Annotated in this window: 45 protein-coding genes; 41 read left to right on the top strand and 4 right to left on the bottom strand. The window is 57.4% G+C overall.

Annotated elements, in window-relative coordinates; translation table 11 throughout:
• Positions 1-186 precede the first annotated feature (186 nt).
• From G485_RS0111860 to G485_RS0111680, 37 genes are all read left to right on the top strand, one after another.
• Positions 187-969, top strand: a complete 783-nt coding sequence (locus G485_RS0111860; protein ID WP_169732315.1) for an AraC family transcriptional regulator — start codon at positions 187-189, stop codon at positions 967-969.
• Positions 970-1,068: 99 nt separating this feature from the next.
• Positions 1,069-1,404, top strand: a complete 336-nt coding sequence (locus tag G485_RS30430; protein ID WP_035155871.1) for an AraC family ligand binding domain-containing protein — start codon at positions 1,069-1,071, stop codon at positions 1,402-1,404.
• 20 nt (positions 1,405-1,424) lie between these two features.
• On the top strand, positions 1,425-1,892 hold the full coding sequence (locus G485_RS0111850) for a helix-turn-helix domain-containing protein (RefSeq protein ID WP_276203355.1): 468 nt from the start codon (positions 1,425-1,427) through the stop codon (positions 1,890-1,892).
• Between the two features lie 38 nt (positions 1,893-1,930).
• On the top strand, positions 1,931-2,938 hold the full coding sequence (locus tag G485_RS0111845; protein WP_027092740.1) for a LacI family DNA-binding transcriptional regulator: 1,008 nt from the start codon (positions 1,931-1,933) through the stop codon (positions 2,936-2,938).
• Positions 2,939-3,305: 367 nt separating this feature from the next.
• Positions 3,306-4,346 carry a sugar ABC transporter substrate-binding protein gene (locus G485_RS0111840; RefSeq protein WP_027092739.1) on the top strand — a complete coding sequence of 347 codons (1,041 nt, stop codon included), beginning with the start codon at positions 3,306-3,308 and terminating at the stop codon, positions 4,344-4,346.
• A 78-nt stretch (positions 4,347-4,424) separates the two neighbouring features.
• The gene (locus G485_RS0111835; RefSeq protein WP_027092738.1) at positions 4,425-5,912 is read left to right on the top strand and encodes a sugar ABC transporter ATP-binding protein; all 1,488 of its coding nucleotides are present in this window, start codon (positions 4,425-4,427) and stop codon (positions 5,910-5,912) included.
• Positions 5,913-5,935: 23 nt separating this feature from the next.
• Positions 5,936-6,931: an ABC transporter permease gene (locus tag G485_RS0111830; protein WP_205620142.1), complete on the top strand. Its 996-nt coding sequence runs from the start codon at positions 5,936-5,938 to the stop codon at positions 6,929-6,931.
• A gap of 16 nt (positions 6,932-6,947) precedes the next feature.
• Positions 6,948-7,793, top strand: a complete 846-nt coding sequence (locus tag G485_RS0111825; RefSeq protein ID WP_027092736.1) for a sugar phosphate isomerase/epimerase family protein — start codon at positions 6,948-6,950, stop codon at positions 7,791-7,793.
• A 26-nt stretch (positions 7,794-7,819) separates the two neighbouring features.
• On the top strand, positions 7,820-9,685 hold the full coding sequence (iolD, locus tag G485_RS0111820) for a 3D-(3,5/4)-trihydroxycyclohexane-1,2-dione acylhydrolase (decyclizing) (RefSeq protein ID WP_027092735.1): 1,866 nt from the start codon (positions 7,820-7,822) through the stop codon (positions 9,683-9,685).
• A gap of 34 nt (positions 9,686-9,719) precedes the next feature.
• Positions 9,720-10,628: a myo-inosose-2 dehydratase gene (gene iolE / locus G485_RS0111815; protein ID WP_027092734.1), complete on the top strand. Its 909-nt coding sequence runs from the start codon at positions 9,720-9,722 to the stop codon at positions 10,626-10,628.
• Positions 10,629-10,684: 56 nt separating this feature from the next.
• On the top strand, positions 10,685-11,497 hold the full coding sequence (iolB, locus tag G485_RS0111810; RefSeq protein ID WP_027092733.1) for a 5-deoxy-glucuronate isomerase: 813 nt from the start codon (positions 10,685-10,687) through the stop codon (positions 11,495-11,497).
• A gap of 41 nt (positions 11,498-11,538) precedes the next feature.
• Entirely contained in the window at positions 11,539-12,570 is a 1,032-nt protein-coding gene (iolG, locus tag G485_RS0111805) for an inositol 2-dehydrogenase (RefSeq protein ID WP_027092732.1), read from the top strand.
• A 25-nt stretch (positions 12,571-12,595) separates the two neighbouring features.
• The gene (locus tag G485_RS0111800) at positions 12,596-13,603 is read left to right on the top strand and encodes a LacI family DNA-binding transcriptional regulator (protein WP_027092731.1); all 1,008 of its coding nucleotides are present in this window, start codon (positions 12,596-12,598) and stop codon (positions 13,601-13,603) included.
• 591 nt (positions 13,604-14,194) lie between these two features.
• Complete coding sequence (locus G485_RS26170) at positions 14,195-14,887, top strand: sensor histidine kinase (protein ID WP_084423267.1); 693 nt, start codon at positions 14,195-14,197, stop codon at positions 14,885-14,887.
• A gap of 4 nt (positions 14,888-14,891) precedes the next feature.
• Positions 14,892-15,539 (top strand): response regulator, encoded by a 648-nt coding sequence (locus tag G485_RS0111790; RefSeq protein ID WP_027092730.1) that lies wholly within the window; start codon positions 14,892-14,894, stop codon positions 15,537-15,539.
• A 203-nt stretch (positions 15,540-15,742) separates the two neighbouring features.
• Positions 15,743-16,498, top strand: coding sequence for a YveK family protein (locus G485_RS0111785; RefSeq protein ID WP_027092729.1), 756 nt, complete (start codon positions 15,743-15,745; stop codon positions 16,496-16,498).
• Positions 16,479-17,123 carry a CpsD/CapB family tyrosine-protein kinase gene (locus G485_RS0111780; protein ID WP_027092728.1) on the top strand — a complete coding sequence of 215 codons (645 nt, stop codon included), beginning with the start codon at positions 16,479-16,481 and terminating at the stop codon, positions 17,121-17,123. The genes G485_RS0111785 and G485_RS0111780 overlap by 20 nt, the downstream gene beginning before the upstream one ends.
• Before the next feature lie 184 nt (positions 17,124-17,307).
• Positions 17,308-18,207, top strand: a complete 900-nt coding sequence (galU, locus tag G485_RS0111775) for a UTP--glucose-1-phosphate uridylyltransferase GalU (RefSeq protein ID WP_027092727.1) — start codon at positions 17,308-17,310, stop codon at positions 18,205-18,207.
• Positions 18,191-18,883, top strand: a complete 693-nt coding sequence (locus G485_RS0111770) for a sugar transferase (protein WP_027092726.1) — start codon at positions 18,191-18,193, stop codon at positions 18,881-18,883. The genes galU and G485_RS0111770 overlap by 17 nt, the downstream gene beginning before the upstream one ends.
• Positions 18,884-18,946: 63 nt before the next feature.
• Positions 18,947-20,200 carry a glycosyltransferase gene (locus G485_RS0111765; protein ID WP_027092725.1) on the top strand — a complete coding sequence of 418 codons (1,254 nt, stop codon included), beginning with the start codon at positions 18,947-18,949 and terminating at the stop codon, positions 20,198-20,200.
• 56 nt (positions 20,201-20,256) lie between these two features.
• The gene (locus tag G485_RS26165) at positions 20,257-21,540 is read left to right on the top strand and encodes a hypothetical protein (RefSeq protein ID WP_051318211.1); all 1,284 of its coding nucleotides are present in this window, start codon (positions 20,257-20,259) and stop codon (positions 21,538-21,540) included.
• Complete coding sequence (locus tag G485_RS26160) at positions 21,537-22,760, top strand: glycosyltransferase family 4 protein (RefSeq protein WP_051318210.1); 1,224 nt, start codon at positions 21,537-21,539, stop codon at positions 22,758-22,760. The genes G485_RS26165 and G485_RS26160 overlap by 4 nt, the downstream gene beginning before the upstream one ends.
• Positions 22,761-23,804, top strand: coding sequence for a glycosyltransferase (locus G485_RS0111750; RefSeq protein ID WP_027092724.1), 1,044 nt, complete (start codon positions 22,761-22,763; stop codon positions 23,802-23,804).
• Complete coding sequence (locus G485_RS0111745; RefSeq protein ID WP_027092723.1) at positions 23,801-24,688, top strand: glycosyltransferase; 888 nt, start codon at positions 23,801-23,803, stop codon at positions 24,686-24,688. The genes G485_RS0111750 and G485_RS0111745 overlap by 4 nt, the downstream gene beginning before the upstream one ends.
• Before the next feature lie 74 nt (positions 24,689-24,762).
• Positions 24,763-26,106, top strand: coding sequence for a lipopolysaccharide biosynthesis protein (locus G485_RS0111740; protein ID WP_051318215.1), 1,344 nt, complete (start codon positions 24,763-24,765; stop codon positions 26,104-26,106).
• Positions 26,107-26,136: 30 nt separating this feature from the next.
• On the top strand, positions 26,137-26,688 hold the full coding sequence (locus G485_RS31245; RefSeq protein WP_156922300.1) for an acyltransferase: 552 nt from the start codon (positions 26,137-26,139) through the stop codon (positions 26,686-26,688).
• 41 nt (positions 26,689-26,729) lie between these two features.
• On the top strand, positions 26,730-27,704 hold the full coding sequence (locus G485_RS0111730; protein WP_027092720.1) for a polysaccharide pyruvyl transferase family protein: 975 nt from the start codon (positions 26,730-26,732) through the stop codon (positions 27,702-27,704).
• 127 nt (positions 27,705-27,831) lie between these two features.
• Positions 27,832-29,172, top strand: a complete 1,341-nt coding sequence (locus G485_RS0111725) for a UDP-glucose dehydrogenase family protein (protein WP_027092719.1) — start codon at positions 27,832-27,834, stop codon at positions 29,170-29,172.
• 28 nt (positions 29,173-29,200) lie between these two features.
• Positions 29,201-32,128, top strand: coding sequence for a chitobiase/beta-hexosaminidase C-terminal domain-containing protein (locus G485_RS0111720; protein WP_051318209.1), 2,928 nt, complete (start codon positions 29,201-29,203; stop codon positions 32,126-32,128).
• 13 nt (positions 32,129-32,141) lie between these two features.
• The gene (locus tag G485_RS26155) at positions 32,142-33,383 is read left to right on the top strand and encodes a sulfotransferase family protein (protein WP_035155866.1); all 1,242 of its coding nucleotides are present in this window, start codon (positions 32,142-32,144) and stop codon (positions 33,381-33,383) included.
• The gene (locus G485_RS0111710) at positions 33,380-35,314 is read left to right on the top strand and encodes an asparagine synthase-related protein (protein WP_027092717.1); all 1,935 of its coding nucleotides are present in this window, start codon (positions 33,380-33,382) and stop codon (positions 35,312-35,314) included. Before G485_RS26155 ends, G485_RS0111710 begins: the two co-directional genes overlap by 4 nt.
• Before the next feature lie 52 nt (positions 35,315-35,366).
• Positions 35,367-35,504, top strand: coding sequence for a paeninodin family lasso peptide (locus G485_RS29900; RefSeq protein WP_156922298.1), 138 nt, complete (start codon positions 35,367-35,369; stop codon positions 35,502-35,504).
• Between the two features lie 100 nt (positions 35,505-35,604).
• The gene (locus G485_RS0111700; protein ID WP_027092716.1) at positions 35,605-36,552 is read left to right on the top strand and encodes an HPr kinase/phosphorylase; all 948 of its coding nucleotides are present in this window, start codon (positions 35,605-35,607) and stop codon (positions 36,550-36,552) included.
• A complete protein-coding gene (locus G485_RS0111695) occupies positions 36,549-36,839 on the top strand; it encodes a lasso peptide biosynthesis PqqD family chaperone (RefSeq protein WP_027092715.1) in 291 nt (96 codons plus the stop codon). Before G485_RS0111700 ends, G485_RS0111695 begins: the two co-directional genes overlap by 4 nt.
• A gap of 20 nt (positions 36,840-36,859) precedes the next feature.
• Positions 36,860-37,294: a lasso peptide biosynthesis B2 protein gene (locus tag G485_RS0111690; protein ID WP_035155865.1), complete on the top strand. Its 435-nt coding sequence runs from the start codon at positions 36,860-36,862 to the stop codon at positions 37,292-37,294.
• A gap of 12 nt (positions 37,295-37,306) precedes the next feature.
• Complete coding sequence (locus G485_RS0111685) at positions 37,307-38,482, top strand: nucleotidyltransferase domain-containing protein (RefSeq protein ID WP_027092713.1); 1,176 nt, start codon at positions 37,307-37,309, stop codon at positions 38,480-38,482.
• Positions 38,483-38,498: 16 nt separating this feature from the next.
• A complete protein-coding gene (locus G485_RS0111680; protein ID WP_027092712.1) occupies positions 38,499-40,250 on the top strand; it encodes an ABC transporter ATP-binding protein in 1,752 nt (583 codons plus the stop codon).
• Here G485_RS0111680 and cysC read toward each other — a convergent pair.
• Positions 40,232-40,843 carry an adenylyl-sulfate kinase gene (gene cysC / locus G485_RS0111675; protein ID WP_027092711.1) on the bottom strand — a complete coding sequence of 204 codons (612 nt, stop codon included), beginning with the start codon at positions 40,841-40,843 and terminating at the stop codon, positions 40,232-40,234. The two genes, G485_RS0111680 and cysC, sit on opposite strands and share 19 nt — an antisense overlap.
• A gap of 105 nt (positions 40,844-40,948) precedes the next feature.
• On the opposite strand from cysC, the gene G485_RS0111670 reads away from it, so the two are divergent.
• The 4 genes from G485_RS0111670 (at position 40,949) to G485_RS26150 (ending at position 44,674) form a co-directional block, all read left to right on the top strand.
• Positions 40,949-42,889: an asparagine synthetase B family protein gene (locus G485_RS0111670; RefSeq protein WP_027092710.1), complete on the top strand. Its 1,941-nt coding sequence runs from the start codon at positions 40,949-40,951 to the stop codon at positions 42,887-42,889.
• Positions 42,890-42,934: 45 nt separating this feature from the next.
• On the top strand, positions 42,935-43,075 hold the full coding sequence (locus G485_RS29895; protein WP_156922296.1) for a paeninodin family lasso peptide: 141 nt from the start codon (positions 42,935-42,937) through the stop codon (positions 43,073-43,075).
• 108 nt (positions 43,076-43,183) lie between these two features.
• Positions 43,184-44,119 (top strand): phosphoenolpyruvate carboxykinase (ATP), encoded by a 936-nt coding sequence (locus G485_RS0111660; RefSeq protein WP_027092709.1) that lies wholly within the window; start codon positions 43,184-43,186, stop codon positions 44,117-44,119.
• Between the two features lie 24 nt (positions 44,120-44,143).
• Positions 44,144-44,674, top strand: a complete 531-nt coding sequence (locus G485_RS26150; protein WP_051318207.1) for a VanZ family protein — start codon at positions 44,144-44,146, stop codon at positions 44,672-44,674.
• Positions 44,675-45,000: 326 nt separating this feature from the next.
• On the opposite strand, the gene G485_RS0111650 is transcribed toward G485_RS26150, so the two are convergent.
• From G485_RS0111650 to G485_RS0111640, 3 genes are all read right to left on the bottom strand, one after another.
• Complete coding sequence (locus G485_RS0111650) at positions 45,001-45,693, bottom strand: endonuclease/exonuclease/phosphatase family protein (RefSeq protein ID WP_027092708.1); 693 nt, start codon at positions 45,691-45,693, stop codon at positions 45,001-45,003.
• A 138-nt stretch (positions 45,694-45,831) separates the two neighbouring features.
• Complete coding sequence (tnpA, locus tag G485_RS29035) at positions 45,832-46,257, bottom strand: IS66 family insertion sequence element accessory protein TnpA (protein WP_420805766.1); 426 nt, start codon at positions 46,255-46,257, stop codon at positions 45,832-45,834.
• A 591-nt stretch (positions 46,258-46,848) separates the two neighbouring features.
• The coding region (locus tag G485_RS0111640; RefSeq protein ID WP_027092706.1) for an IS256 family transposase at positions 46,849-47,129 on the bottom strand (281 nt) is incomplete at its 5' end.

The raw sequence follows: 47,129 nt of genomic DNA, 5'->3' as shown, positions 1-47,129 counted from the left end.
CAAAGGGTAAGTAGAAATTTTCCAACAGATCTGCCATATCCCGATTCGGCACGAACACGTTCGCTCACTCCATCTGCAAGGTTTTTTGCCAATTTTCTATGTTTTCCTTGCAGATAAATTCGACAAAAGTAGCTCAAATCCCTTGTGGAATAAGGATTTTTTGTTCGTTCAGCAAGCCCTATGTATATGATTTCCGGCGAACTGGAGGTTATTATAAACGAACATCCATACAGCCTGAGCAAAGGCGATAGTCTGATCATCAAACCCGGGATGTTCCATCAGACCCCTCCGACCAAAGAAGACGCGGCGTGGTTTCTTTTCCATTTTGAAGTGGAAGATAAAAGAATTCATGAGATTCTTCAAAGGGTCCAACACCCCGTCATACGCAAAGAGCAAGATAAGAGCCTGGACAAATATGTAAGCCGATTGATGGACCGATATGGCGGCTTTTTATCCCAAATGGGATCCCCGTATGCACAAAGACCGACAAGCTCCGAATCATTAAAAGCTGCTGTCGTCTCCCTTAAGGTTCAATCTTCCATCCTCCATCTGATCAGCCTTCTGTCCAATCGCATTTACCGTCTGACGGCAAACTCCGCACCGCCGCTTGCAGCTTCGACGATTCAGCCTTCCGTGATCCGCCTGGCCCACGAAGCCGCCTATTGGCTTGAAAAGAAAGCGGCCGAGAATATGAAAATCGGCGAACTTGCCGATCAACTCAATATAGATCGATCCTATTTGACGAACAGTTTCAAAAAGGTATACGGCCAATCGCCACGCAGTTATCGGACCCAAGTCATCATCCGAAAGGCTAAAGGAATGCTGGTCGACACTGCATGGAGTATCGAGAAGATCTCTCAGGAGCTTCACTTCTCTTCACCCGCACATTTCGTGAAGTTTTTCTTGAATCAGGTGGGAACGACTCCATTGAAATATCGCAACAAAGCAGGGCATGCTGAACGGCAATAAGGCGCCATGGGAAATTGCTCGGGGAGGTCAGTTCAATTTCAGACAAAGTACCGTCAACTGCAATCATTGTCTGAAAGTATCGGATTCGATACGATTCATTTGAAAAATCGTTTAGGAGGAGAACTGGGATGGCTGCTGCCAAGAGCGGGGCATGTCAGGATTCATATTGACGAACAGCTGTATTTCGTGCCGGCCGGTTATACGGCTGTGCTGCACCCGGGACACCGGGAGGATTTTTATTTTGCTTCAAGCATGGAAACCCGGCACCATTGGATTCACATCGAAATCGATGAACAGGCAGGCGGATCGGCTTGGCGCGACATCGGCCCCAAACTGGAACAGCTGCCAAGAATGATCCCTTTGTCGGATGCCATGAATCATTTGACGGATACGCTGAGCCAGAACGAGCGTCTCGAGTCCGTCAAGCATTCGTAAGTCGTCAGGGCCAAAGCGGAATCCGCAAGCGGTATCAGGAGCCTTTGACGTTCGAACAGTTGGCGGATTTGTCGAGCGTGTCCGGCGAGTATCTCATCCGGCTTTTCCGCCAGCACGAAGGCGTTACTCCCATTCGCTTTTTGTGGAAGGCGAGAGTGGAGCATGCGCTCGAGATGTTGCGAAGTACGGGGCTCACGCTCAGTGAAATTGCGGATCGAACCGGCTTTAGCAACGTCTATCATCTATCGAGGATGATCAAGAGCTTTTCCGGACAAACGCCGACCGATATCCGCAAAAGCGGCGGTTGGAGCGGTCCGGCGAATGTCCCGGCGGTCGAGAAAAAAACGGGAAGCGGAAGTGAGACCGTCGGTTACGAGCAGGGGCCTCAAGTGCCGGATTTTCGCGCCCCCGAATACGAATACGCGGTCGTTTTGTTGTTTCCATTTTTCCCGTATAATAAAGGGGATGGGCACATACCGCGCTGTTAGGCGCAGTGCTCATAATCGCTAGGGAAAAGAGTGTCGCCGTGAGTTCACCCACCATTTACGATGTAGCCAGAGCCGCTGGCGTTTCCACTGCTACCGTGTCTAAAGTGATCAATAATACGGGAAGGATCAGCGCGAAGACCCGGGAAAAGATTCAACGGATCATGGAAGACCTTAATTATAGCCCTAATGTGATTGCCTCCGCCATGAAAGGAAAATCGACCTATCAAATCGCCTTCCTCATTCCCGATGTCAGCAACCCGATTTACGCGGAGTACTTGAAACACATTGAGGAGAGCGGGCAGGAATTCGGCTACAATATCGTCATGTGCTCCACCGACAACCAAGCCGATAAGGAAAGCCGGCATATCACATTGCTCAAGCAACGGCGTGTGGACGGGCTCATCATCGCTTCCAAATTCAACAACGCCGCCGTGCTCCGTCAATTGATCGACGAGAAGTTCCCCCTCGTTCTTTTTGCGCACGAGCGCCCGGAACTGCCCGTACCCAGTGTCACGGTCGATGACTACATCGGGGGGTATATGGCGGCTTCCCATCTCATTTCCCTCGGCCATCGACGGATCGGTGTCCTCGCGGAGGACTCCCTGAGCAGTAAGGACAGGATCCGCGGTTATCAATGCGCGCTCACCGAAGCGGGTCTTGCCGTACAGGAAAATCTGATCGTGGTCAGCGGTCCTTCGGTTAGCGACTCGGAAATGGCGGCTGCGAATTTGCTGGACCGGGAAGACCGCCCCACCGCGATATTCGGATGCAACGACCTTCTTGCCATCGGAGTCCTGCAGGCTTGCAGAGCGAGAGGTATACGGGTGCCGGATCAATTGTCCGTGATCGGGTTCGACGACACGCAGCTCTGCAGCATCGTCAGCCCGAAGCTGACCTCCATTGCCCAGCCCATCCGGAAACTCAGCAAGGAAACGATCGATATGATAATACGGATGATAGAGCAAGCGGATACACCGAAGCAGCGAATCAAAATGCTGCCGGAGATTTCGATCCGGGAATCGACCGCAAAACTTGCCCAAGCCTAGGATGAAGGCGTCATATGGCTTCTTGATTTTTAAGTCGCGTCCGTTGGGGCGCGGCTTCTGTTTTTTTAGACACGAATGTAGGGTAATCGTTTAATCGTACCGAAGCGAGTAGGAGGGGTTTGCCAAGGGGAAATGGTCAATAGTTTGTTTGAACTTGGTCATTTCTAGGGATAAATTTTAGGATAAAAAGTGTTGAAAACGCTTAAAAACCAAAATATAATCATTCATGAGGGTAAACGATTACCCTGAATTTAAACAACAAGAGATAAGCACACGGCAGCAACATTTGAAGAAAAGGGGGGCGGATTCATTCTTTTTTAGCTGCATGTTGCAAGCGGTGATATAAAAAATCTCGGAGGTCAAGCCAGTGAGAAAAAACAAAGTTTGGGCATTGGTATTCATTGTGACCTTGATTGCGGCAACGATGGCCGGTTGCGGCTCGGACAAGAAGAACGCAAGTTCCAACGAACCGTCCGATTCGGCGAAAAGCTCATCGTCTGCAAGCGCGCCGGCAGACGGGAAAACCGGCGGAGAGAAAAAGAAGCTTAAAATTGGCGCCGCCATGCCGATCTTCGACGATAAATGGCTGTCCTACCTGTACGACTCCATGAAAAAAGCCGCTTCCGAAAATGACGTTGATCTCGTCATGGTAGACGCCAAGAACGACAACAACACGCAATTGACCCAGATGGAGACTTTCGTATCCGAGAAAGTAGACGCCATCCTTCTGGTCCCCGTACAAACCGAGGCCGTTGATCCTATGCTTGAGGCGGCCAAAGCGGCGAATATTCCGGTCGTCGTCGTTAACCGGAAACCGAACGAGTCCGCATTGAAAGATATTTACGCGTATGTCGGTTCCGACTCGCTTGTTGCCGGCACGATCCAAATGGAGAAGGTTGCCGAATTGCTGGGCGGTAAAGGCAATATCGGGATTATGAACGGTCAGCTCGGGCAGGAAGCGGTCGTCAACCGGACGCAAGGCAATAAGAACGTCATCGCGAAGTATCCGGACCTTAAGCTCATCCGCGAGGCGACAGCCAACTGGCAGCGCTCGGAAGGCATGACGCTGATGGAAAACTGGATTCAATCCGGCGAGAAGTTCGACGCGATCGTAGCCAACAACGACGAAATGGCGATCGGCGCGATCATGGCCCTGGAAGCTGCGGGCAAGTTGGATAAGACGATCGTCGCCGGCATCGACGGAACGGTTGACGCGCTGGATTATGTGAAGAGCGGCAAACTCAAGGTAACCGCTTTCCAAGACCCGATGGGGCAGGGCAAAGTCGGACTTGAAACCGCTATTAAAGCGGCGCGCGGCGAAAAGATCGACAACAAAATGATCGACGTGCCGTTCGAAGTCATCACTCCGGATAACGTTGACGTGTACTTCAAGAAGTGGGGCAAGTAATCTCGAGCCTTCTAGGGCGGAACCGGGCAGAGATGCCCGGCTTCCGCTTTCCAAATTACCCTGAACGGCGGTGACCGCATGGATACCGAGTACATCCTGGAGTTAGAAGGCGTGACAAAGGAGTTTCCGGGCGTCAAAGCGCTCGACAATATCCATCTGAAAGTCCGAAAAGGAACTGTGCATGCGCTTATGGGGGAGAACGGGGCGGGTAAATCGACCTTGATGAAGATCATATTCGGCATTTATACCCCGGACAGAGGAGTCATCCGTTTCAAAGGAAACCCGATCAAGCTGCATGGATCCAAGGATGCGATTCGTTTGGGCATCTCCATGATTCATCAGGAGCTAAGCCCGGTCCCGCACATGACGGTCGCGGAGAACATCTTCTTAGGCCGCGAATCTACCAAGGGGTTCGGGTGGATCAACCGCAAGAAGATGGATCAAGAAGCGGGTGAATGGCTGCAGAGCCTGAACATAAACATCGATCCGAGAACCAAAATGATCGACCTGAGCATTGCGAATATGCAGATGGTGGAAATCGCGACTGCGGTTTCCCATCACGCGGACCTGCTGATCATGGATGAGCCGACTTCCGCGATTACCGACAAAGAAGTCGAGCGATTGTTCGCCATTATCGATTCGCTGAAGAAGAAAGGCGTTACGATCATTTACATCTCCCACAAAATGGACGAAATTTTCAAAATCAGCGACGACATTACGGTTTTTCGGGACGGACAATGCATCGGAACGAAAGCGGCTGCCGATTTGACTCAGGATACGCTCATTCAAATGATGGTCGGCCGGGAAATTAAACAGGTATTCCACAAAGAGCCTGCCGACATCGGTGAAGTCGCGTTATCCGTCCGCAACTTGACCCGCAACGGCAAATTCAGAGATGTAAGCTTCGAGGTTAGAAAAGGCGAAATTCTGGGCATTGCCGGACTTATGGGTTCGGGCAGGACGGAAATCATTGAAAGCATATTTGGCATTGTTCCGGCGGATGCCGGCGAAATCTACATCAAGGGCCGGAAAGTGACGATTAAGTCGCCGCAGGATGCGATTCGCTACAAAATGGGGCTGTTGACAGAAGACCGCAAAATCACAGGCGCATTCCTCCCGCTGTCCGTAAAAGACAACATGATCATTTCCAGCATCGACGACTTCACGGTTAAAGGCTATATCAAAGGCAAATTGGCGAATGACATGTGCAGGGCATTCGTGGAGCGATTAAACATCAAGACGCCCAGCCTGAATCAAACCATGCTGAATTTAAGCGGAGGGAACCAGCAGAAAGTGCTGCTGGGCAGATGGCTGATGAATAATCCGGACATTCTGATTCTTGACGAACCTACCCGCGGCATAGATGTCGGAGCCAAGGCCGAAATCCATAAGCTGATGTCCAGGCTGGCCCAGACCGGCAAGGCCATCATCATGATCTCGTCGGAATTGCCGGAAGTGCTGGGCATGAGCGACCGAATTCTGGTCATGCACGAAGGTGTTCCCAAGGGAGAATTGGAGAGAGAGAAGGCTTCGCAGGAACGGCTCATGGAACTGGCATACAGTTAATTCATCTGAATAGGAGGTCAAGCATGAGCATCAACCCGAATGAAAGCGTAGCCGTTTCCCCAAGCATCCCTCATCACCGCAAAATTACATTTTCACATTTGATGAACAAATACGGCATGTTGTTCGTCCTGATCGCCATGGTCATCCTGATGTCGTTTCTATCGGATGCCTTCCTGGCCACGCAAAACTTGATCAACATTGTCAGACAAATATCCTTTGTCGGCATTATCGCGATGGGCGTGACGATGGTGATTATTACCACCGGCATCGACTTGTCGTCCGGATCGGTTGTCGCGCTAGTCTCCGTCGTCGCAGCCAGCTTAGCCCATCCGGGCGAATATCCGCTTATTATTCCGATTGCCGCGGGACTTTGCATCGGTATTTGCACGGGCTTCATTAACGGATTCATTACGGCCAAAGGAAAAATTCCGGCCTTCATCGCCACGTTGGGCATGATGACCGCGGCTCGCGGTCTGGCGTTGCTGTATTCGGGAGGAAGACCGATCGGAAATTTGAACGAATCGTTCCTGGTGCTGGGGAAGGGAACCATTCTCGGCATCCCGTTCCCGATCGTCATGTTTATCCTGATCGGCATCATCTCGCACTTGTTGCTGAGCAAGACGAAGTTCGGCAAATACACCTATGCCATCGGAGGCAACGAACAGGCGGCCAAGATCGCCGGGATTAACGTCGACCGATATCGGATCATGATTTACGCTTACGCGGGTTTGCTTACAGCGATCGCGGGGATGATGCTGACGGCCCGCATAAGCTCCGGGCAGCCAAGTCTCGGCCTTATGTATGAGCTTGACGCGATCGCGGCGGCCGTCATCGGCGGCACCAGCCTGAACGGCGGTATCGGAACGATTCCGGGCACGATCATCGGCGCCCTGATCATCGGCGTATTGAACAACGGACTGGATCTGCTGGGCGTCTCATCGTACTGGCAGCAAATACTCAAGGGTGCGATTATCGCGGCGGCGGTCCTCCTTGATTCCCGAAAAAATAAGAGAGCGTAATGCCGGGGGAATGGCCATGAAAATCGCATTTAACGAAGCCACCACGCTAAGGAATTCCAATCTGCAGCAGGATTTGGAATATTGCGAGCGATTCGGATACGACTATATCGAAATCCGGCTGGATAAATTGAAGGAATATCTTCGGGACCGTGCCGTCCCGGATTTGCAAAACTTTTTCGGCCATAGTCGCATAAAGCCTTACGCCTTCAATGCGCTGGAGTCTATCAACTTCCGCGATGAAGCGGGATTTCGGCAAATCAAAGAAGATTTGATCTTCCTGTGCGAGGTTGGAAATGCGATTGACTGCAAGAAGATCATTGTCGTTCCCACTTTCGACATTGGCGACTTTACGCGCGAACAAATCAAAACCGAAACGGTTCGCGTACTGCGCGTGCTGTCCGATTTGGCGCTGCCCCACGGCGTTCGTCTCGCACTCGAATTCGTCGGCTACCCGAACTGCTCGATCAACACGTTCCGCCAGGCTTACGAGATCGTTCAAGCAACCGATCGGCCCAACGTCGGAATCGTGCTGGATTGCTTCCATTTTCACGCGATGAATTCCCGTTTGGAGGACTTAAGGGCGGCTGACCCCGGCAAAATTTTCGTCTTTCACCTCGATGATTGCGAGGATCTGCCGGCGGGGACGCTGCGGGACCACCATCGCGTCTGGCCGGGCCAAGGCGCGATCCATTTGGACGCGATTCTGACCGTTCTGCGGGAAATCGGCTACGGAGAGATGGCGTCGGTGGAACTGTTTCGCCCGGAATATTGGGAATGGGACGCCGCACGCACTATCCGGACAGGAAAAGAAGCGGCGGAACGGATCATTCGCCGGTATTTTCCTTTACAAGAATCGAATTAGCGCTTAACCGGAAGGAGAGGAATCGATTGTCAACGATCCGTTTAACGATGGCGCAAGCCTTGCTGAAATTTCTGGATAACCAGTATGTCTGCATGGACGGCGAGGAACGAAAATTCGTCAGAGGCATCATGGGCATTTTCGGTCACGGCAACGTGACGGGGATGGGAGAAGCGCTAGAGAACAGCCGTGGCTCGCTTCAATTCATCCAAGGGAAGAACGAGCAAGGCATGGCCCATGCGGCGATGGCCTACGCCAAGCAGAAGAACCGGCTCGAAATTTACGCTTGCACTTCTTCCATCGGGCCCGGGGCTCTGAACATGGTTACCGCCGCCGGAACCGCAACGGTGAACCGGATTCCGGTCCTGTTTTTGCCTGGCGATATATTTGCTTGCAGGCAGCCGGATCCTGTGCTGCAACAAGTAGAGGATCCGGCCGATTACACGATTTCGGCCAATGACTCGTTCAAACCGGTTAGCCGTTATTGGGACCGGATCTCCCGGCCGGAACAGTTGATGTCGGCGGCTCTCCAGGCGATGCGGGTGCTGACCGACCCCGCCGATACGGGCGCCGTCACGTTGTGCCTGCCGCAGGATGTTCAATGCGAAGCGTACGATTATCCGGCTTCGTTCTTTGACAAACGCGTCCACTTCATCGAGCGTCGCCCGGTTGCCGCGGCGGCGTTGGACAGAGCCGTAAAGCTCATCAAAAGCAAATCCAAACCGCTGCTGATCGTAGGCGGGGGCGTTCATTATTCGGGGGCCGTAAAGGAGACCGTCGCGTTCGCCGAAGAGTTCGGTATTCCCCTGGCGGAAACGCAGGCCGGCAAAAGCGCCGTCCCTTGGGATCACCCGCTCAACATGGGAGCGATTGGGACCACCGGCTCGCTCGCGGCCAACCGTCTGGCCAAAGAATCCGATTTGATTATTTCCGTCGGCACCCGTTTGGCCGATTTTCCGACAGCGTCCAAAAGCGCTTTTCAGCATCCCAACGTGGAATTCCTGAACATCAATGTGAGCCCCTTCGACGCCATGAAGATGAACGCGCACATGGTCGTGGCGGATGCCAGAGAAGCTTTGACCGCGCTTGCGAAGACGCTTCGGACGGAGAAATACGTCAGTTCTTACGATGACGATCATTTAATGAGCCTTAAGAGGGAATGGGATGCGGAAGTCGACCGGCTGTACGGGTTGAGTCGAGAGGACGGGCTTGTCCAAACCAGCGTGTTGGGAACCCTCAACGCATTCGTGGGCGAGGACGATGTCATCGTTTGCGCGGCGGGGAGCTTGCCCGGAGATTTGCACCGCCTGTGGAGAAGCCGAAAGTCGAACACCTATCATATGGAATACGGATTTTCCTGCATGGGCTATGAAGTTTCCGGAGCGTTTGGCGTCAAGCTGGCCGACCCGCATCGTGAAGTCTATGCGATCGTTGGAGACGGCAGCTTTCTGATGCTCCATTCGGAACTTCTGACAAGTCTGCAGGAAGGGCGCAAAATCAACGTCATTCTCCTGGACAATCACGGTTACCAATGCATTCACAATCTTCAGCGCGGACATGGCAGCGAAGGCTTTGGCAACGAATTCCGTTACCGGTCCCCGGATACGAATCGGCTCACCGGCAGCTACCTCCCCATTGACTTTGCGATGATCGCCAGGGGGATGGGAGTGAAGTCGGTTCGGGTTGATTCCCTCTCCGCGCTTCAAGAGGCGCTTGCCGCTGCTAGAAACGAAACGCAATCGGTATTGATCGAGGTCAAGGTGCTTCCGGGAACGAATACGGAGGGATATGAGTCTTGGTGGCGCGTCGGCGTAGCCGAAGTTTCGACAAGCGAGAAAGTAACGGCGTCGTATCGGGAAGCGCAACAGAAAATCGGTACGGCCCGGCCCTATTAAATATAAAGAACCTAGATGGAGAGAGGCTCCCAACATGAATCTGGAAAGTTTGAAGCTCGGCATATCGCCGATCAACTGGGTCAATGAAGACGTACTGTCGCTGGGTGACCATTTCACGTTCGAGAATTTGTTAGCCGATTTCTCCTCACTAGGTTTCCGGGCCACGGAGAATTGTCGCAAATTCCCGAAAGATCCGGCACGATTAAAAACGGCTTTGGCTGAACGAGGCATTCAGATGACTTCGCAATGGAAGGGCGTATTGTTCTCCGATCCGACGAGGCGCGAAGAGGAATTAATGTCGTATCGGCAGCATGTCGAGTTTCTGCGACGAATGGGCGCACAGCATGTCGTGACTTGCGAGTTGGGGGGCTCCATTATCGGAGATCCCCGCCGTTCTGCGCACGAGAACCACGTCATTCCGCTCATGCCGGAACAATGGGGCCATATGGTCGAAGGACTTCATCAAGCCGGGCAAATATGCCGGGAACATGGCATGAAGCTGGTGTACCACTACCATATCGGCACCGTTGTAGAGAAGCCTGACGAGATCGATCGCTTGATGGAATCGACCGATCCCGAATTGGTCCACCTGCTTTATGATACCGGTCATGCTTATTACGGCGGCTACGATCCGCTTGAACTGCTTCGCAAGCATGGGGATCGTGTGGCCTATGTTCACTTAAAAGACGTCAGGCAATCGGTGCTGGATCGGGTCCGGGAACAGGGGATAAAATTCCAGGACTCGATTCTGCTCGGCGTATTTACCGTGCCGGGGGACGGTTGCATCGATTTCGCTCCGATCTTCCGTCTGCTACGCGATCAGGGCTACGACGGGTGGATGATCATCGAAGCCGAGCAGGATCCAGCCGTCGCCAATCCCTATGAGTATGCGAAACTGTCCAAAGGCTATATCGAAAGACTTGTCGCGGAACTAGGAAGCTGACATGTCAGATTCGAAGCAGAAGATAGATGGGTTAGAGAAAGGAGATATATGCGCCGATGTCCAAATTGATCGTGCCCAGCCGGAAACAAGCGGATCCACAGGGGAACCTGCTCTCCATCACTCCCGAATCGGCGGGCTGGACCTATGTAGGTTTTGAAGTCTATGCGCTCAAGGCCGGACAAAGCCTGAGGAAAGACACGGGAGATCGGGAAGTGTGTCTTGTTCTGTTGGCCGGCAAAGCCAAGGTCGTCGCTTCCGATTTCGCAGCGGAAGAAATCGGCCGGAGGATGTCCGTATTCGAGAAGATCCCGCCGTACAGCGTCTATGTGCCGAGCGGCGATTGCTACGAGGTGACGGCGCTTACCGATCTGGAGCTGGCGGTATGCACCGCGCCCGGCTTCGGGGGACATAAGGCTAGGCTGATCGCGCCGGAACACGTCGGCGTCGAGACGCGCGGATACGGCAACATCGAACGGCTGATCCACAACATCCTGCCGGAGTCGCAGCCCGCGGACAGCCTGCTTGTCGTGGAAGTTTTCACGCCGGCAGGCCATTGGTCCAGTTATCCGCCTCACAAGCATGACCAGGACGATTTGCCGAACGAATCCTACTTGGAAGAAACGTATTACCACAAGGTGAACCCCGGCAAGGGATTCGCTGTCCAGAGGGTGTATACGGACGATCGCTCGCTGGATGAGACCATGATTGTCAAGGACGGCGACGCCGTTCTCGTGCCGAAAGGCTACCACCCGGTCTCAGCCCCTCCGGGTTATGACGTATATTACTTGAATGTCATGGCCGGCCCGCATCGGGTTTGGAAATTTCAGAACGATCCCGACCATGAATGGTTGATGCCGCCGAAGAAATAGCGTACCTAAGATAAGAGTCCATAACGGAGAGGAATTTGAACATGTCAAAAGTGAGAATAGGAATTGTTGGAGCGGGGAGAATCGGCAAGCTGCATGCGGAGAACTTGAGACAGTTCAAGGATGTCGAGATCCGGGCGATTTCGGATATTTTCGCGGATCAAGCGCGAGGCTGGGCCGCGCAGAACGGGATTGAACGGGTCACGGAGGATTACAGAGACATCCTGAGCGATCCGGACATTGATGCCATTCTGATCTGCTCGCCGACCGATACGCACGTCGACATCATCAAAGAAGCGGCGAACGCCGGGAAACATATTTTCTGCGAAAAACCGATCAGCCTGGATCTGAGCAAGACTGTCCAAGTGCTGCAATGGGTGAAGCAAGCCGGAATCAAATTCCAACTCGGCTTCAATCGCCGGTTCGATCACAACATGAGCCGCGTGAACGAACTGTTGAAAGCCGGCAAGGCGGGAGAACTGCATATTCTCAAGATTACTTCCCGCGATCCGGCGGCTCCGCCGGAAAGCTACATTAGAAGTTCCGGCGGATTGTTTGCCGATATGGCGATCCACGACTTCGATCTTGCCCGTTTTCTGACAGGCAGCGACGTGGAGGAAGTTTACGTTCAAGGCGCGGTGAGGGTCGATCCGGTGTTCGCGGAATGCGGAGATATCGACACGGCCGTCACCACATTGAAATTCAAGAACGGCGTCCTGGGCGTCGTGGTGAATAGCCGGCAGGCCCATTATTACGACCAAAGAGTCGAAGCGTTTGGTTCCGCCGGCACGATCGCCATCCAGAACGATACGCCCAGCACGGTTGAATGGTTCTCTTCCGCCGGCGGCGTAAGACGGGAAACTCCGCTTTATTTCTTCCTGGAGAGGTACAAGGAAGCTTATGTCAAGGAGATGCGGTGCTTTGTCGACGCCGTTCTGAACGATGAACAGGTGCCTGTTGACGTGAATGACGGATATCAGGCCGAACTGATCGCCTTCGCCGCAGGAATTTCCTTGCGCGAGAAACGGCCTGTCCTATTGGCAGAAGCGGAAGCCAGATTGGCTCAAGAGGTTTAAAGGGACGGCGGACGGCTAGATACGGATGAATACCACCATTTACGATATCGCCGCACGGGCGGAAGTTTCCATCGCTACGGTCTCGAAGGTCATCAACGGCAGCGGCCGAATCAGCTTAAAAACCCGCGCGAAAGTGGTCCGAATCATGCAGGAGCTTGGGTACCAGCCTAGCAGGGTTGCATCCGCGCTTACAGGCAAACAGACGTTTACGCTGGGTTTGCTGCTTCCCGATCTTGCCAATCCGTTCTTTGCGGAAATGGCGAGAAGCATCGAGGATCGCGCTTACGAAATGGGTTTCAGCGTCATTATTTGCAGCACGGATAACAAACTCGAACGGACGGAGCGCAATATCCGGTTTTTCAAACAAAAACGGTTGGACGGCGTCATGATCGGGACCGGGGATATGACCGCGGCGGCCATTACGGGGCTGTCGAAATCGATGCCGGTGGCCTTAATTGCGAGAGACATTCCGACATTAGCCATCGATGCGGTTCGGGTCGACGATTTTCTGGGCGGCAGAATGGCAGCGGCGCATCTTCTGGAGTCCGGGCATACACGAATCGCTGTGATCGCGGAAGACGAACTGTTCGTCAGCAGTCTCGAACGGGTTCGGGGTTACCGGACGGCGTTGGAGGAAGCGGGGATTACATTCGATCCCGGCCTGGTCGTGCAGGTGAATCCGGATCCGGACAAAATAAAGTCGGCAACGGCGGATCTTCTCCGGGCAAGGCCCGATGTGACGGCTATATTTGCTTGCAACGACTTGCTGGCCACGTTAGTGATACAAACGGTTCGCGAGCACGGTTTATCCGTTCCCGACGATCTGTCGATCATCGGGTTCGACAATACCATTCACGCGTCCATCGTACATCCGTCTCTTACAACGGTGGCCCAACCGATCGAGAATATGGGTAAGCAGGCGGTCGATCTGTTATTGGGCAAGATCAACGATCCTGACATCACGACACGGAAAGTGATCTTGCTGCCGGAACTGATCGTCCGATCGTCGGTCACCGCTCCCGGAAAGGAGTAAACCTTTTTCCAAGCTCGTTGCCGTCCTGCCTGTCCTCCTTTGGAAGACGGGGATTTTGATTTCAGCAAGCGGATCGAAGGGGCTGCCTCTTATGGGACAGCGCCCTTATTTTTTTTCTCATGATTCTCATCCATGTCAGGTATTGCAGCAGGTTGAGCAAAAATAGCGATATTTCATAAAGAATGAAAGCGTTTTATAGAGCGGTGAATACCAATTTAAGGAAAATAAAAATAAAGACTTTTCCCTTGGACTTGCCGCCCGGCTTAATCCGTTGGACCTATAAAAGATAGTCCTTCTAAAGCGGATATGGGAAATAAAGGGATTTATAAGCAAATTTAATATTGTACCGATTTTATCCGAATAGCAGGATTTTATTGGATGCAATGCCTTTTTCGCCGAATCCGGGATTAAGACCAAGGTCGCAAACATGCAGCAGCAAGCCCTGCTTCATAAAATCGGTTCTCTCGTAGTATGTCCATGTTCGATTTTACAAGGTATGTTGAAATTAAACCATTCAACAGAAATGAGGGAGCATGACGAAGAAAATGTGAATTTTCTCATCCTATGAGAGAGGAAAGGTGATGAATAAGGATGGCTATGCAGAGTGGGTTGGAACGTTATGTTGTCTTCGAGGAGCGAATCCGGATTGCAGAAGAACTCCATGACCGCATGGGTCCGCATTTGTTCGGCATAGCCTGCGCCGTCCACTCCCTGGAACAGGACTGGGGGGGAACGTCGGAAGCGCAAAAGCTGGAGCAGCTGCGGGAAATCAAGAAAGCGATCGCCTCGGCATCCCGTGAACTGCGCATGGCGATACACGGTCTGAGCTTGTCCGAGAAGGGCGGCGCGTCGTGGATCGGAAGCGTCGAATCTTTGCTTGCCAGTCAGGCCAAGTTGAACGGCGTCCGAATCCGTTTCCGCGCACCCGACTTCGACCGCCGCCTGTCCGTTCATCATCAGAAAGTGTTATACCGGATCATTGCCGAAGCGGTCGGCAACGCGATCCGTCATGGCGCCAGCAGCAAGATCGACGTTAAATTGACGTTGCGGCGCAACGCCGTTACGCTTCGAATCGCGGACAACGGTTCGGGGTTTGATGCAACTTCGCGGCAGCCGAGCAAGCAAGATTCCGGGTTCGGGCTGGGCAACATGAAGGTTCTCGCCGCCTCGCTCGGCGGCAATCTGCAAATCGACAGCGTCATCGGAGGCGGAACGCGCATTGTCGTCAGGCTTCCGCTCGACGACGCCAACGAGGAACCGCTTCAAACGATGAAGAAGGGGTGATCGGATGAAAATCGTCATCGTGGACGACCATCCTCTGGTCCGCAAAGGTTTGATCGCTATTCTGGCCAAAGAAGAAGGGATCGAATGGGTCGGCGAATCCGACACGGTTCAGGACGCGATTGCGCTGATCGAGAGGGAGAAGCCGGATCTTGCCATCGTGGATGTCAAGCTGGGCGCCGACTCCGGCTACGATCTGGTCGGGAGGCTCCGCCATCTTCCGTGCCATTTTATGATGCTGACTTCCTCCGCGTCGGAAGCGGACATCCGGAGAGCGGAAGCGTGCGGGGCCGACGGCTTCGTGCTGAAAGAAGCGGAACCCGAGGAATTGCTGCTGGCCATCCGGATCGTCGGGAGAGGGCGCAAGTATTTCGATCCGAATTTGCTCGGCACGATGCTTCGCAAGGAATCCGACGATCCGCTCGACAAGCTGACGCCCAAAGAAAGGGAAGTGCTGCGCGGACTCGGAGAAGGGCTGTCGAACGGCGCCATGGCGAAAAAGCTGGTCGTCAGCGAATTTACCGTCAAGAAGCACGTCAGCCGAATTTTCAGAAAATTGAATTTGAATGACCGTACGCAGGCTGCCCTGTTCGCGCAAGCGCAAGGGCTCGGCAGCTATTCTCCGGACAAACGGAAGCAAGGAAGTTCCGTCTGATCCTATGGTACGAAAGTATACCTTCTGCAGCTACCTACGCGGCAGGGTGATCTGCTTCCCGAGAAGAAGCAAAATCATCCCGCCGCGTAATAGTTAGGCGGGACGCCGGCGTCTTACAATAAAAACAGATCAGATCCGGGGAAGCACTCGGAGCAGCGCTGCTCAGTATTTTATCAGAAAATCTGACTTTCGGAGGATGCCTTTTGGAATTACAACGGTATTGGAGCGTAGTCCGGAAGAGGCTGTGGTTGATCGCGCTGATCGTGATCGTCAGCTGTACAGCCGTCGGTTATTACACCAGCCATTTCGTCAGGCCGGAATATCAAGCGTCCGCGAAGCTGATGGTGTATTCGAACGGCGCCTTAAACAAACCGGAAGCCGAACCTGACGCAGCGGCCATTAATTCTAGCATTCAGTTGATCAAAACGTATAAGCAACTTATTCTTACTCCGCGAATTTTGAAGAAGGTTGCCGAGAAATATCCGGAACTCCATACGACCGCCGGGGAGCTCGGGTCCAAAATCAGCGTCGCCTCCGTAACCGAGACGCAAATCATGACCGTCTCCGCGACGGACGCATCGTACGCCCGAGCGGCCAAAATGGCGAATGCCGTCTCCGTCGTGTTCCAGCAAGAAGTTCGCACGCTGCTGAATCTGAACAATGTGTCCGTTCTGAACTGGGCGGACCCTTCGGAGCAGCGGGCGCCGGTCTCGTCCGGCCCGGCCAAAAATGTCGCGATCGTCTTCGTCCTGACGCTGATGATCGGAGTCGGCGTCGCCTTCCTGCTGGAACGCCTCGACGATTCGGTCAAGACCGACGGCGATGTCCGCACGAGACTGAACATGCCTCTGCTTGCGGACATCCCCAGAATAAGACGGCGGGACCTGATCGGTACCGACGATCGCGAGAAGCCGGTGAATACGGCGGGGAGGGACGCCCATGTCACGTTGGATGCGTAAACGAGGCTTGATCGCCGGAACGAACCCGAAGTCGGCTGCCGCCGAGACGTATCGCAGACTGAGAACGGGCATTGAGCTCGCCAATCGGACGGCCGGGATGAAGACGATCGCGATTGCGTCCGCCGAACCCGGCGAAGGCAAAAGCACCGCCTCGGCCAATCTGGCCATCGCCTACGCCCAGGCGAACCGCAGCGTGCTGCTGATCGACTCGGACTTGCGGGCGCCCGTTCAGCACCGGATCTTCGATCTTCCGAACGAGACGGGGCTGAGCACGGCGCTTGCTGGCCGGTGCGGGATCGCAGAAGCGATCCGGCCGACGGCATTCGCCAATCTGCAGGTCGTATGCGCCGGTCCGATTCCGTCCAATCCGACCGAATTGCTGGATTCGGACGGGATGACCGCGCTGCTCGAGGCGGCGAAGGAACGATTCGACATCGTCATCGTCGATACGCCTTCGTTGGCGGCCGGTGCGGATGCGCTGATCGTGTCGGATAAATGCGACGGCGCCGTGCTCGTCATTCGACGCGGCAAGACGAAGTTCGACGCGGTCGCGAAGGCGAAGGAATCGCTGGAGTCCTGCCGGGCCCGCCTCGTCGGCGCCGTCTTCAACAGAACCGGGCGCTAAACCGCCGCGCCGCTCCCGCAAGGGAAGGAAATGTCTCCTGCTCCTTTATCACCGGAGGCACTCGGCCATGCTGTGGGTTAACGGGCCTTAGACGTTCATCGTCGAGGGTGTGGCGTGAGGGTGGGTTCAATGCCCTTTATAAGATCAGTTGTTCTATCAAAAGAGAGAGATGGAGTGAGAGCGAATGAAAAGAGTGCGAAAAGCGATTATTCCAGCAGCTGGTCTAGGAACTCGTTTCCTGCCCGCCACCAAGGCGATGCCGAAAGAGATGCTGCCGATCGTCGACAAGCCGACCATTCAGTACATCGTGGAAGAAGCGATCGAATCCGGGATTGAAGACATTATCGTCGTTACGGGCAAAGGAAAGCGTGCCATAGAAGATCACTTCGACATCGCTTTCGAGCTCGAACATACTTTGGAACAAAAAGGCAAATTCGACTTGCTGCATAAAGTGCAGCAGTCGTCCAACGTCGAAATTCACTACATTCGGCAGAAGGAACCGAAAGGGCTGGGACATGCCGTATGGTGCGCGCGCAGCTTCATCGGCAACGAACCGTTCGCCGTGCTGCTCGGCGACGACATCGTTCAGTCCGATACGCCGTGCACGCGGCAGCTGATCGAACAATACGAGCTTACCGGCAGGGCGGTCATCGGCGTTCAGGCCGTCGGCACGGATCAGACGAACCGGTACGGCATTCTGGATCCGATTGAGAAGCGCGGCCGGCTCTACAAGGTTCGCCGGTTTGTGGAGAAGCCCCCGCTAGGCCAGGCGCCTTCCAATCTGGCGATCATGGGGCGATACGTGTTGACGCCCGAAATTTTCGACTACCTGGGCAAGCATGAAGTCGGAGCGGGCGGCGAAATTCAACTGACGGACGCCATTCAGAAGCTGAACGAGGATATCGGCGTCTATGCGTACGATTTCGAAGGCGTCCGTTACGATGTCGGGGAGAAGCTCGGGTACATTCTGACGACGGTCGACTTCGCGCTGCGCAACGATGAACTGAAATACCGTCTGATGGACGGGCTGAAGGAGCTTCTCTGGAACGAGAAAGTGAGTGGCGGCCATGGCCCTGCAGTATGATCGGGAAGCGGCCAAGCGGATCGTGGAGATCGAGAAGATGCGGCTTGCCGAGTTAAACGGCGGCAATCTGGCGTTCTACAACGTGGCCAAACGGGTCATCGACGTCACGGGCGCGCTGTTCGGGCTGCTTCTGCTCTCCCCGGTGCTCGCCACGGTCGCGATTCTCATCAAGCTGGACGATCCGAAGTCGCCCGTTTTGTTCTCGCAGACCCGGATCGGCAAACACGGGAAGCCCTTCCGCATGTACAAGTTCCGGTCGATGGTGCCGGACGCGGAACAGAAGCTTGCGGAGCTGCTGGACCGGAACGAAATCAAGGGCGCGATGTTCAAAATCAAGGAGGACCCGCGCGTTACCCGAATCGGGAGATTCATCCGAAGAACGAGCATCGACGAATTGCCTCAGCTTATCAACGTGTTGAAAGGAGAAATGTCGCTGGTCGGTCCCCGGCCGCCGCTGCCGAGGGAGGTGGCGGAATACACGGAGTACGACAAGCTTCGGCTGACGGTCAACGCGGGCTGCACGGGTCTGTGGCAAGTGAACGGACGCAACCGGCTCAGCTTTGAACAGATGGTCGAGCTTGATCTGGAATACATTCGTCATCGAAGCATTTGGGGGGATTTGAAGATTATTTTCCGGACCTTCAAGCTGCTGCTGGGAGCCAAAGACGCTTTTTAACGTTACGTGCTCCCCGCATGGCGCCGCTTTGAGGGGTTATTTAAAACGATGGGGTGGCGACAGATGAACAAAATCGTGTTTATTACGAATCGGCTGCCTTTTCCCGCCACGGACGGGAGAAAAAACATGCTGTTGCAGTATATTCGGCATATGAAGGAGATTTATCCCGGAAGCGAGATCGTCAATCTGTCGTTCGTTGACGAACCGAACGATTTGAAGCACCAGCCGAAGGAGATCGACCGGCTCGTGCGTTTGAAGCTGCCGGGCTTCGCCGAGAAACTGTACAACGTTCTCGTTCATTCGTTGATCCGGAGAAGGTGGCCGCTTCAGGTATCCGTTTATTACCGCCGGAAGACGCACCGGCAAATCCGGAACTTCATCCGGGAGGAGAAGCCGGACTTCGTTCTGTACGACATGGTGAGAGTGGCGGAATATTGGACGGAGGGGAAGGGCCGGAACGTGCTCAGCTACGACGATCTGTTGTCGCTTCGCTATCGGCGCCAGCTCGATTGGTTCCAGTACATTCCATCCATACTCGGAGGTTTCGCGAACAAACTGCCCGACAGCTTGAAGCGGTTTGCGGAGCTGAAATTCGTGCAGAAGAAGCTGATCGCCTTCGAAAGCGAGATGCTGGCCCGTTACGAAAAGAAGGTAGCCCCCCTCTTTGATCATCTGATCTTTACTTCCCCCGCCGAAGCTCTCGATTTCCGGAAGGCGACCCATCACAAATCCTGCCACGGCATTCCGATGAAGGTCGAACCGGCCGTGCAGACGAGAGGCTCCCGCCGCTACGATTCCAACAAGCTCGTGTTTGTCGGCAAGATGGACATTCCGCACAACAGCTCCGCCGCCGTTTATTTCTGCGAACGGATCTGGATGCGAATCAAGCGCCAGATGCCCTCGGCCGTCTTCTATATCGTCGGGAAAAGCCCGACAGAGGAGGTGCGGCGTCTGCAGGACGAGTATCCGGGCGTCGTCGTGACGGGCGCCGTAGACGACGTTAAGCGAGTCGTCAGCGATGCCGCGCTTATGATCGCGCCGCTGCTGTTCGGAACCGGAATCAAAACGAAGATTCTGGAGGCGATGTCCTGGGGCGTGCCGGTGGTCACCAACCGGATCGGCAGCGAAGGGCTGGACGCCAGTCACGGAGAAGAGCTGTTCATCTGCGATTCGGAGGACGAGATGGTGCAATGCGTGTTGCGCCTGATGGGCGACAGGGAGATGAACGACACCGTATCGAGCAAATCGATTCAATATGTGGCTCGCCGGTTCAGCGGCGCCGCCACTCGCAAAAATATGGAGTTGATCTTATCTTAACGGCCGAACGCGCAGAGCGAAGCGACGTCGTACGCACGGCGATCGTCGCTCTGTTTTTGTGCTCGCTTGCGGTCATCACGTATGACAGCTTGCCGTACTTTCAATTTTCCGTTTATCGCCCGCTCGCCATGTTTCCGATGTTCGCCGCCTCCGCGCTGCTGCTCTTTACCGAATTTCGGTTCCGGCCGGGAGATTCGCTGCTCTTGCTCTTCGCCGCTTACAGCATCGGCCATTCGCTGCTGGCGTCCATCGGCAACGGGGACACGGGCAGCAGTATCAAGCATACGCTTACGCTGCTGTTCGGAGTGTCGATCTACCGGGTCACCGTCTACATCGGCGCGCTGGCGAAGGAGGATGCCGAGCTGCGAAGGCGGATCGTCATCTGCCTGCTGATCGGCTTCGTTCCGCCGCTTGCGGCCGGGCTCATGCAGGCGGCGGACGCCTACTTGATCCGCAGCGGCTTCTCCGGAACTTTGACCGGCCTATTCTCGGAGAAAGTGTACCGCGGGCGCATTCAGATGCTGTCGGGAGAGCCGTCGTGGGCCGGCATTCATCTGCTGAGCGGCGGGCTGCTGCTGCTTTTTCTTTACAAGAAAGGGTTCAGGCGGCTGTTGCTTCTTCCGCTCATCGGCATCGCGCTGATGCTGGTGCTGTCGTTCTCGGCCTACGCTTACAGCGTGTTGCTGACCGCGTTGCTGATCTATGTGCTCATCGCGAACAAATACCGCGGACGGATGCTGCTCGGGCTTGCGTGCGCCGTTCTGGTCATTGCGGTGGGCGTGCCCTATCTGCTGGAGACGCTTCATGTCAGCGGCTATTTCACGGACCGGTTCCAATTCAACTTCAGCCATTTGCTCAAGGCCGACAACTCTTTTTTTATCCGTGTCGTGTTCCCGGCCATCGGGTTTCTGGAATTTGCAAGGCACCCGATCTTCGGCGTCGGGGGCGGTTACTATTACCGGGAGTTCGCGGATTTGCTGCTTCAGCACTTCGATTACGGCATGAAGTTCACCGAGGTGAAAGATCTCGTAAACCTTCATCCCGAGATGGCGACCTCGCGCAATTTATGGTCCAAGCTGTTCGCGGAGGAAGGTCTTACGGGCGCTTTCCTGTTTATCGGCTTTATGGCTGCGGCCTTGCGCAGTTCGCGCGCGGCCCCTTACGCCCAATTCGCGCTGGCGCTATGCTTCTCGCTCGTCATGAATTTCGATTCCTATTCCTTTGTGAACTTCTGGCTGCTGATCGGTTTGATTCGGAGCGGATTCTTCGAGGAATGGACCGTGGGCCGGGCAGCGGAACGGGATAAGCAAAATGGGGGGGAGTTGAGACGTACCGCATGAGAATCGTCATCGTAAACAGCCTGTACGCGCCGCATATCGTCGGCGGAGCGGAAATTTCGACGCAAATATTGGCGGAAGCGCTCGGCTCCGTGGCGGATGTCCACGTATTGACGCTTGGGAGCCAGAAGCGGAGCGCCGGCGTCCAGGTGGAGAAAATCGGCGGCGTCACCGTGCATCGGTTGCCGCATCACAATCTGTATTGGCTCGGGGACTCCCAGGGGCGCGGCACGCTGCCGAGGATCGTCCGCAGGTTGGTCGATCTGTACAATCGGCGGCTGATCGGAGCGGTGAAGGAGAGACTGCAAGCCATCCGGCCGGATCTGATTCATACCCAGAACTTGTCCGGCTTCGGCGCCGCCGTCTGGACGGCGAACGCCAAGGAAGGCGTTCCGATCGTGCACACGCTGCGGGACTATTCGCTGCTCTCGCCGGTCAGTTCGCCGCTGTCGAATCCGGCGCTGGCGCGGCTGTACGCCCTGACTTCCGGGGCTTTCAGCCGAAGGGTAGCGGCGGTAGTCGGCATCTCGTCGCATATTTTGAAGCGGCATACGGACGCCGGGCTGTTCCCGGATGCAACAAGACAGGTCATCCCGAATGCGGTGGAGGGCGAGATCGCCGCGTCGGACAAGGACTTCGGCCGCAAGCCGCTGCGGATCGGCTACTTCGGGAGAATCGAACCGGAGAAGGGCGTTCGCGAGTTGGTGGACGCCGCTCTGGCATGTCCCCGCGATGTCGTGGAGAAGGTCGTCGTCTGCGGGGAAGGCAGCCTACGGCAAAATCTGACGGACATCGTCCGCCATGACGACCGTTTCCTCTTCCCCGGCAAAGTCAAGCCGGCGGAGGCCCGCAGGCTCATGGCGGAGGCGGACGTCAATTTCGTCCCCTCGATCTGGGAGGAGCCGTTCGGCCGGGTGATCATCGAATCCTACCAGGTCGGTACGCCGGTGTACGCTTCGGCCGTAGGCGGCATTCCCGACGCCGTCTGGAACCCGGCCGAATTTCTGTTCCGGCCGGGAAGCGCTGCGGCCATACGGGACAAGATCGAGGCGTTCTACGCCTTGTCCGGGGAAGAGAAGCGGCGGATTCAGGCGTCCTGCCTGCAGCACTGCCGCAAGTTCACCCAAGCGGCGCTGCTGGAGCGGCACTTGGATCTGTATGCCAGGACGCTCTCCCGCAGCCGCGATTACGCGGACATCCCCGCATACGGGCAGGTGCATTAAATGAGCAAGCCGACCGTTTATATGTGGCCCAAGATCAGCCCGCACAACAAGTACACGGAGCTGCTCTCCCGGTCGATCGAGCGGCGCGGGGTGCGCGTCGCGCATTACGACCGCAAGGCGATGTTCAAGCCGGGCAAGGGAGACATCGTGCACATGCACTGGCCGAGCTATACGTATCAAGCTTCCGTCTTCCCGCTTACGGTGGCGAAGTCGCTGTTTTTTATTCTGTTGTTGTACATCTACAAAGGAAGGGGCGTACGGCTGTTCTGGACGATTCACAACATCTGGCCGCACAAGGGCAAGTCGCGCTGGGATTCGCTCATGCGCAAGCAACTGCTTCGCCTCTGCGACGCGGCGTTCGTGCTGAGCGAATCGGTGCGGCGGGAAGCCGCCGCCGCGTTCGAAGCGCGCGAGGACCGGCTGGTCGTCACGCCGCACGGCCATTACGTGGACGCTTATCCCGGCCGGGGGACGGACATCCGGTCGCGGTTTGGCATTCCGTCGGACCGCTTCCTCTTTCTGTTTATCGGCCGAATCAATCCTTACAAGGGCGTGGATCGGCTGGTCGAAGCTTATCGGTCGCTGAAGCTCGAATCGGGCGCCCTGCTCATCGCGGGGCAGCCCGATGCGGGGTACAGCCTCGATTTTATAAACGAAGCGAACGACGGCTCCATCAAGGTGCACCCGCACTTTGTGGACGACCGGGAGCTGGCCGATTACCTGGAAGCCGCCGATGCGGTCGTGCTGCCCTACCGGCAGATCACGACGTCGGGGAGCGCTATTCTGGCCTTGTCCTACAAGAAGCCGGTCGTTGCGCCGAGGCTCGGCTCGCTCGGGGAATACGTGTCCGAAGGCTGCGGCGTTCTCTACGACCCCGACGATCCGGACGGGCTGCGCCAAGCGCTCCGCGCCTGCATGAACATGGACAAGCAAGACACGGAGAAGCGGATCGCCGCGAAGCTCCGGGAATTGGATTGGGACCGGATCGCCGACAAGATGATGCGCGTCTACGCCGGTTCGGCGCTTCGGGAGGTGAACGCATGAGAGCGTCGGTCGTCATTTGCACCTACAATCGGGCCGCGGATTTGCGCGATGCGCTGATGAGCTTGCTGCCGCAGCGGTTTCGCGGCGAGTTCGAGGTCATCGTCGTGGACAACGGCTCCACCGATGCGACGGCGCAGACGGTGCTGGATTTCCGCCGAACCGTCCGTTTCCCGGTCCGCTACATATTCGAAGAGCGGCTGGGCTTATCCGTCGCCCGGAACCGGGCCATCCGCGAAGCGCAGGGCGAATACATTCTGTTCCTGGACGACGATGCGGTCGCTTCCGACGATTGGATTGGAGGCATCGTCTCCTTGTTCGACAGGGACCCGCGGATCGGCTGCGTCGGCGGCAAGATCGAACCCGTCTGGGAAGGGGACGCGCCGCATTGGCTGCCTCCGGAGAACCGGACGCTGTACACGATTCTCGATTACGCCGACGACATCGTGGAGATGCGGGAGCCCGCGATACCGTTCGGCGCCAATGTCGCCTTCCGCAAATCGGTGTTCGAGGCGGTCGGGCTGTTCCGGGAAGATCTGGGCCGGGTGGGGAGCAACCTGCTCTCCAGCGAGGAAGGCGAACTGATCGAACGCATCCGCACCCGCTATTCGGTCTATTACACGCCGTACGCTTCGGTTCTGCACAAAATTCCGCGGAGCCGGATCAGCAAGCGCTGGCTGCTTCGGCGCATTTATTGGCAGGGAGTCAGCCGGGCGGTCAGCTCGCAGCGCAAAGCGGGCCTGTTCGTCCAGTCGGTTCTGAAAGTGCCGTTCTTCGTGCTGCTGTCGATCCCGTTCTTGTATGACAAACGGCGGGTATTCCGCAACGTCAGCCGAATCGCGTACAATAACGGGCTGATTCGAGGCGTGCTGGGAACTTATCAATGAACAAAATCGAGCAACTGCAACCGTTACGCGATGTTTGAGAGTCGGTTGTCAGGCGGGTAAGGATGTTGGAAGCGATGATCAAACCGCCAAAGTTCAAACGCGCATTGGCCGGCCGCGGCGCCGTATCGGCGATCGTGCGGACTAGCGCCGCCAATCTGCTCATTATGGTGCTCAGCACGCTGACATCGATCGCGACGGCGCGCTGGTTCGGCGTGGAAGGCAAAGGGGAATTCTCGGCGATTCTGTTCTGGCCGACGCTGCTCGCCGGGGTGCTCAGCTTCGGGCTGCCGACTTCCTTGATTTACAACCGGAGATCGCATCCGGCGCTGGGCGCGGAATTCGTCCGGGCGAGCTTCCTGATCCAATTGCCGGTCAGCCTGCTGGCCGGGCTTGCGGCCTGGTTCTTGCTTCCCGCCTGGCTCGGGAACTATCCGGACTCCATCGTCCGCGTCGCCCAGTGGTATACCGTGATCATGCTCCCGTTGCTGCTTGCCGTCAATCTGCTGTCGGCGCTGGCTCAAAGCATGGAGAACTTCAACCTGTACAACGGCCTTCGGCTGTACGTGCCCTTGAGCAATTTAGTCGGACTTGCGGCCTTGTGGGCATGCGGCGTTCTGCGCCAAAACACCGCCGCGCTCGTTTTTTTCGGTACGAGCCTCCTTGTCGTCTTCTGGTCGTTGTACCGGCTGAGGCGGGAACTGACCGTCGGATGGTTCGGCAAGTTCGCCGACCGGAGCGCGATCCGTTCACTGTTCGGGTACGGCGGCAGGGTGTACGGCGTCGAGCTGCTCGGAACGTTGTACGGGCAATGCGACAAGCTCATTATTTTATCGCTGCTCGCGCCGCGGGAGTTCGGGCTCTACACGGTTGTCTATACGCTGTCCCGCGTATTCAACGTCGTCCAGATGGCGATCTCGGGGGTCGTCTTCCCGAAGGTGACCGGCCTCGCGCCGGAGAAGATCGTGCAGACGGTGTGCCGGGCGTTCCGGCTATCTTCCGTGCTCATGTGCGTTGCCCTCGTTCCCGGTCTGCTCATTGGGCGCTATCTGCTGGGGCTGCTGTACGGTCAGCCGTTTCTGGAAGCGGGAACGGCGTTCTGCCTGCTCTCCCTGGAATGCATTATCGGCGGAGGATCGTGGATTCTCGCTTCCTCCTTCAATGCGATGGGCCGGCCCGGCCTTGTGGCGGCGAGGCAGGCGATCGCGCTGGCGCTGACGGTCGGGCTCCTCTTCGCGCTGGCGCCCGCCTACGGATTGAACGGCATCGCGCTGGCCATGCTGCTCGGCGCCGTGAGCCGGATTCTCATCTCGATCGCCGCGATGAAGATCGTGTTCAAAGCGCCGATCTCCGGCGTTCTGTTCGATAAAGGCGATTGGCGCTTCTTGCGGGGGCGCCTGTCGCGGGCATCGCAACTCTGACATCTTGGAAGGGAAGGACGGCAACGCCAGATGCGTCTGCAAGGCAGAAGCGTTAGAGAGTATGTGAGGTACGGTTACAGGCTCTTCCGCGGCGTTCTGTTCCGGAGGAAGGTCGACCGGTGCGGCAAGCTTCTGCGGGTATGCGGTCCCGTGAAGGTGTCGAAGTCGAGGCGCGCCCGCCTCGTCATCGGCAGCCGCGTCATTCTTCATCGGCATACCGGGTTTTATCTCGATTCGGAGGATGCCGTCATCGAGATCGGCGACCATACGTTCCTGAACCGGAGAAGCGAAGTCATGTGCAAGCGGCATGTGAAAATCGGCAGCCACTGCGCCATCTCCTGGGACGTGACGATCACGGATACCGACTACCATACGCTCGAAGGAACGGAGCCGACGATGCCGGTCGTCATCGGGGATCATGTGTGGATCGGCTGCAAGGCGGTCATTTTGAAGGGAGTAACGATCGGCCGGGGCGCCGTCGTGGCCGCAGGCGCGGTCGTGTCGAAAGACGTGCCGGCCCGCGCGCTTGTTGCGGGCGTCCCGGCGAGAGTCGTTCGGGAAAACGTAAGCTGGACCCTGTGACGGGGACGGTTCGAGAAACGACAAGCGAAGGAGAAGTAACGATGGAAACCGCACCGTTCGCTCATCCGATGGATGAACTCAAACATCGGCTTCGGCAAATCCTGACGGTGATTTCGCCCTATTCGGAGATCTGTTACATCGATTATCCGGTTCACGGCAACGGCGGGGATCTGCTGATCATGAAAGGGACCGAAGCTTTTTTCAAGGAAAATCATATTCGGGTCCGGGCGCGCTACAGCGCGCTGGACTTCCCGGACGGGCTGCCCATTCCGCGCCATCACATTCTCGTGCTGCACGGCGGGGGCAACTTCGGCGATCTGTATCCGGTTCATCAGAAGCTGCGGGAGAAAATCGTCGCGAATTATCCCGGCCACCGGGTGGTCATGCTTCCGCAGACGATTTTTTACAGCAATGTGAGCGAGTTCGACAAGACGGCCGATATTCTGAACCGGCACCCGGACGTGCACCTGTTCGTTCGCGATACGCTGTCGTTGGAAATGGCCAAGGACAAGTTCCGGCGCTGCAACGTCTATCTGTGTCCGGACATGGCGCATCAGCTTTGGCCGATTCGCAGCCGGTCCGGTCCCGAGAAGGAGCTGCTTCGGTTCCTCCGGACCGACATCGAGAAGACGGCCGGGCAAGAGGAGTTGGAGGCGTCCGGCGCCGGGGATTGCCTGGACTGGCCGACGCTTTACAGCCGGGCCGAGCAGAGATCGATCCGCGCCTTCGCCGTCATGCTGAGCAAAGGAAGAGGCCGGCTGCCGGTCGGCAAAATCTGGGGCAAGTATGCCGACCATCTCGTACGGAAGGCGGTCGACAAATTCGGTCATTATCGTACCGTTCAGACTTCGAGGCTTCACGGGCATATTTTGTCCTGCCTCATGGACAAGCCGCATGTGCTGCTCGATAACGCCTACGGCAAAAACGCCAACTACTTCCGCACGTGGACGAAAGGAATCGCCTCCGCCAAACTGCTGGCCGAGCCGGTTAACAAGCATAGCGGAGGAACGGCATGATGCGGGACGACGGCGATCGGCCGCGGCATCCTCGCGGAGCGCCCCGCCGATCGAAGAGAATATCGTCCGGCTTGAGGGTGCATGGGACGAGAACGTCCGACTTTGCAACGGATAGGAGGGAGCTTCATTGAACATTGCGGTTATTGGCACCGGCTATGTCGGACTTGTATCGGGCATCTGCTATGCGGAACTCGGGCATTCGGTCGTCTGTGTCGACAAAGATCCGTTGAAAATCGCGGCTTTGCAAAACGGGGTCATCCCGATCTACGAGCCGGGGCTGGAGGAGCTCTCGGCACGGAACGCCGCCGCCGGCCGGCTGCGCTTCACGAACGACCTGAAGGAAGCCGTCCGGGGGAGCGAACTGGTCGTCATCGCGGTCGGCACGCCGCCGCTTCCGAGCGGCGAAGCGGACTTGTCTTATATCGACGGCGCGGCTGCCGAGATCGCAGAGGCGATGAACGGCTATACGATCGTCGCCGTGAAGAGCACCGTTCCCGTCGGCACGAACGAACGCGTTCGCGAGCTGATCCGCAGCCGGACGAACGTGCCGTTCGACAGCGTGTCGCTGCCGGAGTTTCTGCGGGAAGGCACGGCCGTCCGGGATACGCTCGAACCGGACCGGATCGTCATCGGCGCCGATTCCCGCGCCGCCGCCGACAAGATCGCGGAACTGCACCGGCCGCTGACGGACCGGATTATGGTGACCGACATCCGCAGCGCGGAAATGCTGAAATACGCTTCCAACGCGTTTCTGGCGACGAAAATATCGTTTATCAACGAGATCGCGAACATTTGCGAGAAGGTGGGCGCCGACGTAACCCAAGTCGCCGAGGGGATGGGAATGGACCGCAGAATCGGTCCGGCGTTCCTGCGGGCGGGCATCGGCTACGGGGGCTCCTGCTTTCCGAAGGATACGCGGGCGCTCATCCAGATCGCCGGCCATGTGGAATATGAATTCAAGCTGCTGCGGGCGGTCATCGAGGTGAATCAGGATCAACGCTTTCGTATCCTCCGGAAGCTGGAGACGATCTTCGGCGGCGAGCTGCGGGGGAAGACCGTGGCGGTCTGGGGGCTTGCGTTCAAACCGGAGACGGACGACGTTCGGGAATCGCCCGCGCTCGAGATCATGGGGCACCTGACCGCCAGCGGCGTTCGGGTGAAGGCGTACGACCCGGTCGCGATGCCGAATTTCCGCAGCCAGTTCGCGGGTACCGGCGTCGACTGGTGCGACGGAGCTCTCGAAGCCGCATCCGGCGCGGACGCCCTCTGCCTGTTAACGGAATGGGACGAATTCGTCCGGACGGATCTGAGGCGGCTGCAGACGATCATGCGCCGGCCGATTCTGATCGACGGCCGCAATGTGTTTAAAGAAGAAGATTTGGCGGGAACGTCGTTCGTCTATTATTCGATCGGCCGTCCGAGTCTGAATCAGGGGGTCAGGGAAGAGATGCCGATCCTTCAATTCTGAAGGAGGGCTCGGAAGGGAGCGGATCGTGGTGAGAATCAAAACTGTCTTGCTCCTGTTATACGGACTGCTGGCGGTATTGGCCCCGTCCATCGCGCTGGGGGACAGCCCCGGCGGCTACGCGATCGAGGTCGACGATCTCCGGAATTGGAAGCAGACATACCGTCACTCCGACACCCTGTTTTTGCGGACGGTGCCGGATGACGCGCGGGATACGTCGGTTGTCAAGGGCAGCGGCGCACCCGGCGAGTATTTGGTCTACAGAGCGAAGGGCTATCTGCGTTCCTTCACGGTTTATACTTACGGGTCGGCGGACGTCTCCGGCTCGCTCCAATTTTACTTGTCCGCCGACGACAAGACGTATCGAAGCGTGACGCCGGACGTTCACGAGGACGAGGGGGAGCCTCCGGCGGTCACTTATGAATCCAGGGCATTTCCGGGAAACACGAAATACTTGAAAATCGTCTTTGCGGGAGGCAAAAGCGGTTCCCCTTCGATCGGCAAGGTGGTGCTGAACGGTCCCGGAAGCGTGGGCGCCAGCAAGCCGTCGGGGCCGGTGCTGTACGGCAGCATGATTATGCTGAATCGGGCGTCGGACGGGGATACCGTCTATTACACGACGGACGGCAGCGACCCGCGCTATTCGTTGACTCGCAAGCATTACCTCGCGCCGATTCCGATTACGGACCGAACGCTGCTGAAGACGACGGCGGTCAATCATTCGGGGGAGAACCAATCGGCCGCAAGCAGGGTGTCGACCTACGAGTTTGTGCCTTACCCGCAGACGGCGCTGTCGCCGGGAATTGCCGACCCGCTGGACAATTTCGGGAAAACCGCCGCCCGCGCCAATCTGTATCTGGCGAACGACACGCCCGGCTACTTCGACAACGACGCAAGCCGGGCGGTTCGCGCCACGACGGCGAAGGGAATGCTGCTGTACCGTTCGGACTCCGATATGAAGTCTTTCACGGTTCGCAGCTTCTATTTTACCGGCCAGCCGTTCGAGAAGCTCCGGTTCTACGCCTCGTCCGACGGCAAGCAGTACGAGGAGGTAAACGCGACGGGTTACGCTTCCGGGTATCCGGAGAGCAACTGGCAGCCGTTTGCGTACGAGAGCACGTCTCTGCCGGCGCATACGCGGTATTTGAAAATCGAGCTGTCGGGGACGGCCAAATCGTGGACGCCGCAAGTATCGGACGTGTCGATCGACCAGACGACGGCGTCCGTGGCGCTCGCTTCGACCGTAGACGGCGACGGCGCCAAGGTGGTGTTGTCTTCGGAGACGAAGGGGGCCCGCCTTTACTACCGTCTGAACAAGGGCGACGATTACATGCCGTATGTGAATCCGCTTCATCTGCAAGGGTACAACCAGTTGGAGGTGTATGCCGTTAAGGACGGATTGCTTCCGAGCCCTATTCGCAGCTACACGGTCAATGCCGGGCGCGATGTGCAGCTCGACCGGTTCGGCCAGATGGAAGCGGTGAACTTCGCCGGCAAAGTAACCAGCGAGGCGCAGCTCGCTTCCGATGCGCAAGCGGACGAAGCCTATTACGGAAGCCTGAAGCCGCCCGCAGACCGCGACGAATACGGCGGGCTCGCCGGCAGCGCGAATCGTTACGGGCTTAAGGCGACCGGGTTTTTCGCCGTTCAGAAGTGGAACGGCCGTCCGGTCCTGACGACGCCGTCGGGGAATCTGTATTTCAACCTGGCGGTTAACGGGGTGACGGCCCAAGAGACGTACACGATGGTCAAGGGAAGGGAAGAGAAGTTCGAATCCGTTCCTTCCTATGCCAGCGAATACAAGGCCGCTTACCTCGGCAAAGATAATTTCTCGTTCTACGTGGCGAACAAATATCTCAAGACCGGCAGCTTCCCGACGGAGCACGACATCTATGTGGAAGCGATCGGGCGGCTGCAGAAGTGGGGCTTCAACGGCATCGGCGCCTACTCGCCCGAGAAATACGGCGAAGAGGGACGATTCCCCTACGTCCGGATGTTGCCGCTGGACGGCATGAGTTGGGCCAAGATCGACGGGCTGTCCCTCTTCGACATTTACGCCCCGGACGCCGAAGCCAAGCTGGACCAGGCGTTCGCCCAGACCGTCGCTCCGCATAAGGACGATCGGATGCTGATCGGTTATTTTATCGGCAACGAATACGATTTCCACCGGTTTTATACCGAGGTTCCGAAGCTGAAAGCGAGCTCTGCGGCGATCAAAGGGAAGCTGGTCGAGACGCTGAAAGCGAAATACGGCACCATCGAAGCGTTCAATGCCGCCTGGAAGATGAGCTTCAAATCGTTCGACGACTTAAACGATGCGGAGCTTACGCTGAAGGCGTCTCCGGCATGGCGCGATATGGAGGCGTTCTTCGCCGATTACCTGGACCAGTTCTTCGGCACGGTCTCGCGGTTGTTCCGCAAATACGATCCGAACCATCTTCTGCTCGGCGACCGGTGGATCACGACGACGTTCCACAACGAGAAAGTTCGGCAGACGCTCTCCGAAGCGGAAGGAAAATACATGGACGTGATCAGCATCAACTACTACACGTACAAGATCGAGACCGATCTGCTGAACGAAGTGTACGCCATGTCGGGCGGCAAGCCGATTCTCATGAGCGAATTCGGCTACGGCACAGCGGAGCAGGGGCTGGCGCCGCTGATGAAAAACTCGGCCGCCAACCAGTTCCAGCGGGGGATGCGTTACCGGAACTATGTGGAAGGAGTGGCGAGCTTGCCGTACGTCGTCGGAGCGGATGTGTTCAACTATGTGGATCAGGCGGGAATGGGCCGGTACTGGCAAGGGCAATGGGGAGAACATTACAACTCCGGCCTCGTCAACGTCGCGGATCGTCCGTATAAGGATTATTTGCAAGGAGTGAAGGCGACGAACGACGACATCTACCAAATCATGCTCGGACAACGGCCCAAATTTTATTACGACTTCAGCCAGAAATGAAGGAGGAACCCGGATGGTCGACGCGCACGGCAACAATCTGGTCTTTCTGCTCTGCACGCCCAGAAGCGGTAGCTCCCTCGCGACGGTGATGCTGCAAAATCACAGCAAAATATTCGCCACGCAGGAGATGTGGTTTCTGATGAGCCTGCTGGATTTGAAGTCGGCGCCGAGGCGAGCTTACGGCGGCGGGGCCATCCTGGACCGGTTCTTCAACGGCGTGCTGACGGAGGAGATGTTCACGGAGGCGTGCAGGTCGTTCGCGCTCCAAGTTTACAACGGACTGCTGCGCGGCGGCGGCGGCGCCGAACTCGTGATCGACAAGTCGCCGAGGTACTACTATTTGCTGGAGTTCCTGGACGCCTTGTTCCCGCGCTCCCGGCGAATCTGGCTCATTCGCAACCCGTTCGCGGTGCTTGCTTCCTACAAGAAGCTCGGCGCGTTTCGGGGCGAGGCGCTCGATGTGGCGCGAATGCTGCGCAGCCCCGCATTCGAGATCAAAGCCGTCGATCTGACGGTCGGCCTGCTCCGCTACTGCCGTTACTTCGCCCGCCCCGATGCTTACGCCTATCGGCTGCATTACGAGAAGCTGGTCGCGGCGCCGAAGGCCGAGCTCGCCGGGGCTTGCCGCTTCCTCGGCGTGGACTACGAGGAAGGGCTGGAGCATTACGGCGCCAGCCGGTTCTCTTCCAAATCCGATCTGTATTTCAGCATGGGCGTCGGCGATCCGTTCGTAGCCGATCATGCCGCACCGCACGGGGATTCCGTCCACGCCTGGAAGGAAATCCTCTCGAAGCAAGAGACGGAGCTGTACGGGCGCATGCTCGGGGCGAAGCTGTTCGCCGAGCTCGGGTACGGCGAGGAACTGGAAGAGGCGGAGAAGCGGACGGGCGTCCGCTTCGACCCGGAGCCGGACCGCGATCTGATGGCGCTGCGGACCAGGCAGTTCACGGAGGCGACCGGGCGCAGTTGGGAGGCGGACTATCGGATGCGCACCGATCTTCCGGTCCGCTTGAGCGAGGTTCAGAACGCGCCGGAGCCGGACGAGCCGCTTTTGCATTCCCAGATACGGCAATTGCAGATGACCGTCCGCACGCTCGAGCAGCGGCTCGAGACCGGCATTCTGGAGCAGCGGCGGCTTCGGTCGCAGCTTGCCGCCATGAAGCGGAAAGCGGACTGGCTGAAGTCGGCGATTCCGTTCGGCCATCGCCTGTCGCGGCTCGCCTCGGTCATGGCCGGGGGAGGAGGGAAGAAGTGAGCGCGCTCGCCGGCATCGTCCGATTCGACGGACAGGATGCGGACCCTGCGGACAGCGAGGCCATGATGGACGCCATGCGGCCGTATATAGCCGACGATGTCCGCACGTGGAGCGGCGGACCGGCGTTCCTCGGCTGCCGCATCCGGCGCATCACGCCCGAATCGGTCGCCGAGCGGATGCCGGAAGGCGAGCCGGGCAGCCGGCTCCGGATCGCGGCCGACGCCATCCTCGACAACCGCCGGGAATTGTTCGACCGCCTGCAGGTGCCGCCTTCCCGCCGCAGCGGCATGATGGACAGCGAGCTGATATTGCTCGCTTACCGGAGATGGGGGCGGGAGGCGCCGGCCGCTCTCGTCGGCGACTTCGCGTTTATGATCTGGGACGAGGACCGCCGGCTGCTGTTCGGCGCGCGGGACACGTTCGGCAGCCGCTCGCTTTATTATCATGGCAGCGATCGGCGCTTTGCCTTCTGCACGACCATCGCGCCGCTGCTCGCATTGCGGGATACGCCGAAGGGGCTCGACGAAGCGTGGCTCGCGGAATTTATGGCGATTCCGGAAATGTTCGAGTGCACGGACCCCGGGGCGACGCCGTACCGGCAGATCCGGCAAGTTCCGCCGGGCCATGCGATCGCCGTCTCGGACGGGCGCATCTCGCTGGCCCGCTACGGCACGCTGGAGCCGGGCGGCACGCTGCGGCTGAAGTCGGACGGCGAATACGAGGAGGCGTTCCGGGAAGTGTTCGGCGAGGCCGTCCGATGCCGGCTGCGCACGTTCCGCGAGGTCGCGGCGACGCTGAGCGGCGGCCTTGATTCGGGAGCGGTCGCGGGCTTCGCCGCGCGGGAGCTGCAGCGGGAAGGGAAGACGCTGTACGCATACAGCAGCGTTCCGGCCCGGGATTTTACCGACTGGACGCCGGGCGGTACGGCGGCCGACGAGCGGCCGTTCATCCGGGCGACGGTCCGGCATGTCGGCAACATCGTGCAGGCGGATTTGGACTTCGAGGGGCTCAGCCCGTTCAGCGAGGTGGACGAATGGCTGGAATTGCTGGAAGCTCCGTACAAGTTTTTTGAAAATTCGCACTGGCTCAAAGGAATCTACGAGCGGGCCGGCAGGCAGGGAGCGGGCATTCTGCTCACCGGCGCGCGCGGGAATTTCACGATCTCGTGGGGGCCCGCCCTGGATTATTACGCCTTGCTGCTCAAACGAATGAAATGGCTGCGCCTCCTGCGGGAGCTAAAGCTGTATGGCGCGAACAAGGGGATCGGCAGAAGGCGGCTGCTGCCGGCGATCGGGAAGCTGGCCTTCCCCGGCCTCGCCGGGCATTCGCAACCGGCCGCGGATCTTCCGTCGATGCTCATTCATCCCGATTTCGCCCGGCGGACGGGCGTCTTCGCCAGGCTGCGCAGCAGCCGCGACGGGTCGGGCGGCTCCCCGGCCGCGAACGCCGTCCAGCTTCGCAAGGACAAGCTCGGCAGCTTGGCAGCCGCGAACAAAAACGGCGCGACGGCGACGAAGCTGTCGCTGCGGTACGGCGTATGGGAGCGCGATCCGACCTGCGATCTGCGGGTCGTCCGCTTCTGCCTGGCCGTTCCGCTGCAGCAGTACGTGCGGGACGGGATGGACCGCGCGCTCGTCCGCCGGGGGACGAAGTCCGTATTGCCCGACGAAGTCAGACTGAATCAGCGCGTTCGGGGCATACAGGGAGCGGATTGGATTCACCGCGCCGCGCCTTCGTGGCCGCGGCTGACTGCGGAGCTGACGAGACTGTGCGACGATCCGGCCGTTGCCGCCTACCTTCACGTCGAACGAATTCGGGCGGCCGTTGCGGGGGTGGGGCGGGAGCCGCGTCCGGAGCTCGCGTTTCACCCGGAGATGCGGCTGCTTATGCGCAGTCTGATCCTCGGCCGGTTCATCAAGCGGTTTGCCTGAAGAGCCGCCTGTGATTTTCATGAAAGGGTTTGCATGAAAGGAGGTGATCCAAATGGAAATCCGCGCGAAACAAGAATGGCAGACGCCCGAGCTCGAAACGCTGAACGTCAGCGAAACGATGTACGGGAAAGGCATGACGAATATCGACTTCGTCACGACAGAAGACATGGACATTTACTCTCCGAGTTGATCGGCAGCTTCCTCATCTTGCGTCCTTATACAATCCGTTCCGGACGGTATAAGGACGCCGCCTTTCCATTTGCCAGAAAAAAGCGAGGAAGGTGAACGACATGAAAATCGCCGTACGTCCGACGGTTCATCGGGCTTTCGGTCTGCGCATATCCAGCCGAATCCCTCTTCCCGAATTGCCTCTAAACGGCGACGGGATCGAAGGGGAACCCGCGGATATCGTGATCGATACGGCCAAGCCGGATCGCTTGCGGGAGGAGCTGGAAGCCTGCGGCAGCAACTTCTCCTTCTCGCGCGCAGGCAGACGGTTTCTGTTCCTCATTCCGGATACCGCCGTTTACTGCATCGAGGACGGGCGCACCGTTACCGTTGCGCCGCTTCCCGGCGCGGATCCCGAGAAGGTGCGCGTCTATTTGCTCGGCACGTGTCTCGGCGCTCTGCTCATGTTCCGCCGGGTGCTTCCCTTGCACGGAAGCGCGGTCGCCATCGACGGACGAGCCTACGCATTCCTCGGCGACTCGGGCATCGGCAAGTCGACGCTGGCCGCGGCTTTTGTCGGCATGGGGCACCGGCTCGTCAGCGACGATGTCGTGGCGGTCTCCTGCGCCGAAGACGGGACACCGGTCGTCATGCCGTCTTATCCGCAGCAGAAGCTGTGGCGGGAAAGCCTCGAAGGACTCGGAATCGCGAGCGGACCGTACCGTCCCATTTACCAAGAGACCGAAAAATTTGCCGTGCCGGCAGGTTCCCGGTTCAGTTCCGATCCGATCCCGCTGGCGGGCGTGTTCGAACTGGCGATCTCGAACCGGGGGAAGATCGCCGTCAGAAGGCTGAGCAATCTGGAGCGGTTGCGCGTCATTCTCATGCATACGTACCGGAATTGGCTGATCCCGCGGCTCGGGCTCGCGGACTGGCATTTCCGTACGGCCGCAAGCGTCTCGTCTCGCGTCAAGGTTTGCCAGCTGCAGCGGCCGCTGGAAGGATTTACGGCCCGCCGTCTCGCGGCGGCCATTATTCGCATCGCAGGGGAAGGAGAACAGGGGCAATGACGGACCAACGCTATGCCGATCAAACAATCGTCCAGAAGGAAGGAAATATCGTGAGCGATATGAACGGGGAGAAGGTCATGTTCAGCATCCGCTCCGGCAAGTATTACAATCTCGGCCGGGTGGGAGGGAGAATCTGGGATCTGATCGCCGCTCCGGTTGCGGTTGCCCGGCTGGTAGACGAGCTGATGAAGGAATATGAAGTCGATCGGGCGACGTGCGAGCGGCAAGTCGCCGAGTTCCTGCGGAGCTTGCAGCGGGAATCGCTGATCGAGGTTCGCCCGTCTTGATGCGCAAGGTGAGGAAGTTTATGAACTGGCCGGCGGAGAGGAGGCGGCTCATGCTGGAGGCGTTCATCTTCCTGGCGTGGGCGCGGGTAATGAAGCTGCTGCCCTTCTCGCGGCTCGCTCCTTCGCTCGGCAGGCCGATGACGGAGACGCCGTTCGTTCACGACCTGACCGCGGAACGAACGATCCGGCAAATTTCGGAGGCGGTCCGGGTCATGAGCCGCCATACGTTCTGGGAGAGCCAATGTCTGGTTCAGGCGCTTGCCGCCAAGAAAATGCTGGAGCGGCGCCATATGGACAGCACGCTGTACTTGGGTACGGCCAAGGACGAGCGGGGGAACCTGATTGCACATGCCTGGCTCCGGAGCGGTCCGATTTATTTGACGGGAGCCGGAGAACGGCGCCTGTTCACGAAGGTGGCGGCATTCGGAACGGTTAAATCGTACAGGAGAGATTGAAGGTGCCCGAACATGGACAAACCATTCAGCCTTGACTTAAGCGCCTTTCCCGAAGAACTGAACGTGATGCTGGAGGCGCTGAGGACGGATGCCGGGCCGGAGGATCGCCGTTCGCGGAAGCCTCCGTTGCCGAACATCGATTGGAATCAATTTTTGAAGCTGGTCCGGCATCACCGCGTCTATCCGCAGATTCGGACGAATGCGGGCGTAAGCGGATTGATTCCGTCCGATGTCCTGCAAGCCGTCGATCAGGATTATCGGCTTAATACGTTGAGAATGCTCCGCTTAAGCGGGGAGATGGAACGCGTGTGCGGATTGCTGGAGGAGCGGGGCATGCGCTCGCTGGTGTTGAAGGGACCGGCGCTTGCCCGGCATCTGTATGGGGACTTGTCGCTGCGGACGTGCAAAGATTTGGACATTTTGATCCCCGTCGCCGACGTCGATCGGGCGGAAAGCCTTTTGCGGGAGCTCGGCTATGCGGCGGATCGGCCGATTCCGCGCGGGCTCGGCGACTGGAAGTGGAAATTTCACCATATTTCCTTCACGCATCCGCAAACCGGAATTCAGGTGGAAGCGCACTGGCGGCTTAACGGCGATGGGGGCAAGGAGCCGCCGTTCGAGGAGCTCTGGAGCGGGAGACAGCGCAGTCCGCTCGTCTCCGGCGGTGTGCATATGCCTGGGGACGAACATCTGTTCATGTATCTCGTGACTCACGGCGCCCGCCACGGCTGGTTCCGGCTCCGATGGCTGGCGGATATCGACCGGATGGCGCGACGCGGCCTGGATTGGGACAGACTCCTCGTCCTCCTCAGACGCTACGATGCCCTCGATCTGGCGGGTCAGGCGTTCGTGCTCGCATCCGCTCTGCTTCATACGCCGATTCCGGACGCGATGAGGTCCGACATCTCCGCCGGACGCGGGCGCGATTTGGCGCAGCGCTCGCTTCGCTTCATCCGGAACGAGGTCCCGCTATCGCCCGTTCCGCGTAACGGAGAGTTGGCGCGAACGTACAAACGGTACTTGTTCGAACTGAAAACGACGCGGCAAAAATGGCGGTTCGCCATCAGCCGCCTATACCCCAGCTTCAGGGACGCCGAGGCGCTGCCGCTGCCCAAGCCGCTCTATTTTCTTTATTTTCCTTTACGGCCGTTCGTCTGGTTATGGAGACAAGTGCGGCAGCAAACGTGAGAGATGAGGAGAACGGATGACGGATCTGTGGTTTTACATGAACCGGCTGCGGAGGTTTGCGGGCATCCGGCTTTACGCTCAGCTCGCCGCCATGATCGGCCTCGGTTTTTTCGACGGGGTCGGCATCTATTTGCTCGCGCCCATGCTCGGTCTGCTCGGCTTCTTCGGCTCGGGTGCGGAGAACATCCCGCTGGTCGCGGGCTGGCTCGATGCGCTGCGAGGGATGCCCGCTTCTTATGCGCTGCCCGCGCTTCTTGCGGTTTACTTCTTGGTCGTGGCCGTCCAAGCGCTGCTGAAGAGAGAGCAGAGCATTCAGAGCGCCCGACTGCAGCAAGGGTTTATCCGGCACTTGCGGCTTCGCTTCTACGAAGCGTTAATGCGGTCGAACTGGTTTTTTTTCCTCCGGCGGCGGAAGTCGGATTTTCATCATCTGCTGACTTTCGAATTGGCGCGGGTCAGTCAGGCCACGTATTTGCTGCTTCAGCTTACGTCCTCGCTTGTCTTCACCGTCATTCAGATCGGGTTTGCCTTCTGGCTGTCGGCGAAGCTGACGATCGTCGTGCTGATCAGCGGCGCGGCGATCGCAATCGTCATGCGCAAAAAAATTCGCCGCGCCAAAGAGGTCGGGAACGAGACCGGCGAATTGTCGGAAAGCTATTACGCAGGTTTGACCGATCAATTCAACGGAATCAAGGATATCAAGAGCAACCGGCTCGAATCGTCCTACCTCGCCTGGTTTCGCAACTTAACCGGCCGAATGGAAGCCAACTTCGTCTCGTTCTCCAGGCTCCAGGCGACGACGGAATGCTTGTACAAGATCGCGGCGGCCGCGCTGATCGCGCTGTTCGTCTATTTGGCCTTCGAGGTGTTCCGGGTGGCCGCGAGCCAGCTCGTGCTGATCGTGATCATTTTCGCGCGCTTATGGCCGCGGTTCACGGCGGTCCAAGCCGGCGCCGAGCAGATCGTCTCCGCCATTCCCGCGTTCCGGAGCCTCCGGCAATTGGAACGCGAGTGCGGCGAAGCCCGGGAGCCGGATGGAGATGACAGCTTCGGCCGGATCCGGTCCTTGCCGGTGACGCAGGGCATCGAATGCCGCAACGTCTATTTCCGGTACGGCAAGGATCATTCCGCCGAATACGCTCTGCGCGACGTATCCGTCCATATTCCTGCAGGGAGGATGACGGCGGTTATCGGCAAGTCGGGCGCGGGCAAGAGCACATTGGTCGATATTCTGATGGGACTTCTGGAACCGGAGCGCGGGACGGTCCTGATCGACGGGGTTCCGGTTACGCCGGACAAACGGATCGCCCTTCGGCACGCCGTCAGCTACGTTCCCCAAGACCCGTTCCTGTTCCACGCCAGCATCCGGGAGAACCTTCGAATCGTCCGTCCGGACGCCGACGAGGCGGAAATGTGGGAAGCGCTGCGGTTTTCCGCTTCCGATACATTTGTGGAGCGCCTGCCCGAAGGGCTCGATACGGTCGTCGGCGACCGAGGGGTCCGGCTGTCGGGCGGGGAGCGCCAACGGATCGTGCTGGCCAGAGCCATCCTCCGCCGGCCTTCGATTCTGGTGCTGGACGAGGCGACAAGCGCGCTGGATACCGAGAACGAGGAGCGAATCCAGGAAGCGATCGACAGGCTGAAGGGGAAGATGACGCTGATCGTCATCGCCCACCGCCTGTCGACGATCCGCAACGCCGATCAGGTCATTGTGATGGAGCGGGGAGAAGTCATGATCCGGGACGAGAATCAACGGAGCGTCAGATAGTTCCGTTCTTCCAGGTATCGGATCAGGACGGCGACGGATTCGGGGACCGTCTGCTGCTCCGTATCCAGCACCAGGTCGGGACTCTCGGGGACGTCGTAGTTCGCGCCGATGCCGGTGAAGTTGGGGATTTGGCCGTTTCTTGCCTTTTTGTACAAGCCTTTCGGGTCCCGCTTCTCGCATTCCGTAAGCGAGCATCTGACGTAGATTTCGATAAAATCGCCCGGCTCGAACATCTCCCGGACCATCCGGCGGTCGGAGCTGTTCGGCGAGATGAGCGCAGCCAGCACGAACAGGCCGGCATCGACGAACAGCTTCGAGACTTCGCCGACTCTCCGGACGTTCTCCTTCCGGTCGTCGGCCGAAAATCCGAGATCGCGGCCCAGCCCGTGCCGGATATTGTCTCCGTCCAATACGTAAGCCGAGACATTCCGGGCGAACAATTCTTGTTCCAATGCAAACGCAAGCGTCGATTTTCCGGAACCGGGCAATCCCGTGAACCACAGAACGCAGCTCGGATGACGGTTTTTCAGTTGGCGGTCTTGACGGGTGAGATTGGAGCGTTGCCAAGCGATGTTGCCGTTGTTGGAATCCAAGGTTACCCCTCCGTTTCTCTCGTGCGCGTACGTCCATTCTATCATAGCGTCCGAAGGCCGCGCCTGCGCCCGAAGATCGAAAGGAGGCGGATCGAAGGCCACAAGATGAGCGCTATAGCCGGTATTTTGTGCTGCGGCGGGGAAGCCGCATCCCCGGAGGACGGCAGCAGGTTAATGGAAGCTTTGCGAATCTATCCGGCCGACGAGACGGGAGTCTGGCAGGAAGGTCCCGTCTTCCTGGGATGCCGGGCCCAGTGGATCACGCCCGAGTCCAGACACGAGCGATTGCCTCTATACGACGAGCGAGATCAGCTGGCCATCGCTGCGGACGCGATCGTCGACAATCGGGAGGAACTGTTCGACAGGCTGCGGATCGAACGGGAACGGCGGGCGCGGATGACCGACGCCGAGCTGATATTGGAGGCTTATCGCAGATGGGAAGAGGAGGCTCCTCAATACCTGATCGGCGATTTTGCCTTCGCCGTCTGGGACCGGAGGAAGCGCCGCCTGTTCGCGGCGCGCGACCTGTTGGGGAGCCGGACCTTGTATTATCGCCGCGACGGCAGGAGATTCGCGTTCTGCACGGCGATGCGTCCGCTGCTCGCTCTGCCCGGAGCCGCGAAGGAATTGAACGAGTCGTGGCTTGCCGAATTTCTGGCCATTCCGATCATTCTGGATTCGGTCGACGTTCATTCCACGGTGTACCGCGGGATCGAGCAGATTCCGCCGGCCCACTCGCTGACGATCGAGGAGGGGAAGCTGACGCTGAAGCAATACGGGACATTGGCGGAGCCCGAACGCAAGCTTCGCCTTCGGTCGAACGGAGAATACGAAGAAGCGTTCCGGGACGTTTTCCGGCAAGCCGTCGCGTCGAAGCTTAGGACGTTCCGGCAGGTCGGCGCCAGCTTGAGCGGAGGCCTGGACTCCGGCGCGGTCATCGCCTTCGCCGCGGCTCCATTGCGCAGCGCAGGGAAAACGCTGCATGCCTACAGCTACGTTCCTCCCGCGGATTTTACCGATTGGACGCCGAAAAGAATGGCCGCCGACGAAAGTCCTTATATCAAGTCGGTGGCTTCGCACATCGGAAATATATCGGAAAATTATCTGGATTTCCCGGATCGCAACTCGTTTGGGGAAGTAGACGATTTGCTGGAACTGATGGAAGCGCCGTACAAGTTTTTCGAAAATTCGTTCTGGATCAAAGGCATTCTCGAACGGGCGGCTGCGAGCGAAGTCGGCGTTTTGTTGACGGGAGCGCGCGGGAATTATTCCGTGTCGTGGGGACCCGCCCCTGACTACTATGCCAGACTGCTTCGAAAGCTCAGATGGGTTCGGTTATACCGGGAGTTGAAACGCTACGGCAAACGAATGGGCATAGGCAGATCCCGTTTGCTGCGCTTCATTGCCAAGACGGCTTATCCCGGCCTGGCCGGACGGTTTGCGGGCGCCGCCAAGCAGCCGGTTCAGCCGCAACTGATCGACCCGGATTTGGCGCGAAGGACGAACGTGTTCGAGAAGCTTCGAAACCGCGACGTCGGATTGGCCGAATTCCCGTTCGACGAGTTCGCGGCGAGAGCGGACCAATTCGGAAATTTGGCGGCCTCCAATCACCAGGGGACATCCATTACCAAATTTTCCTTGCGCTATGCGATATGGGAGAGGGATCCGACGAGCGATCCGAGAGTCGTTCGATTCTGCCTGTCGCTGCCGATCGAACAGTATGTTCAGGACGGAATGGACCGGTCGCTCATTCGAAGGTCGACCGCAGGCTATTTGCCCGACTCGATCCGCCTCAATCAACGCGTGCGGGGCGTGCAAGGAGCCGACTGGATCCATCGGATGATTCCCTGCTGGCGCGCTTTCACGAACGAATTGCAGCAGCTTTGCCGCGATCCCGCCGTATCGCATTATGTGAACGTGAATCAAATCAAGCGATCGCTCTCGATCATCGGCCCGGCGCCCAAGCCGGAGCAGGCCTACGATCCGGATGCGCGGATTTTGATGCAAGGCTTGATCGTCGGCCGGTTCCTGCGGCAATTCTCGTAGCGGATCGGCCGGGGAAGATCGGCTACTGAAAGGAGGTGAGACGATATGGAGAAGCAAGCGAAGAACGAATGGCTGCAGCCGGTTCTGGAAGTGCTCGACGCCAGCCAGACGATGGGCGGGCCTAACGGCATCTACCCCGATAAAAACGGGAAAGGCCACAATAACGGTCATCCCCATGCCTCGTAAACGTCTCATCGGAGGATCTATATGAACGGCCCCTGTGCGTCTCGGCGTACAGGGGCTTTCCTCCTCTTGCATCGTGTTGTCAATCTGCATTGGAAACGGGTGAGGATAATGATCGCTTGCGACACGCAAACGGTATATCAGGCGTTCGGACTTAGGCTGGCCAGCGAAATCCCGCTGCGGGAGCTTCTTCCCGCTGCGGATCAGGAGTCCGCGGCGGACGCGACCATTCGTCTGACGGACTTGTCGGAAGCCTGGAGTGCGCGCGAGAGCGGCGACGATTACTACGCGTTTCGCGGGGATGAATTGTTGCTGCGTGTCCCGGATACGGCCGTCTTCAGCATTCGGGGAGGGAACCGGATCGGCGTTCATCCGGCACCGGGAGCGGATGAGAGCGCCATCCGGCTGTACTTGCTCGGTACCTGCATAGGGGCGCTGCTGATTCAACGGCAGACGCTGCCGCTTCACGGAAGCGCCGTTGTCATTGACGGCAAAGCTTATGCGTTCGTGGGCGACTCCGGTGCGGGGAAGTCGACGCTGGCCGCCGCTTTTGTCAACCTCGGCTATCCCCTTCTCAGCGACGATGTCATCGCCGTTTCGGTTAGGCGCGACCGGGCTCCCATCGCTTTGCCGGCCTATCCGCAGCAGAAGCTCTGGCTGGAGAGTCTGGATGGGCTGGGGATGGAAGCGGATCGTTACGTTCCGATTTATGAGTCCAAATATGCGGTGCCCGTACCGGCCCGATTCTGCAGCGCCCCCGTTCCTCTGGCCGGCGTTTTCGAATTGACGATAACGGACGCGGGCAACGCGGACATTCGGCCGCTTCAAGGTCTTACGCGGTTGCCGACGCTCCAATATCATACGTTCCGCCGGTTTCTGATCCCTCCGTGGGGACTGGAGCGGTGGCACTTCGCGACCTCCGCAGCGATTGCCGGACGGGTCGGCATGTATCGGCTAAGCAGGCCGGCCGCGGGATTTGCGGTTCACGATCTGGTGTCGCTTATTTTGCAAACGGCTGAAGAAGGGGAGAAGATTCCGCAGCAATAGGAGCGGGAAGGAAGCGATCGGAATATGGAGAATCGGAAGATATGGGGACGGTGCGCGGCGCTCGTCCTGCTGTGCGGGGTCATCATAGGCATTTTTACACTCTCCTCGCAGCCTTACAGGGTGCAGACGATCCAGCCTTTTTTACAACGGACCCTAACGGTGGAAAAAGCGGAAAAGGTGTTACCCAAACTGGATATCCGTTACGACGGGAAAGAATACAGGAGGGACGTCAACCCGTTCGGCTTCATCGAGTTTTTGTTTCGGAAGAGCGCTCATCTGTTCGTCTATGCCGTATTGGCCGTCGCGACCGCGCTCGTTCTGCGGATGTTCCGCATTCGGACGCCGGCTGTGGCCGGATTGTCGCTGCTCACCGTATGGCTCGTCGCGATGCTGGACGAATGGAACCAGCGCTTCTCGCCGGCGCGCACGCCGACCTATCAGGACGTCATCGTCGATCTGACCGGCGGCATGCTGGGCCTTATCATAGGCTACGCGTTATCCCGTTTGTTCCGCCGTCTTGGCAAAGTCCGCTCCCGGTCCGCATGGCAGCGCTGACGAACGATATCCCCACGAATTTGCAGATTCGGCGAGCAAGGCCGCTCGTGACGATCCCGAGCTCGCCGGAGATCCTCCCCCGGAAGGAGCGTTCTTCCCGGAGCGCTTCCCCCACTAACCTTCCGCTTCGGTTCACCGTTTCTTCAAAAAGATAAACCCCCGGGTCGTTCCACTTCCCCTCATGTTGCAAGCGAGGGATTATTAATTTCGCTTCGAATAAAGCCGATAAACGGACTTGCTCAGGTCCAAGGCGATAAAGCGGAAGCGGCGGCATCAGGGGCGAGCTGCATCTATGGATTGAGTGGAAGGATGCGACATCGCATCTCTCAATCGGATTTCCAACGAATCTCTGCAATGACCGGATAGTGATCCGATACGATGGAAGGATATACCTTGGCTATGGCCTGTTCTGTCGGCATGTTTACAAAGATATGGTCGATCTCTCTGCCATTCTCAACTGTTGGGAACTTATTTTGTAACACAATTTTTTGCCAATGGTTGTTAAATCGTTTCATCAAAGGATCATCCATCTCCATATTAAAGTCCCCAGTTATAATCGCTGGCCGTTCCAACTTGTTTAAAACTTCCAAAAGAATCGGGACCTGCTTCATCCGTTCCTTTGTATGTACCCCCAAATGGGTATTTAATACAATGACCGTCTCCTCTCCTATTTGCAGTCTCGCCGTTAGGATACTCCTTCGTTCTATCAACCCGCCGATATACTGAATTTTTTTTGCAATAATCGGATAGCGACTTAGAATGGCATTACCGTATTGGACGATGAGGAGGTTTACGCTTGGAGAGAAACAGGAATACATTCCGAGCTGTTTAGATAGCCTGTTCAACTGATCTTGAAAGCCGCTGCGAGGTGAAAAACGGTCAACCCCCTGCAGGGTAACAACATCCGGATGTGCTTCCGCAATCTCTTTTGCTATGCGGCGCAAATTGGTTTTCCCGTCCATGCCTTTTCCGTGTCGTATACCGTAGGTCATCACTCTCATATTAATGCAGGCGTCCATCGGATTCACCGCTTTCTGCTTATTTTTACGAAACGACCGGCTCAAGCCGACTAAAATTATACGTAACATTAGTATTGATCATGCAGTTGCAGGATATACGGCGACAAACTTGGCGATGCGCCTGACGTTGCTCAAGCTTTAGGCCGTCAAGCAGTACAGCCAGAAGCCGTTGTGATTCCAGCGAAGGATTTTCAGTTTGTTCCGTTGGCGGTTGCAGAACGCAAAGAGGCAGGGGGCGAACAGGTCAAGGTTAAATTCTTCACTAAGTTCGTTTAACATGTGTCCTCTGGAACTCGAACTACGGAAGAGGAGAGCGTTGAAGCCTGGTTTAACTTCAATCGTCGCCGTACCGATTCGAACAACCAACGGTTCCGCCTCCACCGCCAACGGTTGTTCTGACTGAACCGTGACCCACTTGGCTTCTGTTGCCGCAGACGCCGGAGCGCCATTTAGTTTACGCATCCAGGAATAGAGCTGACGACAATTGACTTGATTGGCTTCACACCACGCCAACGCGGTTTGTCCACTCGCCCGGAAGGTCTCGATACGTGCTTCCCAGAGCAGTCTTGCCTCGCGGTATTTTCTGAGGAAGATTATCTCATGGCGGTTATGTCGTCCAAAGGTGTAAGTATTTGGAGCTTACCCTTGAAGCGGCTGCAAACCGACCATATTGAGCTCTCGTATTCGAAGGCGAGAGCTACCGGATGAAGCATGCGCTCATGAAAGAACGGTAAAAATTCCTCACGACGATGATGGGGAAAAATGCACGATTTTTTTGGGGAAATCCGTTTGATCATTTTGGGTATTTTTATCTTACCGTACACAGTTGATTCAACCGGCTCGGTAACAAAAAGTCCTGCCACAGGAAGCATAGCTTCACAAACAATTACGTTGCACTCCCATTAAATTTTAAGCATAGTTCGATGGAACCGCATATATATGCGGTTCCAGTTGCATTTTAAGGAACACCCTTTTTTTCTATTTATTAAAAATATTTCAATTTCATTTGGTTTTGCGAAACAAATTCCTTTGTCATAGCGTCTCTATAAACAAAGAACGGAGATAAAACAAACAAATACGGATTTCTTAGATGATGGACTAAAATTAATACGATCAAGTCCAAATTTATGTGTAAAATCCCTCAGCTAGAATGGGCTACATGATTCGGGTTACTTTCGAGACAGATTTTGGCCGGCTTTCACGCCATTCCAGGTATTCGACCATATCGAGGTACTTCTTGCCGGAAGCCCATTTCTCGTCCTGTTCCATGAGTAGTGCACCGATGAGTCGAATGACGGATTCCCGGTTGGGAAAAATGCGAATCACGCGTTCCCGGCGGCGAACTTCCTCATTCAGACGTTCTACGCTGTTTGTCGTTCTCAAGCGCTTACGGTACTTTTCCGGCAGGCTCAAAACGGCGGTGACATCGTCAAAAC

This window comes from Cohnella thermotolerans DSM 17683 (assembly GCF_000429825.1).
GTDB classification, from domain to species: Bacteria; Bacillota; Bacilli; order Paenibacillales; family Paenibacillaceae; genus Cohnella; species Cohnella thermotolerans.
This window is presented reverse-complemented; position numbering and strand designations above follow the sequence as displayed.

Bases quoted from the DNA above. Each gene is read 5' to 3' on its own strand.
- G485_RS0111860 (WP_169732315.1), top strand. From the start codon at position 187: ATGATTTCCGGCGAACTGGAGGTTATTATAAACGAACATCCATACAGC.
- G485_RS0111835 (WP_027092738.1), top strand. From the start codon at position 4,425: ATGGATACCGAGTACATCCTGGAGTTAGAAGGCGTGACAAAGGAGTTT.
- G485_RS0111830 (WP_205620142.1), top strand. From the start codon at position 5,936: ATGAGCATCAACCCGAATGAAAGCGTAGCCGTTTCCCCAAGCATCCCT.
- G485_RS0111825 (WP_027092736.1), top strand. From the start codon at position 6,948: ATGAAAATCGCATTTAACGAAGCCACCACGCTAAGGAATTCCAATCTG.
- iolE (WP_027092734.1), top strand. From the start codon at position 9,720: ATGAATCTGGAAAGTTTGAAGCTCGGCATATCGCCGATCAACTGGGTC.
- iolB (WP_027092733.1), top strand. From the start codon at position 10,685: ATGTCCAAATTGATCGTGCCCAGCCGGAAACAAGCGGATCCACAGGGG.
- iolG (WP_027092732.1), top strand. From the start codon at position 11,539: ATGTCAAAAGTGAGAATAGGAATTGTTGGAGCGGGGAGAATCGGCAAG.
- G485_RS0111800 (WP_027092731.1), top strand. From the start codon at position 12,596: ATGAATACCACCATTTACGATATCGCCGCACGGGCGGAAGTTTCCATC.
- G485_RS26170 (WP_084423267.1), top strand. From the start codon at position 14,195: ATGGCTATGCAGAGTGGGTTGGAACGTTATGTTGTCTTCGAGGAGCGA.
- G485_RS0111790 (WP_027092730.1), top strand. From the start codon at position 14,892: ATGAAAATCGTCATCGTGGACGACCATCCTCTGGTCCGCAAAGGTTTG.
- G485_RS0111780 (WP_027092728.1), top strand. From the start codon at position 16,479: ATGTCACGTTGGATGCGTAAACGAGGCTTGATCGCCGGAACGAACCCG.
- galU (WP_027092727.1), top strand. From the start codon at position 17,308: ATGAAAAGAGTGCGAAAAGCGATTATTCCAGCAGCTGGTCTAGGAACT.
- G485_RS0111770 (WP_027092726.1), top strand. From the start codon at position 18,191: ATGGCCCTGCAGTATGATCGGGAAGCGGCCAAGCGGATCGTGGAGATC.
- G485_RS0111765 (WP_027092725.1), top strand. From the start codon at position 18,947: ATGAACAAAATCGTGTTTATTACGAATCGGCTGCCTTTTCCCGCCACG.
- G485_RS26160 (WP_051318210.1), top strand. From the start codon at position 21,537: ATGAGAATCGTCATCGTAAACAGCCTGTACGCGCCGCATATCGTCGGC.
- G485_RS0111750 (WP_027092724.1), top strand. From the start codon at position 22,761: ATGAGCAAGCCGACCGTTTATATGTGGCCCAAGATCAGCCCGCACAAC.
- G485_RS0111745 (WP_027092723.1), top strand. From the start codon at position 23,801: ATGAGAGCGTCGGTCGTCATTTGCACCTACAATCGGGCCGCGGATTTG.
- G485_RS0111740 (WP_051318215.1), top strand. From the start codon at position 24,763: ATGATCAAACCGCCAAAGTTCAAACGCGCATTGGCCGGCCGCGGCGCC.
- G485_RS31245 (WP_156922300.1), top strand. From the start codon at position 26,137: ATGCGTCTGCAAGGCAGAAGCGTTAGAGAGTATGTGAGGTACGGTTAC.
- G485_RS0111730 (WP_027092720.1), top strand. From the start codon at position 26,730: ATGGAAACCGCACCGTTCGCTCATCCGATGGATGAACTCAAACATCGG.
- G485_RS26155 (WP_035155866.1), top strand. From the start codon at position 32,142: ATGGTCGACGCGCACGGCAACAATCTGGTCTTTCTGCTCTGCACGCCC.
- G485_RS29900 (WP_156922298.1), top strand. From the start codon at position 35,367: ATGGAAATCCGCGCGAAACAAGAATGGCAGACGCCCGAGCTCGAAACG.
- G485_RS0111700 (WP_027092716.1), top strand. From the start codon at position 35,605: ATGAAAATCGCCGTACGTCCGACGGTTCATCGGGCTTTCGGTCTGCGC.
- G485_RS0111695 (WP_027092715.1), top strand. From the start codon at position 36,549: ATGACGGACCAACGCTATGCCGATCAAACAATCGTCCAGAAGGAAGGA.
- G485_RS0111690 (WP_035155865.1), top strand. From the start codon at position 36,860: ATGAACTGGCCGGCGGAGAGGAGGCGGCTCATGCTGGAGGCGTTCATC.
- G485_RS0111685 (WP_027092713.1), top strand. From the start codon at position 37,307: ATGGACAAACCATTCAGCCTTGACTTAAGCGCCTTTCCCGAAGAACTG.
- G485_RS0111680 (WP_027092712.1), top strand. From the start codon at position 38,499: ATGACGGATCTGTGGTTTTACATGAACCGGCTGCGGAGGTTTGCGGGC.
- G485_RS0111670 (WP_027092710.1), top strand. From the start codon at position 40,949: ATGAGCGCTATAGCCGGTATTTTGTGCTGCGGCGGGGAAGCCGCATCC.
- G485_RS29895 (WP_156922296.1), top strand. From the start codon at position 42,935: ATGGAGAAGCAAGCGAAGAACGAATGGCTGCAGCCGGTTCTGGAAGTG.
- G485_RS0111660 (WP_027092709.1), top strand. From the start codon at position 43,184: ATGATCGCTTGCGACACGCAAACGGTATATCAGGCGTTCGGACTTAGG.
- G485_RS26150 (WP_051318207.1), top strand. From the start codon at position 44,144: ATGGAGAATCGGAAGATATGGGGACGGTGCGCGGCGCTCGTCCTGCTG.
- G485_RS0111650 (WP_027092708.1), bottom strand. From the start codon at position 45,693: ATGGACGCCTGCATTAATATGAGAGTGATGACCTACGGTATACGACAC.